The 54700-nt window shown below is 63.6% G+C and carries 60 protein-coding genes, 1 tRNA gene and 1 pseudogene; 22 read left to right on the top strand and 40 right to left on the bottom strand.

The window, feature by feature from the left end:
* The 7 genes and pseudogenes from CR103_RS16940 to CR103_RS16910 form a co-directional block, all read right to left on the bottom strand.
* Nucleotides 1-211, bottom strand: a pseudogene (locus CR103_RS16940) (efflux transporter periplasmic adaptor subunit); the annotation flags it as partial.
* 239 nt (nucleotides 212-450) lie between these two features.
* Nucleotides 451-2319: a signal peptide peptidase SppA gene (sppA, locus tag CR103_RS16935; RefSeq protein ID WP_099917119.1), complete on the bottom strand. Its 1869-nt coding sequence runs from the start codon at nucleotides 2317-2319 to the stop codon at nucleotides 451-453.
* A 105-nt stretch (nucleotides 2320-2424) separates the two neighbouring features.
* Nucleotides 2425-2703, bottom strand: coding sequence for a hypothetical protein (locus CR103_RS16930; protein WP_229443330.1), 279 nt, complete (start codon nucleotides 2701-2703; stop codon nucleotides 2425-2427).
* Nucleotides 2704-2849: 146 nt separating this feature from the next.
* Complete coding sequence (locus CR103_RS16925) at nucleotides 2850-3278, bottom strand: hypothetical protein (protein ID WP_229443321.1); 429 nt, start codon at nucleotides 3276-3278, stop codon at nucleotides 2850-2852.
* Nucleotides 3279-3402: 124 nt separating this feature from the next.
* Nucleotides 3403-5109, bottom strand: a complete 1707-nt coding sequence (locus tag CR103_RS16920; protein ID WP_099917117.1) for an NYN domain-containing protein — start codon at nucleotides 5107-5109, stop codon at nucleotides 3403-3405.
* A 50-nt stretch (nucleotides 5110-5159) separates the two neighbouring features.
* Nucleotides 5160-5444 (bottom strand): hypothetical protein, encoded by a 285-nt coding sequence (locus CR103_RS24010; protein WP_099917116.1) that lies wholly within the window; start codon nucleotides 5442-5444, stop codon nucleotides 5160-5162.
* A 45-nt stretch (nucleotides 5445-5489) separates the two neighbouring features.
* Entirely contained in the window at nucleotides 5490-5909 is a 420-nt protein-coding gene (locus CR103_RS16910; protein ID WP_099917115.1) for a DUF1810 domain-containing protein, read from the bottom strand.
* Nucleotides 5910-5959: 50 nt separating this feature from the next.
* Between CR103_RS16910 and CR103_RS16905 the strand changes: the two genes are divergently transcribed.
* Nucleotides 5960-6169 (top strand): DUF3820 family protein, encoded by a 210-nt coding sequence (locus CR103_RS16905; RefSeq protein ID WP_099917114.1) that lies wholly within the window; start codon nucleotides 5960-5962, stop codon nucleotides 6167-6169.
* Nucleotides 6170-6179: 10 nt separating this feature from the next.
* On the opposite strand, the gene CR103_RS16900 is transcribed toward CR103_RS16905, so the two are convergent.
* Together CR103_RS16900 and CR103_RS16895 are read right to left on the bottom strand one after the other, a co-directional pair.
* Complete coding sequence (locus CR103_RS16900) at nucleotides 6180-8315, bottom strand: putative bifunctional diguanylate cyclase/phosphodiesterase (RefSeq protein ID WP_099917113.1); 2136 nt, start codon at nucleotides 8313-8315, stop codon at nucleotides 6180-6182.
* Complete coding sequence (locus tag CR103_RS16895) at nucleotides 8308-9303, bottom strand: EAL and HDOD domain-containing protein (RefSeq protein ID WP_099917112.1); 996 nt, start codon at nucleotides 9301-9303, stop codon at nucleotides 8308-8310. Before CR103_RS16895 ends, CR103_RS16900 begins: the two co-directional genes overlap by 8 nt.
* Nucleotides 9304-9624: 321 nt before the next feature.
* On the opposite strand from CR103_RS16895, the gene CR103_RS16890 reads away from it, so the two are divergent.
* The 8 genes from CR103_RS16890 (at nucleotide 9625) to CR103_RS16855 (ending at nucleotide 16583) form a co-directional block, all read left to right on the top strand.
* Complete coding sequence (locus CR103_RS16890) at nucleotides 9625-10326, top strand: pirin family protein (protein WP_099917122.1); 702 nt, start codon at nucleotides 9625-9627, stop codon at nucleotides 10324-10326.
* 103 nt (nucleotides 10327-10429) lie between these two features.
* Nucleotides 10430-11074, top strand: coding sequence for a GTP cyclohydrolase II (gene ribA / locus CR103_RS16885; RefSeq protein WP_099917111.1), 645 nt, complete (start codon nucleotides 10430-10432; stop codon nucleotides 11072-11074).
* A 72-nt stretch (nucleotides 11075-11146) separates the two neighbouring features.
* On the top strand, nucleotides 11147-12580 hold the full coding sequence (locus CR103_RS16880) for a S1 family peptidase (protein WP_099917110.1): 1434 nt from the start codon (nucleotides 11147-11149) through the stop codon (nucleotides 12578-12580).
* Nucleotides 12577-13557, top strand: a complete 981-nt coding sequence (locus tag CR103_RS16875) for an FHA domain-containing protein (protein ID WP_099917109.1) — start codon at nucleotides 12577-12579, stop codon at nucleotides 13555-13557. The genes CR103_RS16880 and CR103_RS16875 overlap by 4 nt, the downstream gene beginning before the upstream one ends.
* Before the next feature lie 72 nt (nucleotides 13558-13629).
* Nucleotides 13630-14691: a sensor histidine kinase gene (locus CR103_RS16870; RefSeq protein WP_099917108.1), complete on the top strand. Its 1062-nt coding sequence runs from the start codon at nucleotides 13630-13632 to the stop codon at nucleotides 14689-14691.
* A 100-nt stretch (nucleotides 14692-14791) separates the two neighbouring features.
* Nucleotides 14792-15235, top strand: coding sequence for a LytTR family DNA-binding domain-containing protein (locus CR103_RS16865; RefSeq protein WP_229443303.1), 444 nt, complete (start codon nucleotides 14792-14794; stop codon nucleotides 15233-15235).
* A 129-nt stretch (nucleotides 15236-15364) separates the two neighbouring features.
* A complete protein-coding gene (locus tag CR103_RS23895) occupies nucleotides 15365-15742 on the top strand; it encodes an acyltransferase family protein (RefSeq protein WP_099917107.1) in 378 nt (125 codons plus the stop codon).
* Nucleotides 15743-15746: 4 nt separating this feature from the next.
* On the top strand, nucleotides 15747-16583 hold the full coding sequence (locus CR103_RS16855; protein ID WP_099917106.1) for an acyltransferase family protein: 837 nt from the start codon (nucleotides 15747-15749) through the stop codon (nucleotides 16581-16583).
* 163 nt (nucleotides 16584-16746) lie between these two features.
* On the opposite strand, the gene phaP is transcribed toward CR103_RS16855, so the two are convergent.
* On the bottom strand, nucleotides 16747-17331 hold the full coding sequence (phaP, locus tag CR103_RS16850; protein ID WP_229443301.1) for a TIGR01841 family phasin: 585 nt from the start codon (nucleotides 17329-17331) through the stop codon (nucleotides 16747-16749).
* 583 nt (nucleotides 17332-17914) lie between these two features.
* Here phaP and CR103_RS23890 point away from each other — a divergent pair.
* Entirely contained in the window at nucleotides 17915-18040 is a 126-nt protein-coding gene (locus CR103_RS23890) for a hypothetical protein (protein ID WP_267874010.1), read from the top strand.
* A gap of 12 nt (nucleotides 18041-18052) precedes the next feature.
* Here the strand turns inward: CR103_RS23890 and CR103_RS16840 are convergent, their stop codons facing one another.
* From CR103_RS16840 to CR103_RS22200, 30 genes are all read right to left on the bottom strand, one after another.
* Nucleotides 18053-18604, bottom strand: a complete 552-nt coding sequence (locus CR103_RS16840; RefSeq protein ID WP_099917103.1) for an NADPH-dependent FMN reductase — start codon at nucleotides 18602-18604, stop codon at nucleotides 18053-18055.
* Nucleotides 18605-18686: 82 nt separating this feature from the next.
* Complete coding sequence (locus CR103_RS16835; protein WP_229443299.1) at nucleotides 18687-20111, bottom strand: efflux transporter outer membrane subunit; 1425 nt, start codon at nucleotides 20109-20111, stop codon at nucleotides 18687-18689.
* Nucleotides 20111-21364 (bottom strand): efflux RND transporter periplasmic adaptor subunit, encoded by a 1254-nt coding sequence (locus tag CR103_RS16830; protein ID WP_099917102.1) that lies wholly within the window; start codon nucleotides 21362-21364, stop codon nucleotides 20111-20113. Before CR103_RS16830 ends, CR103_RS16835 begins: the two co-directional genes overlap by 1 nt.
* A 109-nt stretch (nucleotides 21365-21473) precedes the next feature.
* Nucleotides 21474-21782, bottom strand: coding sequence for a hypothetical protein (locus tag CR103_RS16825; RefSeq protein WP_099917101.1), 309 nt, complete (start codon nucleotides 21780-21782; stop codon nucleotides 21474-21476).
* Nucleotides 21783-21785: 3 nt separating this feature from the next.
* The gene (locus CR103_RS16820; protein WP_099917100.1) at nucleotides 21786-23039 is read right to left on the bottom strand and encodes an MFS transporter; all 1254 of its coding nucleotides are present in this window, start codon (nucleotides 23037-23039) and stop codon (nucleotides 21786-21788) included.
* Nucleotides 23023-23487: a MarR family winged helix-turn-helix transcriptional regulator gene (locus CR103_RS16815; RefSeq protein WP_099917099.1), complete on the bottom strand. Its 465-nt coding sequence runs from the start codon at nucleotides 23485-23487 to the stop codon at nucleotides 23023-23025. Before CR103_RS16815 ends, CR103_RS16820 begins: the two co-directional genes overlap by 17 nt.
* Before the next feature lie 130 nt (nucleotides 23488-23617).
* Nucleotides 23618-24133, bottom strand: a complete 516-nt coding sequence (ispF, locus tag CR103_RS16810) for a 2-C-methyl-D-erythritol 2,4-cyclodiphosphate synthase (RefSeq protein WP_099917098.1) — start codon at nucleotides 24131-24133, stop codon at nucleotides 23618-23620.
* A gap of 19 nt (nucleotides 24134-24152) precedes the next feature.
* Nucleotides 24153-24866 carry a 2-C-methyl-D-erythritol 4-phosphate cytidylyltransferase gene (gene ispD / locus CR103_RS16805; RefSeq protein WP_099917097.1) on the bottom strand — a complete coding sequence of 238 codons (714 nt, stop codon included), beginning with the start codon at nucleotides 24864-24866 and terminating at the stop codon, nucleotides 24153-24155.
* Nucleotides 24867-25177: 311 nt separating this feature from the next.
* Nucleotides 25178-25771 carry an NUDIX domain-containing protein gene (locus CR103_RS16800; RefSeq protein WP_370659457.1) on the bottom strand — a complete coding sequence of 198 codons (594 nt, stop codon included), beginning with the start codon at nucleotides 25769-25771 and terminating at the stop codon, nucleotides 25178-25180.
* A gap of 22 nt (nucleotides 25772-25793) precedes the next feature.
* The gene (locus CR103_RS16795) at nucleotides 25794-26117 is read right to left on the bottom strand and encodes a DUF2818 family protein (protein ID WP_099917095.1); all 324 of its coding nucleotides are present in this window, start codon (nucleotides 26115-26117) and stop codon (nucleotides 25794-25796) included.
* Nucleotides 26118-26121: 4 nt separating this feature from the next.
* The gene (nuoN, locus tag CR103_RS16790) at nucleotides 26122-27624 is read right to left on the bottom strand and encodes an NADH-quinone oxidoreductase subunit NuoN (RefSeq protein WP_099917094.1); all 1503 of its coding nucleotides are present in this window, start codon (nucleotides 27622-27624) and stop codon (nucleotides 26122-26124) included.
* A 27-nt stretch (nucleotides 27625-27651) separates the two neighbouring features.
* Nucleotides 27652-29148, bottom strand: coding sequence for an NADH-quinone oxidoreductase subunit M (locus CR103_RS16785; protein ID WP_099917093.1), 1497 nt, complete (start codon nucleotides 29146-29148; stop codon nucleotides 27652-27654).
* A gap of 25 nt (nucleotides 29149-29173) precedes the next feature.
* Nucleotides 29174-31231, bottom strand: coding sequence for an NADH-quinone oxidoreductase subunit L (gene nuoL, locus CR103_RS16780; RefSeq protein WP_099917092.1), 2058 nt, complete (start codon nucleotides 31229-31231; stop codon nucleotides 29174-29176).
* A 74-nt stretch (nucleotides 31232-31305) separates the two neighbouring features.
* Complete coding sequence (gene nuoK, locus CR103_RS16775) at nucleotides 31306-31614, bottom strand: NADH-quinone oxidoreductase subunit NuoK (protein WP_099917091.1); 309 nt, start codon at nucleotides 31612-31614, stop codon at nucleotides 31306-31308.
* Nucleotides 31611-32306, bottom strand: coding sequence for an NADH-quinone oxidoreductase subunit J (locus tag CR103_RS16770; RefSeq protein WP_099917090.1), 696 nt, complete (start codon nucleotides 32304-32306; stop codon nucleotides 31611-31613). Before CR103_RS16770 ends, nuoK begins: the two co-directional genes overlap by 4 nt.
* 35 nt (nucleotides 32307-32341) lie before the next feature.
* Nucleotides 32342-32830: an NADH-quinone oxidoreductase subunit NuoI gene (gene nuoI, locus CR103_RS16765; RefSeq protein ID WP_099917089.1), complete on the bottom strand. Its 489-nt coding sequence runs from the start codon at nucleotides 32828-32830 to the stop codon at nucleotides 32342-32344.
* A gap of 10 nt (nucleotides 32831-32840) precedes the next feature.
* Nucleotides 32841-33923 carry an NADH-quinone oxidoreductase subunit NuoH gene (gene nuoH, locus CR103_RS16760; protein ID WP_099917088.1) on the bottom strand — a complete coding sequence of 361 codons (1083 nt, stop codon included), beginning with the start codon at nucleotides 33921-33923 and terminating at the stop codon, nucleotides 32841-32843.
* Entirely contained in the window at nucleotides 33923-36268 is a 2346-nt protein-coding gene (gene nuoG, locus CR103_RS16755; protein ID WP_099917087.1) for an NADH-quinone oxidoreductase subunit NuoG, read from the bottom strand. The genes nuoH and nuoG overlap by 1 nt, the downstream gene beginning before the upstream one ends.
* Nucleotides 36269-36283: 15 nt before the next feature.
* Nucleotides 36284-37579, bottom strand: a complete 1296-nt coding sequence (nuoF, locus tag CR103_RS16750; RefSeq protein WP_099917086.1) for an NADH-quinone oxidoreductase subunit NuoF — start codon at nucleotides 37577-37579, stop codon at nucleotides 36284-36286.
* Nucleotides 37576-38055, bottom strand: coding sequence for an NADH-quinone oxidoreductase subunit NuoE (gene nuoE / locus CR103_RS16745; protein WP_099917085.1), 480 nt, complete (start codon nucleotides 38053-38055; stop codon nucleotides 37576-37578). Before nuoE ends, nuoF begins: the two co-directional genes overlap by 4 nt.
* Nucleotides 38056-38091: 36 nt before the next feature.
* On the bottom strand, nucleotides 38092-39345 hold the full coding sequence (locus CR103_RS16740; protein WP_099917084.1) for an NADH-quinone oxidoreductase subunit D: 1254 nt from the start codon (nucleotides 39343-39345) through the stop codon (nucleotides 38092-38094).
* A complete protein-coding gene (locus CR103_RS16735; protein ID WP_099917083.1) occupies nucleotides 39345-39938 on the bottom strand; it encodes an NADH-quinone oxidoreductase subunit C in 594 nt (197 codons plus the stop codon). Before CR103_RS16735 ends, CR103_RS16740 begins: the two co-directional genes overlap by 1 nt.
* Before the next feature lie 15 nt (nucleotides 39939-39953).
* Entirely contained in the window at nucleotides 39954-40430 is a 477-nt protein-coding gene (locus CR103_RS16730; protein WP_099917082.1) for a NuoB/complex I 20 kDa subunit family protein, read from the bottom strand.
* Between the two features lie 3 nt (nucleotides 40431-40433).
* On the bottom strand, nucleotides 40434-40793 hold the full coding sequence (locus CR103_RS16725; protein WP_099917081.1) for an NADH-quinone oxidoreductase subunit A: 360 nt from the start codon (nucleotides 40791-40793) through the stop codon (nucleotides 40434-40436).
* Nucleotides 40794-40962: 169 nt separating this feature from the next.
* Nucleotides 40963-41049 (bottom strand) — tRNA-Leu (locus CR103_RS16720).
* Nucleotides 41050-41215: 166 nt separating this feature from the next.
* Nucleotides 41216-41632: a preprotein translocase subunit SecG gene (gene secG, locus CR103_RS16715; RefSeq protein WP_099917080.1), complete on the bottom strand. Its 417-nt coding sequence runs from the start codon at nucleotides 41630-41632 to the stop codon at nucleotides 41216-41218.
* A 75-nt stretch (nucleotides 41633-41707) separates the two neighbouring features.
* Entirely contained in the window at nucleotides 41708-42469 is a 762-nt protein-coding gene (gene tpiA / locus CR103_RS16710) for a triose-phosphate isomerase (protein WP_099917079.1), read from the bottom strand.
* 139 nt (nucleotides 42470-42608) lie between these two features.
* Nucleotides 42609-43220: a tetratricopeptide repeat protein gene (locus CR103_RS16705; RefSeq protein WP_099917078.1), complete on the bottom strand. Its 612-nt coding sequence runs from the start codon at nucleotides 43218-43220 to the stop codon at nucleotides 42609-42611.
* Between the two features lie 69 nt (nucleotides 43221-43289).
* Nucleotides 43290-44060 (bottom strand): GIN domain-containing protein, encoded by a 771-nt coding sequence (locus CR103_RS16700; RefSeq protein ID WP_099917077.1) that lies wholly within the window; start codon nucleotides 44058-44060, stop codon nucleotides 43290-43292.
* Nucleotides 44061-44177: 117 nt separating this feature from the next.
* Nucleotides 44178-44399 carry a hypothetical protein gene (locus CR103_RS22200; protein ID WP_143752657.1) on the bottom strand — a complete coding sequence of 74 codons (222 nt, stop codon included), beginning with the start codon at nucleotides 44397-44399 and terminating at the stop codon, nucleotides 44178-44180.
* On the opposite strand from CR103_RS22200, the gene CR103_RS16695 reads away from it, so the two are divergent.
* The 12 genes from CR103_RS16695 to CR103_RS16640 all read left to right on the top strand — a co-directional run.
* Nucleotides 44398-44862 carry a GyrI-like domain-containing protein gene (locus CR103_RS16695; protein ID WP_099917076.1) on the top strand — a complete coding sequence of 155 codons (465 nt, stop codon included), beginning with the start codon at nucleotides 44398-44400 and terminating at the stop codon, nucleotides 44860-44862. The two genes, CR103_RS22200 and CR103_RS16695, sit on opposite strands and share 2 nt — an antisense overlap.
* Before the next feature lie 118 nt (nucleotides 44863-44980).
* On the top strand, nucleotides 44981-46378 hold the full coding sequence (locus CR103_RS16690; RefSeq protein ID WP_099917075.1) for a M16 family metallopeptidase: 1398 nt from the start codon (nucleotides 44981-44983) through the stop codon (nucleotides 46376-46378).
* An 11-nt stretch (nucleotides 46379-46389) separates the two neighbouring features.
* Complete coding sequence (locus CR103_RS16685; protein ID WP_099917074.1) at nucleotides 46390-47820, top strand: M16 family metallopeptidase; 1431 nt, start codon at nucleotides 46390-46392, stop codon at nucleotides 47818-47820.
* Between the two features lie 299 nt (nucleotides 47821-48119).
* Nucleotides 48120-48710 (top strand): A24 family peptidase, encoded by a 591-nt coding sequence (locus CR103_RS16680; protein WP_099917073.1) that lies wholly within the window; start codon nucleotides 48120-48122, stop codon nucleotides 48708-48710.
* 32 nt (nucleotides 48711-48742) lie between these two features.
* On the top strand, nucleotides 48743-49585 hold the full coding sequence (cpaB, locus tag CR103_RS16675) for a Flp pilus assembly protein CpaB (protein ID WP_099917072.1): 843 nt from the start codon (nucleotides 48743-48745) through the stop codon (nucleotides 49583-49585).
* Nucleotides 49586-49627: 42 nt separating this feature from the next.
* Complete coding sequence (locus tag CR103_RS16670) at nucleotides 49628-51094, top strand: type II and III secretion system protein family protein (protein ID WP_099917071.1); 1467 nt, start codon at nucleotides 49628-49630, stop codon at nucleotides 51092-51094.
* Nucleotides 51095-51104: 10 nt separating this feature from the next.
* Nucleotides 51105-51407 (top strand): hypothetical protein, encoded by a 303-nt coding sequence (locus tag CR103_RS16665; RefSeq protein ID WP_099917070.1) that lies wholly within the window; start codon nucleotides 51105-51107, stop codon nucleotides 51405-51407.
* Nucleotides 51408-51558: 151 nt separating this feature from the next.
* Nucleotides 51559-51762 (top strand): Flp family type IVb pilin, encoded by a 204-nt coding sequence (locus CR103_RS16660; protein WP_099917069.1) that lies wholly within the window; start codon nucleotides 51559-51561, stop codon nucleotides 51760-51762.
* 307 nt (nucleotides 51763-52069) lie between these two features.
* Complete coding sequence (locus CR103_RS16655; RefSeq protein WP_099917068.1) at nucleotides 52070-53383, top strand: pilus assembly protein TadG-related protein; 1314 nt, start codon at nucleotides 52070-52072, stop codon at nucleotides 53381-53383.
* A 5-nt stretch (nucleotides 53384-53388) separates the two neighbouring features.
* On the top strand, nucleotides 53389-53835 hold the full coding sequence (locus tag CR103_RS16650) for a TadE/TadG family type IV pilus assembly protein (protein ID WP_099917067.1): 447 nt from the start codon (nucleotides 53389-53391) through the stop codon (nucleotides 53833-53835).
* Nucleotides 53832-54284 carry a TadE/TadG family type IV pilus assembly protein gene (locus CR103_RS16645; RefSeq protein ID WP_229443290.1) on the top strand — a complete coding sequence of 151 codons (453 nt, stop codon included), beginning with the start codon at nucleotides 53832-53834 and terminating at the stop codon, nucleotides 54282-54284. The genes CR103_RS16650 and CR103_RS16645 overlap by 4 nt, the downstream gene beginning before the upstream one ends.
* Before the next feature lie 38 nt (nucleotides 54285-54322).
* Nucleotides 54323-54700, top strand: a 378-nt coding sequence (locus CR103_RS16640; RefSeq protein ID WP_143752656.1) for a DNA-binding transcriptional response regulator, incomplete at its 3' end; no start/stop codon positions are given.

Here is a 54700-nt window from a genome sequence, read left to right as displayed (position 1 = left end):
CACCGCCGGGGCGCCCGCCGCCGCCCTGCGCACCCGCGCGCGCCGCGCCGGTAACGTTGCCGGCGCCGCCCGCGGCAGGATGCGTCAGGTGCCAGGCCAGGTAGCCCAGGGCCGCCATCGCGGCCACGGCGATGACGCTGCCGATGACCCGGCCGCGCCGGCTGCGTGACGGCGGAAGTGACTTGGTGGTAATGACAGGCGGGCGATCCATGGTTTTCCTTGAGCAAAAACATAACAACATACAGAAAAACTTTACCATGGCGAGCGGATTCTCTTTGTTTCGCACCAAACACAAGCCATCACAAAAATAGCCTGCATACGGGTCAAAATACGGACCGCTCGGTGAAAAAACAGCCAATAAAAAAACGGCGCGCCCTGGGGACACGCCGTTTTTCTGGTTGCCGTGCAGCGAGGCTACACGACGTTACAAACTCGCTACAACTTGGTCAACTAAGGCATCGAGCACATGCAGTGGGTGACCGCAGCGTACGGCTTGCGCCCGTCGGTCAGCTCCGACAGCCAGCCCAGTTCGCGCGTGACCTCGGCGACGGCGGCCGCCGGCAGGCCCGACGGCAGGCCCGACGGCATCAGTCCCAGCTTTACCTGCAGCGTCAATGCCTGCGCGCTCGACACGCCCAGCATGCCGAGTAGTTGTTCGATGCGCGTATTGTCGCGTTCGATGTAGGCCACCCGGTAGCCGGCCGGCAGCTTGGCGCGGGTGGCGGCCGAGGCCAGCGCATCGCGGTAGGAGCCGAGACGGTCGACCAGGCCGCGTTCCTTGGCCTGGGCGCCGGTCCAGACGCGGCCCTGGCCGACTTCGTCGATCTTCGCCGGCGTGGTCTTGCGCGCTGCCGCCGCCTTGATGGTGAACTCGCTGTAGATGTGGTTGATGCTGCTTTGAACCAGCTGGCCGAAGCGCGGGTCGAGCGGGCGCAGCGGATTGTAGGCGTCGGCCAGCCAGGTGGTGGTCACGCCGGCGGTGTGGATGCCCAGCTTGTCGACGACCTTGTCGGCGGTCGGCAGGATGGCGAACACGCCGATGGAACCGGTGATGGTCGATGGATCGGCGATCACTTCGTCGGCCGCCATCGAGATCCAGTAGCCGCCTGACGCGGCGACGTTGCCCATCGAGACCACCACCGGCTTGCCGGCAGCGCGCGTCAGTTCGAGTTCGCGCCGGATCAGCTCCGAGCCGAACGCGCTGCCGCCGGGCGAATCGACGCGCAGCACGACCGCCTTGATCTGATCGTCTTCGCGCGCGCGGCGGATCATGTTGGAAGTCGACTTGCCGCCGATCGACCCGGGGCTGGCCATGCCGTCGGTGATTTCGCCGGAGGCGACGATGACGCCGACGGCGTCGCCGAACACCTTCGGCCGGTGGCGGACAAGGTATTCGCCAAAGCCGATCTGGCGGAACGATTTTTCTTCGACGTCGAGGGCGCCGCGCTTGATCATCATCGCGCGCAGTTCGTCGCGTGTGACGAGGCCATCGACCAGCTTGGCCGACAGCGACAGCTTGCCGCTGTCGCCTTTGAGCTCTTCCATCAGCTTCGGCAGGTCGTTAATCATCGTCATCACGGCACCTGCCGGCAGCTTGCGGTTTTTTTCCACTTCGGCGGTGTACGTGCCCCACAGCGCGTTGTAGAGGTAGGCGTCGGCCTCGGTCGACGCCTCCGACGGGCCGTTGTTGATGAACGGCTCGGCGAAGCTCTTGTAGGTGCCGACCTTCATCAGGTTGACGGTAACGCCGATCTTGTCGAGCGCATCGCGGTAGTAATTGCGGTGGCGCCCGAAGCCCTTGATGTTCACCATGCCCATCGGGTGCATGTAGACTTCGCTGGCGTGCGAGGCCAGCAGGTACTGGCGCTGGTCGTAACTGTCGCCCCAGGCAATGACCGGTTTGCCGGCCGCCTTGACCCGATCGACGGCGAGGCCGACTTCATTGAGCATCGCCATGCCGGCGCCGTCCATGTCATCGAGCAGCAGCACGACGCTGCCGATGTTGGCGTCAAGCGCGGCGGCGTCGAGCGCGGTCAGGACGTCGCGCAATTGCACCGTTCGCTTGACGTCGCCGCTGACGTTGGCCATCAGCGCATCGCGCACGCTGCCGGTCGACTGCTCGACCAGCGCGCCCTTCAGGTCGAGCACCAGTGCTGTTTTCTGCACCAAAGGCTTGACGCCGCCGCCGAAGATCGCCCACAGCACGATGATCAGGAAAGCGAGAAACAGCAGGTTGAGGATGGTGCGGCGGGTGGCGTCGAGGGCGCGCCAGAACATGCCGGCGCCGCGGCGCAGGGAAGACAGGGGTTTGAAAGGCATCGGTACTCCGGCGGTATGGTCAAGGATCGTTAATAGGACTTGCATGAGACTTGCATGGGACCTGTGCACACTGTAAGCGAAAAACAGTGTGCTGTGGTCAATTCGTCATGCCGGCGCGACCACCACATCAAGTTTTTGCGAGTGGGAAATAGCCCACAAGCCGGCAAACACCGATATGCCATTGACCATCAATAGTTCAAGTCCCAGGCGAGAGCGCCCCAACAAAAATTCCTGATAAAACTCAAGCAGCGCGCCGATGGTCACCACTGGCACCAGGCAGTCGTTCAGTGCGCGCCCGGTCGGGATGCCGAAAGCGAACAAGCCAAGCAGGGGGCCATAGGTATAGCTGGCCAGTTTCAGGATCACGCCGATCCGTTTGAACACCAGCAGCAGCGCACCTTGGCCGCTTCAAGCCGGTTACAAAAAAGTAAGGCCGGCAAGATAGGGGGCCAGTGCGGCTGTTGTGTCGGCTATGCAAGGCCGACGGGAAATGCACGCGGCGACCCCATTTTCTCAGCGCCGCACAACCCTCAAATCCCCTCCCCCCGCACCCGCTCGAACGGCCCGACGCACGTTTCCATCGATTCGGTCGCGCACATCAAAAAAATTTCGCCGGACGGATGAAAGCGCAGGAAATTGGTCGCCCTTGTGCCCACCATCATCACCTCGCCTGAACAAGCCTGCTTGCCGTTGTCCTTGGTGATGGTGTCTTCAAGCTTGTAGAAGCCCTTTTCGCTGGGGATGGAGGGAATGTCGAACTCGCTTTCCGAGACCTCGCGCGCACTGGTGACGAGGCTGGTGCCATCGCCGCGGAAGCGGTAGGTTTCCGCGCAACGGCCGTCGCCGACGGCTAGGCGCCAGACGCCGACGATCGGGTGATTGGCAGCGAGCGGCGGCTTTGCTTGCGCCGCGTGGAAAACCAGTGCAAGCGACACCATTACCCCGGCAAACGAACGCATGGCGTACTCCTTCACATCAGATTTGGCATGTCCCTATATTATTAGACAAGCCAGGACGCAAGCAGTTTGCACTGATTTCGAGCCGGGTTCACGCAGTCCGCTGCACGCTCCCGCGCGGCAACAATCAGCCGTTCTCAGGCGCCGCCTTCGGCTTGGCCGGACGGCGGCTGCGGGCGGCCGGCTTGCGCGCGGCCTTGGCCGCGGGCGCGGGACCGGGCACTGCATTGGCCGCTGCGCTGGCCGCTGCATCGGCTGCGGCATCGGCTTCCTCGTCCAGGCTCGCCTTGTCGAACGTCGGCTCGGCCGGCATCGGGCTCACTGACGCCGGCGCCGTATCGGCCGAGCCATTGCCAGCGCCCGCCTTCGCGGCGGCGCCCTTGCGCCCGCCGCGCGGGTTGCGGCCCTTTTCGGCGGCCGGCGGCGGCGGGAAGGGCGACTCGTCGTTCCACGCCGCCGTTTCTTGCGCCGGCTCGGCCGGCATGAGCGCTGGCGCATCTTCCTGCGCCGATGCCGGTTCCACTGCCACCGGGGTGCGGAAATCGGTCCGTCCAGCACGGCCGCGGCGACGCGGCTCGATCTGGGCGGGGGATGCTTCGGCAACGTCGAGCGTTTCAGCCGCTTGCGGCGCGCTTTCCTGTGCAGCCTGCGGCGCCTGCTCGACTTCGGCCGCGGTATCGCTCACCACTTCGCCAACCGGCGTGCGGAAGTCGCTGCGCCCTCCCCGTCCGCGACCGCGGCCACGGCCACGTGGTTCCGGCGTTGCTGCCGCCTCTTCAAACGCCTCCTCGGCCGCTTCTTCGAATTGCTCCGGGTCGGCGTCCGCATCGTAGGTGATGGCGGCGGCGGCGCTGGCCATCTGCTCGACCTGCGCGCTCAGCGACGACGCGGGACGTTCGTTGCGTTCGTTGCGCTCGCTGCGTTCGTTGCGCTCGCTGCGTTCGCTGCGTTCGTTGCGCTCGTTGCGCTCGTTGCGCTCGTTGCGCTCGCTGCGATAGACATAGGCGCCCGATTTCTCGTCGCGACCGAATTCAAGCATGCCGCGCGCCTGCGCTTCCTCGAGCAGGTTGCCGAAGGTGCGAAAGCCGAAATACGTTTCGTTGAAATCGGGACGGCGGCGCTTGAGCGTGTCCTTCAGCAGCGAAGCCCAGATCTTGCCGCTGTCGCCGCGCTCGGAGACGAGGGCGTCGAACATTTCGACCACCATCTCGATCGCCTGCGACTTGCGCGCTTCGAGTTCTTCCTTGCGCTTGTTGCTTTCCTTGTTGTTTTCCTTATTGTTTTCGTCGAGCGCGCGCTTCGGCTGGGCGGTTGGCTGCGCCTTGCGCTCGTCGCGCTTGGCGGCGGCGCGCTTGACTTCGCGCACCAGGTCATCGTAAAAAATAAATTCGTCGCAGCCCGCCACCAGCAGGTCCGAAGTCGACTGCTTGACGCCGACGCCGATCACCTGCTTATTATTTTCGCGCAGCTTCGACACCAGCGGCGAAAAGTCCGAATCGCCCGAGATGATGACAAAGGTGTTGACGTGCGATTTGGTGTAGCACAGGTCGAGTGCATCGACGACCAGCCGGATGTCGGCCGAGTTCTTGCCGGACTGGCGGACGTGGGGAATTTCGATCAGTTCGAAGTTCGCTTCGTGCATGGTGGCCTTGAAGCCCTTGTAGCGCTCCCAGTCGCAGTACGCCTTCTTGACGACGATGCTGCCCTTGAGCAGGAGCCGTTCGAGAACCAGCTTGATGTCGAATTTTTCGTAGTTCGCGTCGCGCACGCCGAGGGCGACGTTTTCGAAATCGCAGAACACCGCCATGCTGATGTTATCGGGGGATGAAGCCATAATGTTGTTCTCTGAAGAGGTGTGGATGTGGGTGTCAAGCAATTTCCGGATTATACGCAAAGCACGGGGCAACGACATATGGTCGTGCAGCGGCGTCGACTGGCCGGGCCCCAGACCAAGCGGGCCACCGAAAAACGCTCGAGCCGATCGCAGTGCAGCAGGTACTGCTGATAGCGTTGCGGGGAACTGGCGGCAAACTGCGGCAGCAGCCAGTCGTCGTGCGCGATCAGTTCGGCCAGCAAGGCGCGGCCGTCGACGAAGATGCGCTGCTCCGCCTGGTCGGCCTGGCGGGTGAAGCAGCGTACGAAATCACGGAGCCGCGCGATGTTGGTCATGGTGGGGCCAATATAGCATGCGGCGCAGCCCGCTTAGGTCGGCGTTTACAGCAGAGCGACGGTCGCCTGGTCCGGCTCGCCGTCGAAAAACTTGTTGATGCAATCCTGGAATACCTCCTCATCCGGTGCGATTTCGGCGAACAGCGTCATCGACGAATGGAGTTTGAGGTCGTCGGGCGGCGCGAAGATCTCGGCCACCTCCTTGCCGTCGATCGCCAGCGCCAGCGCGCCGCATTCGCGCAGGCGCGCGCCGAGCAGCGGATGGGCCAGGTAGGCGGCGGCCTCGTCGGCAGACGCGATGGCGAACTCGCGCGCCGTCGCGCTGCGCCCGAGGCCGGCAAGTTGCGGAAAGATGAACCACATCCAGTGGCTGGCCTTGCGGCCGGACTTGAGTTCCTTGACGACGGTGGAATAGACCGCCGCTTGTGCTTCGACGAAGCGCTCGAGGTTGAATCGCTTATCCATTCGCTTTCCTTCGGCTGAAATGTGAACACCTACGTGCTAAAGTGATCCCCATGAAACCCGAACACCTGCAACTGCTGCTGACGCGCGAAATGCCGTATGGAAAACACAAAGGCCGCAAGCTCGCTGACCTGCCGGGTCATTACTTAGGCTGGTTTGCGCGCGAAGGGTTCCCGCGCGGCGAGCTCGGTGAACTGCTGGCGCTGATGTACGAACTCGATCACAACGCCCTGCGCGGCCTGCTCGACCCGCTGCGCCGCTAAGTCACCGCGATCAAGCCTGGTTGGCGCGGGCGACCGTTAGCCGTTTGCCGTTGCGCAGCATGAGGGCAAAATCGACGGCGGGGACGGCGGGGCTGAACAGCCAGCCTTGCAGCTGGTCGCAGCCGAGGTCGCGCAGGAAGGCCATCTGCTCGGCCGTTTCGACGCCTTCGGCCACGATCTCCTGGCGCAGCTGCTGCGCCATGGTAACGATGGCGCGCGCGATGGCGCAGTCGTTTTCTTCATCCGGCAAGCCGATGACGAACGAGCGGTCGATCTTGAGCGTACTGATCGGGAATTTTTTCAGGTAGGCGAGGCTGGAGTAGCCGGTGCCGAAGTCGTCCAGCGCCAGCGCCAGTCCCATCGCCACGAGCTCGTTCATGATGGCGATAACGTTGTCAAAGCCGCCCACCAGCAGGCTTTCGGTGATCTCGAGCATGATCTGCTCGGGCTGCACGCCGTGCCGCTCGAGCACGTCCTGGATGCGCGCCGGCAGGCGCCGGTCGAACTGGCGTGCCGACATGTTCACCGCCACCGGCGGCATCGCCAGGCCGCAATCCTTCCATGCGCGGATCTGGCGGCAGGCTTCTTCCAGCACCCAGTTGCCGACCTCGAAAATGAGGCCGGTTTCCTCGGCCAGCGGGATGAAGTCGTTGGGCGAAATCATGCCGCGCTCGGGGTGGCGCCAGCGGATCAGCGCTTCGGCGCCGACGATGCGCCCGCTGCGCAAACTGACCTTCGGCTGGTAGTGCAGCTCGAGCTGGCCGCCGGCCAGCGCGGCGCGCAATTCCGTCTCGAGCCGCAAGTGGTCCTTGGCGCGCTGGTCCATCTCTGCGCTGTAGAACAGGAACGTTTCGTCGGCGTCCCGCTGCACCTTGGCCATGGCGACGTCGGCGAAGCGCAGCAGCGAGGCGGTGTCGGTGCTGTCCTCCAGGTAGACGGCAATGCCGATGTGGGCGCCGACGCGCAGGCTGTGGGCGTCGATCAGTACTGGCTGCGCCAGTGTGGCGAGCAGCTTGCGGGCGACGATGCCGGCGTGCTCGCGCTTTTCGATCTTGGGCAGCGCGACGGCGAACTTGCTGCCATCGATGCGCGCCAGGATGTCGGCGTCGCGCAGCGCAGCGCGAAAGCGGCGCCCGATCTCGCACAGCAGTTCGCTGGCGATGTCGTGGCCGAGCGTGTCGCTGACGACGCCGATGCGGTCCACTTCGATCACCATCAGCGCGCCGTATTCGCGCGCGCGCCGCGCTTCACTGAGCATCTGGTCGACCAGGTGGCTGAACAGGCTGCGGTTCGGTAGCCCGGTCAGGCTGTCGTAGTTGGCCATGCGCTGCATGCGCGCTTCGGCATCCTTGTGCACGCTGATGTCGGAAAACAGCGAAAAGGTGTGAGTGATGTCGCCACGCGCATCGCGCACCACGCTGATCGTCACCGACTGCGGAAACAGCTCGCCGTTCTTGCGCTTGCCGACGATCTCGCCGCGCCACGGACCATGGCCCTGCATCGCGGCGCGCACCTTGGCATACAGTTCGGCGTCGTGCACGCCCGAGCGCAGCAGGTCGGGCGTCTGGCCGATCGATTCGGCCGGGGTATAGCCGGTGATGCGGGTAAATGCGCCGTTGATCGAGACAATCCGCTCGAAGGCGTCGGTGATCAGGACGCCCTGGTCGCTGTCTTCGATGATGCGGCCATGCAGGCGCACCTTGTCCTCGGCGCTGAGCGGGTCGGCCAGCGGCGATAACTGCACCAGCATGCCGGCCGCCTCGCCGTCGTCGTCGTGGATCATCGACAGCGCCATCGCGACACGGATCACTTCACCGCTTTGTTTGCGCCGCCGTACTTCGACCGGCGCACCGCCCTGCTGCATGAGCAATTCGACCATGCCGTCCTCGTCGGCGTCTTCAGCGTCCAAAAACAGTGCGTGCCGGCCGAGCGCTTCGGCCTCGGTGTAACCGAACAGCGCTTCGGCGCCGCGGTTCCAGCCGGTCAGGTAGCCGGCCAGGTCGAGCGCGACGACCGCTTGCTGCACGGGCCCGATGTCGATGATCGCCGCTTCCAGCGCGCTCAAGGTCTGCTCGAGCGCGGCGCCCGCCTGCGCGCGCGCCGCGCGCACCAGGGCCAGGCAGCCGTCGAGCTTGGACTCAAGCATTCGGCTGGCCCGAGATTTCGCGCAGTGCCGCCTGCATCCAGATCGCAGCGTCGACCATCGCGTCGTTGAATTCTTGGCGCGGGATCTGCAAGGCGTCGAGCCGGGCGGCCACGCCCTCCAGGTCGCCGCGCTCGGCCGTTTCGAACAGCGCCAGCAGCGCGCCAAGCTCGCCTTCGCGCCGCAGCAGCGCGGCATGCACCGCTTCGCCCAGCGCCAGCGGCGCCAACAATTCGCCCAGCGGCATGCCGAACAACACGCCGAGCAGCGAGAACATGCCGGTCATGAAGCCTTGTTCCTGGGTGTTCTTGTCCAGTCCGCCCGACTTGGCGAGCAGCTCGAGCGCGCGGGCGCGCAGCGCGACGCGCGAGAGCAGCATGGCCGAGCGGACGTCGTCTTGGCGCGCGGCGAACAGCATCAGGTTGAGCCAGCGGCGCAGTTGCTGACGCCCGAGCATCAGCAGCGCCTGTGCGAAGCTGGTGATGCGCCGGCCGCTGCCGACGCCAAGCGAATTAACCAGCCGCAGCAGGTTGTACGACAGCGTCGGGTCGCGCCGCAGCAGCGCTTCGATTTCGTGGGTGTCGGCGTCGGCGGCGACCAGTTGCACCATCTGTAGCGCATGGACGCGGGACGCGGCCTGGGCGCTGGAAGACTTCGGCGGCGGCGCCATGCACCAGTCGCCGTCGACCCAGGCTACCTCCGGCGCCAGCAGCTCGATGGCCAGGCGGTCGTCGATCCGGCACACCGATCCGCCAGCGAGCGGCTGCCAGCCGGTGTCCTGCAAGGCCGCCCCCAGCGCGGGGTCAAGCTGCGATTGATAAAAGCAGGCCAGGCTGGCGGACAGGCCGGCGAAAGCTTCACTGCCGAACAGTGGCAACACACCGGCAGCGTCGGCGTCAAAGCCAAGGTCGAGCAGCAAGCCGGCTGGCTTGCCGCCGCGCTCGGCCAAAACGCGAAAAAACACCAGGGGAAGAGGATTCGAAAAAGTCATTTGTTACTTGCCAAATCTACACAGTTAACGACTATATTAACCTGAAAATATTGATTCAAGCCAAGATTGTAATGACACTGTGCATGCCTTGTCGCCCGTACAAATTTGCCAGTTAGTAACGGCGATGAAAACCAGCCTGCGCGCTTGGCCATGAGCGTTCGAAATTTTCGATCATAGGACCCAACACTATCCGTTTTTTAATTGTCGAGTTCCCGCCTATACTCGTTCCATTGGTGCGGCGCACATCGGCTTTTTCGAGAAGCGCGGCAGCAGACTACATCGAAATTATTGCACGTCGATAGACGAGAAATGGAGCAACTCATGTTACAGGTTCGAAAAAGCGAAGACCGCGGCAATGCCGACCACGGTTGGCTGCAATCGAAGCATACGTTCTCGTTCGGCGACTACGTCGACCGCAACCATACCGGCTTCGGACCGCTGCTTGTCATTAATGAAGACCGGGTAGCCCCCGGCCAGGGCTTTGGCAGCCACAGCCACCGCGACATGGAAATCATCTCCTACGTGCTGGAAGGCGCGCTTGAGCACAAGGACAGCATCGGCACCGGCTCGGTGCTGCATTACGGCGACGTCCAGCGCATGAGCGCCGGTTCGAGCGTGCGGCACAGCGAATTCAATGGCTCGAAGACGGAGCCGGTGCACTTCCTGCAAATCTGGATTCAACCGAACGTGACCGGCATCGCCCCCAGCTACGAAGAAAAGCATTTCACCCCGCAGACGAAACAGGGCCGGCTGCGGCTGGTGGCGTCGAACGATGGCCGTGAAGATTCGGTGCTGATCCACCAGGACGCCGCCCTCTACGCCGCCCTCCTGGGGCCGCACGACCATCTCGAACACAGGCTCGCGCCTGGCCGCACCGGCTATGTCCACGTGATCCGCGGACAAGTCACCGTCAACGGCCTGGTCCTGGCCGGCGGCGATGCGCTCAAGCTCAGCGCCGAGGCGGTGATCGTGCTGGGCCAGGCCGAGAATGCCGAAGTGCTGGTGTTCGACTTGCCATATTGAGCTTTACAGTCGCTTGAATTGCCTGTGGACAGCCTTGCCGTCTACGGGCAGGACTGTTTTCCGCTACACTTGCGGCTACAGAAATAGACTCGAGAACTCCGCCATGCCCGTCACCGCCAATGAAGAATTGCTGGACTACGCCACGTCGTGCGCCCTGCCGACGCCGTGGGCCCAGTTCACGTTGCACGCCTTTGTCGAACACGCCACCGGCAAGGAACACCTGGCCATGACGCTCGGCGACATCGGCGACGGCGAACCGGTGCTGGCCCGCGTGCATTCCGAATGCCTGACCGGCGACGTGCTGTTTTCGCAGCGCTGCGATTGCGGCGCCCAGCTCGAAGGAGCGCTGCGCAAGATCGCCGCCGAGGGTCGCGGCATTTTGCTGTACCTGCGCCAGGAAGGGCGCGGCATCGGCCTGGTCAACAAAATGCGCGCCTACCGCCTGCAGGAAGCCGGCGTCGACACGGTGGAAGCGAACCTGCAGCTCGGTTTCCACGCCGACGCCCGCAATTACACGCTGTGCCAGCCGATGTTCGCCCAGTTCGGCATCACCCGCCTGCGCCTGATGACGAACAACCCGCGCAAGATCGACGCGCTGGAAAAACTCGGCATCGAGGTGGCCGAACGGGTGCCGCTGCTGGTCAACCGCAACGCGTTCAACAACAGCTACCTTAATACCAAAGAGGCCAAGCTGGGCCACTTGATGACGCCGCTGGCGGAAGCGGTCGCCGAAGACGGCGAGCTGTAGGGGTCGCCCGGTCGCGCAAGATACGTTATGCTGGTGGCAAGATCGCAAACATGTCTTGTTACTGAGGATTGCATGAAATTTGTATTGCCCGCCGCCTTTTTGGCCTGCTTGTGCGCCGCCGCGCTTGCCACGGCGCAATCGGCGCGCCAGAGCCCGCAACAGACTGCGAACCAGCGCGCGCCGCTGACCAACCCGGCCCCGGCCCAAACGCTGGCGCCGGCGATCCAGCCTGGCGGCCCGCCCGCGGCCACGCCCCCCACCGAAGACGAGGCCAACCCGGCGCTGCCGCTGCCGTCATCGGCGGCGCAGAACCTGTACGCCAAGGCCAAGGCCGACCTGCTGCAGATTCGCATGCTGCTCAAAAACGGGCGCAGCCAGTCGACGGTCGGCTCCGGCTTCATGGTCGGCACCAGCAACCTGGTGCTGACCAACTACCACGTGGTGTCGCAGATGGCGCTCGACCCGGACGTGTATATCGGCGAATACGTCGACACCGACGGCAAGCGCGGCCCGGTCGAACTGCTGGCGGTCGACGTGCTGCACGACCTGGCGGTGGTGCGCATCAACCGCGAGGGGACAGGCTTTTTCAACCTGCCGGAAAAGCTGGCCAAGCTGACACAGGGCCAGTACCTGTATTCGCTCGGCAATCCGCTCGACCTCGGCTTCGCCATTTCGGAAGGCTCGTACAACGGCGTCATCACACGCAGCTTCTACGACCAGTTGATGTTTACCGGCCCGATCAACTCGGGCATGAGCGGCGGCCCCAGCGTGACGGTATCGGGCGACGTCGCCGGCGTCAACGTGTCGAAGCGGCGCGACGGTGAACTGGTCAGCTTCCTGGTGCCGGTGCGCTATGCCCAGGAATTGCTGAAAAAAGTCGCGCTTCAAACCGCGCCGCCGAAGGACTTCAACCCGCTGATCGGCCAGCAGCTGCTGGCGCACCAGAAGGCGATGGTTGACCGCCTGCTCGATGCGCCGCTGGCGACCAAGATGATGGGACCCTACCTGGTGCCGGTGCGCGAATCCGAGCAGGTGCGCTGCTGGGGGCGCTCGAACGTGAAAGCCGAAGCGTCGTTCACCGCCGACACCATCAGCTGCTCGATGGAGTCGGCAATCTTCGTGTCGGAGTCGCAGCAGACCGGCCACATGGCGATGACCCACCAGTACGTGCGCTCGGCAAGCCTCGACAAGATACGCTTCTCGGTGCTCGCCACCACCCTGTTCAAGGTCGACAACCTCGGATCGAACAAGGACACGCGCCTGACCGGCCCATCTTGCACCGAACAGTTCGTCGTCACCCGCAGCGTGCCGCTGCGGGCCGTCACCTGCGTGCGCGCCTACCGCAAATTCGCCGGCCTGTACAATTTTACCTTGATGACCGCCACCACCGACGACGCCAAGGCCAGCCTGCAAAGCCGCATCGACGTCTCCGGCGTGTCGTACGAAAACGGCATGCGCACCACCCGCGCCTTTCTCGACACGTTGGGGCGCGGGAGCCGACAATGACCGCCTCTTATTTCGTCGAAACGCTGGCGCGCAACGGCGACGTGCTGCACCGTCACCAGGTCGGGTCGCTGCCGATCCGCCTCGGGCGCGGCTACGACAACGACTTCATCGTCGACGACTCGCACTGCGCCGCGCGCCACGCCATCATTGAATCGGACCCTGACGGACGCCTGGTGCTGCGCGACCTGGGCACCCGGAACGGCGTAGTCCACCAGGGCAAGCGCAAATCGAGCCTGGTGATGAGCGGCGACACCGTGGTCAGGCTCGGCCACACCATGCTGCGCGTGCGCGCCGCCGACTTCCCGGTGCCCGACGAGCAGCTCGACCGTACCATGCACGCGTGGGAAGGCGGCATGCCCGGCCTGGTCGGCATGTTCCTGATCGGGGTGTTTTCGGTACTGACCGTGTGGCTCAACGACACCCAGTCGTTCCAGCTGATCCGCTACCTGCAGGCACTGGCGTACGGCATCGCTGCCGGCCTGGTGTGGGGCGGCGCGTGGGCCTTCGCCAACCGCCTGTTTGGCCGCCATGCGCGGCTCGGGCGCCACCTGTTCATCTTCGGTTGCGGCTTCGCCGCCGTCACCGTCTTCAAGCTGTTGTCGAGCGTGGTGGCGTATTCGTTTTCGTTCGAGGCGATCACGCGCTATGGCTCGCATGTGGCAATTTTGCTGGTGGCCGGCATGCTGTACTTCCACCTGTCCACCGTCAAGCCGAACAACGCCCGCAAGTTCGCCGTGACCTGCTGCATTATTGCGCTACTCGGCTCCGGCCTGACCCTGATCAGCAACGAGCAGCGCAGCGGACGGCTTGGCGATGAACTTTATATGTCGGTGCTGCTGCCGCCGACGATGCGGGTCGCGGGCGACCACCAGGTTGGCGAGTTTATGGACAAGGTCGGCGCCATGAAGGCCCGGCTCGACGCCGAGCGCACGCGCAAGGTCAATGACGGCGCCGTCGACGATGACGACGACGCCTAAAGGCAGCAGCGGCAGCAGCGGCAGCAGCGTCGGCTTGCGGACTGGTTGTCGCCCCGTTCCCTGCCCCGCGTGATGACCCGCGCCCGCCTCGCCTTCGGCCTCGCCTATTTCCTGTTCTGGATGCTGCTCGCCTGGGTCGCCGTGCAAGATTATTTGCGCAATCAGGACGGCGACGCGCTGTGGCAGCCGCTCCTGTGGGAGAGCTCGTCGATGCTGGTGGTAACAAGCCTGCTGCTGGTGCAGCACCATTTCACGCGGCGCCACGCCTACCTGCTGGCGCGGCCGTGGCGCTGGTTCGCCATCCAGGCATTGTGGCTGCCGTTCTTCTGGCTGTTATTCACGCCGCTCGCCTTCGGCATCCGCCACGCGGCCTACGCGCTGGCCAATTCGACCTACACGCACCGGCCATGGCCGGAGCTGTTCGTCTACGAGTCGCTCAAGATCAGCGTTTTCATCGGCCTGTTCACGGTGATCCGGTTCGGTCTGCTGTCGTACCAGGAGCTGCTAGAGGAAAAATTGCGCGCGGAAACGTCGAACGCCCTGCTGCGCCAGGCCCAGTTGCAGCGCCTGACGCAGCAGATGCAGCCGCATTTCCTGTTCAACGCGCTCAATACGGTGTCGTCGCTGATGCACACCGATGTCGACCGGGCCGATGCCACCCTGAACGGGCTGGCCGACGTGCTGCGCGCCACGTTGGATGCCGGCGAACTGCACGAAACGCCGCTATCGAGCGAACTGCGGCTGGTGCGCGGTTATGCGCAGGTCATGCAGCAGCGTTATGGCGACCGGCTCGACATCGCCTGGCGCATCGACGACGACGCACTCGGCTGCATGCTGCCGTTAATGAGCATCCAGCCGTTGTTGGAAAACATCTTCAAGCACACCGTCGAACGGCGCCGCGAGCCGACCCGCATCACGGTGTCGGTTGCGCGCGAGGGCGGACGGCTGTGCGTGACGCTCGATGACGACAGCGGCGTGCTGGGTGGCGAACACACCACCGGCAGGCCCGGCATCGGCATCAGGAACCTGCGCGAGCGGCTGGCGGTGCTGTACCACGGCGACGCCAGCCTGTCGCTGGTGCAGCTGGCGCCGGCCGGCGTGCGGGCGCGGATGGAGCTGTCGTGCGGGTGCTGATCGTCGACGACGAACGGCCGGCGCGCGACAAGCTGCGCCGCATGCTCGAGCGCGAATCTGACATCGACGCGATCGACGAAGCGCGCGATGGCGTCGATGAATGCCATCGACTACCTGCAAAAGCCCTTCGACCTCGCGCGATTGCAACGCGCGCTGGGACGCCTGCGCGAGCGGCTGGCCGCAGCCCGCAGCCCCTGTGCTGCCGGCCGTCGGCGACGGCCATCCGGTGCGCCAGTTGCTGGTGACCGAGCGCGGCATGACGCGGGTGGTGCGCGTCGAGCAGATCGGCTGGATCGAGACGGCCGACAATTACGTCGTGCTGCACTGCGCGCTCGAGCATCGGCTGATGCGCCAGACCTTGGGCGGCTTGCTCGACAAGCTCGGCGCGGGCTTTGCGCGCTGCCACCGGCGCGCGGCGGTGCAACTGAGCTGGATCGAGCACGTCGTCGCGCTCGACAAGGGCGATTGCGAGCTGGTGCTGCGCGGCGGCGCGCGCGTTCCGTGCAGCCGCCAGTACCGTCCGGGCGTGATCCAACGGCTCTAGCAGCACTGCTTCAGAAGGTGGCAAAACACCGGCCCGCCCCACCCACGTCCCGCTTCGCCCCATTTTGCTGGCGCACGCGCGGGGGGCTCGGCTAGTCTGGAATTTGTTTCCACCACCAGACAGATTGCCATGAACCCTGCCGACATCGACCACCGCGCCCGCCTGTACTTTCTCGATTGGGTGCGCATCGTCGCCTTCTTCGTCCTCATCCTCTACCACGTCGGGATGGTTTACGTGACGTGGGGCTGGCACGTCAAAAGCCCGTTCGCCAGCGACACGCTGGAGTCGTATATGTTCCTGTCGTCGCCGTGGCGGCTCGGCCTGCTGTTCCTGGTTTCCGGGGCGGCGTCGCGCTTCATGCTGGTCAAATGCAGTGCCTGCGCGTTCATGCGCCAACGCAGCTGGCGGCTGCTGGTGCCGCTGCTGTTCGGCATGCTGCTGATCGTTCCGCCGCAGCCGTATTTCGAGGTCATCGAAAAAGTACGCCTACCAGGGCAGCTATCTTGATTTCATGCAGCTCTACCTGCACAATTACCGCGGCTTCGTCAGCGCTGCCGGCGCCCACCTGATCCTGCCGACCTGGAATCACCTGTGGTTCGTCGCCTACCTGTGGGTGTACACGCTGGTACTGGGCGCGCTGGCATTGGCGTTGGGCGGGCGTTTCGACGCCTGGTCGGCGCGTGTGGCCGATTTGCTGATCGGCTGGAAGCTGATCGTGTTGCCGGCGGCGCTACTGGCGCTGGCGCGCGTCCTGCTGCAGCCGCACTTTCCCCAGACGAACGCCCTGTTCGGCGACTGGTACAACCACGCGCTGTACTTTTCCCTGTTCCTGCTCGGCGCCATGCTAGCGTGCCAGCGTCCCGCCTGGGCGCGGTTTGACGCCGGCCGCTGGTATGGCCTGGGCCTCGCGCTGGCTTGCTGGGCCCTGCTGAAGATCTGCTATTCGCTGCCGGATGGACTGGTGCCGGAGCAGGTGTGGACGTGGTTGAACCCGCTGCACCGGACGGTGTACGGCCTGTGTCAATGGAGCGCGATCGTTGCTGCCATCGGCTTCGCGCACCGCCATCTCGATGTCGACAACGCCAGGCGGCGCTATCTGGCGCAGGCAGTGTTCCCGGTGTATATCGTGCACCAGACCCTGATCGTCTCGATGGCGCACGCGCTCAAGCCGGTGCGGTTTGCGCCCGGCATCGAAGCCATTGTGCTGGTGGTGCTGACGTTGACGGCCAGCTTCGCCATCTTCGAGGTGGTGCGCCGCTGTCCGCCGTTGCAGCCGCTGTTCGGCCTCGGCAAGGCGGGGGTCGATGCCGTCAACCACGAGCAGCGGGCCAGGGCGCGTGCTGCCTGACCAGCCCCGGCGGGCGAACTCGACGATTGCAGGCGAAAGAAAGCCGCACCGGAAACCCGGTACAGCCATTTTATTTGGTACTGCCTATTGTCGATGCGGTTTTTTTCAGTGCCGCCTTTTTCCACCGTCGGCCGAGCCCCGGCAAGCCCAGGCGTTGGCCCGCTTACGAATCCTTGCGCGCGCCAGGGGAACCCGGCTTGGACGATTGCCCAGGTTGGCCGGACTGGCCGGACTGGCCGGCAGCACTTTGCTGGCCGCTGTTGGCCGTAGGCGAGTCGCTTGAACCGCCCATATGGCTACCGCCGTTGGCACCCTGCATGCTGGCGGAGCCACCATTGCCGCGTGCCGCGGTGTTCTGGAACGGATCGCTGAACTTGCGCATGGTTTCCTGCTGGGTACGCAGGCCACGCTCGGTTTCTTCGGAAGCGGCGCGCTGCACTTCATCGGCCAAAGCCTTGGCCGTGCGGCTGGTTTCCTGCACGTGCTGCTCGGTCACACGGGCCAGGTCGACCTGGGCATCGGCCGCCACGCGAGAGACATGCTGTTGATAGGCGCGCAGCTTTTCAGCTGCCGGCTGAGCATGCACGCTGGCAGCGCTGAGCGCTTCAGTCGGACGCGATTGGGACATTGCTTGCTGGCTGGCCAGCGTGGTTTCTTCCAGCATGGTCTGGGCCAGCTGGATGTTCAGGTCGCACACTTGCTGAAAAGAATGGAAAAACGATTTCGAGATGTCGTTTACAAACGACATGTGCGCGTCCATATGAGTACGCACAGCGGGGGTAACGGATTGAGCGAATGGATACATTAAAAACCTCAGGAAATGGTCGTAAATTGGATTGCGATGTAGGCGCATGTGGCAGGCTTGACCCGCCGAACGCTTGCGCCATCGCAGCGGCTACATACCGAACGCCTTACATCGCATTTGTATCGAACGCGATGCCGGCCTTCAGCACGAGATACCAAGGCTAGGGCACCACGCTATCGCGGGTTTGATACGAATCAAACGTATTGGGGAACTCGTCAACCGGATCACTCTATGAATTGCAAAGCCGGCGTGATTTTGCTGCGCCGCACCAAAACCGCCTGTTTTCACTCCGCGACTAGCGCTACGGCTCAGGCGGCTCTGTCGAGCTGGTGGAGGTGACGAGGCGATTGTGGTCACGGCATCGTGAGATATCGCCGGCCTGCATACCGATTCTGCAGATCCAGCGTGCCATCAGCTGGCGCCTGCGCAACTTGATGCTGCCGCTGGTCCCGGGCATCGTGGCCACCAGGGTCGTCATCGAGATCGCCATCTTCGAACACTGGCCTGGTACCCGTGGAACTATTTTTTGGTGGTGGCCAACGGCAGCGACCCGGCGCTGCAGTGGCACGCGATGCTGCTCGCCGCCAGCGTCGGTGCCGTACTGTTCGCGCTCACCGCGCTGGTGCTGGGTGGGCGCGAGACCGAAACCTGATCAATCTGCAGATCAATCGGCGTGACGCTCGACCCAGCTGGCGAAGGCGTCGATGAAGCCCTGCAAAAATTTTTCGGTCGATTCATTGTTCAGCTTGTCGCCATCGAACAGCTTGTCGGCGTTGCCGATGTAGGCTTCCGGCTGCTGCATTGCCGGCATGTTGAGAAACACCAGCGACTGGCGCAGATGGTGGTTGGCGCCGAACGCGCCGCTGGCGCTGGGCGACACGCTGACCACGCCGCACGGCTTGCCGCTCCACGCGCTCTGGCCATACGGGCGCGAACCGACGTCGATGGCGTTTCTCAGAACGCCCGGCACCGACCGGTTGTACTCGGGCGTGACCCACAGCACACCGTCGAACTCCATGATTTTGGCGCGGAACTCCGTATAGAGCGCCGGCGGCGCGTCATCGTCGTCCTGGTTGTACAGCGGCAGCTGGCCGATCTCGACGATTTCCATTTCGAGCGTCGACGGCGCCAGCAGCATCAAGGTCTTGGCGACTTTACGGCTGAACGATTCCTTGCGCAGGCTGCCGACGATGACTGCGATTTTACGAGTAGCCATATTCTTCCTTTGCTGAGTCAGTGGGTGATGCATGCATTCTGCTGCCTATTTTGCATCATTTTCAAAATTGGCGGCGGTTTCCTCACTTCGCCGTCACCACGGCCCCGGCCGGTGCATCGGCGTGCCAGCCGCCGCCCAGCGCCTTGAACAGCGACACTGTGGCCTGCAGGCGTTTGAGTTTCAAAATGCCCAGTTCATTTTGCACGTCGGCTAGCGCGCGCTGGGTATCGAGCACCGTCATCAAATCCTCGGCGCCCACCTTGTAGCGGATTTCGGACAGGTCGAACGCCAGCCTGGTCTCTTCCAGTTCGACCTTCTTGAGCCGGCTTTGCTCATCCAGGCTGCGAATCTGGCCGAGCACGATGCCCACTTCCGCCAGGGCGCCTATCACGGCCGCGCGATACACCTGCACCAGTTCCTGCTTCCTGGCGATGGCCAGGTCGCGCTCGGTCTTCAGGCGGCCGGCGTCGAAGATCGGCACCAGCACGGAAGCGCTGACATTGGCCAGCAGGTTCGGCGCATTGAGCAGCGACAGCAAGGCGCTGCTTTGGGCGCCCAGAGCGCCGGTCAGGCGGATGTTGGGGAACAGCGCCGCGCGCGCCACCGCGACGTTGGCGTCGGCCTCGGCCAGGTTGGCCTCGGCGCGGCGAATGTCGGGCCGGCGCGCCAGCAGGTCGGACGGCAGGCCGGCCGTCACGTCAGGCAGGTCGATGGTTTCCAAACCCTGGTCGCCGACCTTGAACGACTGCGGCGCGCGTCCCAGCAAGATCGCCAGCGCCGACTGCGCCTCGCGCGCCTGCTGCTGCAAGTCCGGGATCGCCGCCTTCTGGCCGGCGACGACCGAGCGCTGGCGCGCCAGGTCCAGCGGCGAAGCCGATCCGGCGCTCTTTTGCGCCTTCACCAGTACCAGCACATGCTCGGCATTGGCGACGTGGGCGCGCGCCGCTTCCAGCCGGTCGCGCAGCGACAGCACCTGCAGGTAGGTCGAGACGATGGCGCTGGTGACGGTCAGCGCCACCGTCTGGCGGTCCTCGCGGTTGGCGTCGAGGGCGGCGGCGGCGGCGGCCACGCCGGCCTTGTTCTTGCCCCAAAAATCGACTTCGTAGGCGACCTGCAATTGAGCACTGGCCGACATGCCGGAGCTGCCACTGCCAATCAGTAGCTCGCGGTCGGCACCGCCGCCGAAGTCGACCGTCGGCAACAGCGCCACGCCGGCGATGCGCGCCTGCGCCTCGGCCTGGCGCACCCGCGACAGCGCCGCGGCAAGCTCGAGGTTGCTGGCCTGCCCTTGCCGCACCAGGCGCGCCAGTTCCGCGCTGCCGAAGCGGTTCCACCATGCGGGGTCAAGCCCCTGGCTGCCGTACGCGGTCTCGCCCGGCGCCCAGCCGGCCGGCATCGCCACCGCCGGCGCCGGCGCCGGCGGCATGGTCTGGGCGCAGCCGGCCAGCACGGCGCAGCTGATACCAATGCGAATGCCCATGCCGAGCCGGGCGATCGGGCGCGCCATCAGCGCGCCACCGGCGCCGCGGCCGGTTTGGCGGCGGTGTGCAAGGCCAACGCAGGCATTGGTCCGACCAGCACCTGGTCGCCCTCGGCCAGGCTTGAAAGCACCTGCACCTCGCGCGCGTTGCGCAGGCCGATTTTGAACTTGCGCGCGCTCGGACGGCGCTGCGCGTCAAGCAGGTTGACAGTATGAAAACCACTGGCGTCCGGTGCGCCGAGGGCGCGGGCCGGCAACAGCAGCGCGTTTTGCGCCTGCGCCACGACGAACTGCACCTGGGTGCTCATGCCGCTCATCAGCTCGCGGTTGACATTGTTCACTTCGAACAAGACGATGTAGAACGCCTGCCTGCCCTGCTCGCCGCTGGTCTCCGCCGCTACCGGAATCACCTGGCGCAGCTTGCCGGACCAGTGCCGGCCGGGATAGCCCGGGGTGGTGAAATTGGCTTGCATGCCGGCGCGCAGGCGCGTCACGTCATTTTCGGCCACGCGCGCGGCCACCGTCAGCTTCGACAGGTCGGCGATGCGCATCAGGGGCGAAGCCGGCTGCGCCGCGCTGACCATCTGACCGTCGCGCACGTTCAGCGTGACGACGGTGCCGGAAATCGGCGCGGCCACCTGCGTCTGCTTGCGGCTGTCTTCCTCGATTTTCAGCGTCGCCTCCAACTGGCGGATCTGGGCATCGATCGCATCGACCCGCGCCCGCGCCGACGACACGTTCATGCGGCTCGATTCGAAGGCGTCCTCGCGCGTGGCGTTCTGCGCCTTGAGCTGGCTCTGGCGCTTGAACTGCAGCTCGGCAAAGTCGAACTGGGCGCGCTGGTCGGCCAGTTCGGCCTGCATCCTTGCCATCTGGGCGCGATTGTTTTCCGCCTTGGTCGGTTGCAGGATCGGGCTGATTTCGAGCAGCAGGCTGTTAGCTTTGACGGTGTCGCCAACCGCCACCAGCACTTCCTTGACCTGGCCGGTGGTCTGCGCGTACGCGTCGGCATATTTGTACAATTGCAGCTTGCCGCTGGCGGCCACGGTTTCCTGGATATTGCCGCGCTGGACCGTCACGGTATCGAGCTTGACCGGGATCGGTGCGGCCACGACCGGCGCGATCACCAGCGCCGGCGCCAAAGGCGGCGGCGGCGACTGCAGCACCTGCGCCAGCACGACGCCACCGCTGAGGATGATCGCCAGCGACAACACGGCGCCAAGGCTACGGCGGCGCAGTGGCTGGGCCGGGCGCGCGGGAACCGCCAGCGGCGGCTTCATTCGATCGTTTTTAACATCAGGCATCACATCAGTCATCGCATCAACACCGCATCGAGAAAATTGCCCATAGTATACAGCCTATGGCGCGCGATTTCCGCAAACACAGCGGTCAGATGCGCCCGCGCCGAAACGCCGCGAGAAACAATTTTGCTTCCGCCGTCGACAGCACAATTACCGGGTCGCCATGATAGGCATACAGGAATTGCGGTCCTCCCAGGCGGTCGGTCAGCTTGGCCGACAGCAGGAAGCGGGTCCCTGCCCGGTAGCGCGCCAGGTCGGTCAATCGGCGCGAACAATGCACCGGCAGCGAAGGCGCGAACGCTTGCCCCGCCATCGGCCGGATCTGCAATTGGCCGCTGCGCGGGTCAATGACCGATTCCACCGCCACGTCGCGGTACGCCCAGCTGTCGCGCGCCATCGCCTACGCCTTTATGACTGCCGCCGGCGCACGCACTATGTGCGCTTCGCGGATCGGCAGGTTGATGAGCGCGGCGCCGAGCGCCAGCACGATGTCGGCATACCACATCCAGGTGTAGTCGCCGAAGCGCACGAACGACAGCCCGCCCAGCCAGGCGCCGAGGAAGCCGCCGACCTGGTGCGACAGCAGGGTCAGGCCGAACAGCGTCGACAGGTAGCGCGTGCCGAACAGTTTTCCGACCAGGCCGGCGGTGGGCGGCACCGTGGCCAGCCAGGTGAAGCCGAGCGCGCCGGCGAAGAGATAGAACGTCATTGCTGTCTTCGGCGCCAGCAGGTACATCACGATGATGACCGCACGGCTGGCGTACATCACGGCCAGCAGGGATTTCATGCGGTAGCGGGTCGACAGCGCGCCGGCGGTGAGGCTGCCGGCGATATTGAAAAGACCAATCAGCGCCAGCGCGGTGGCCGATACGCCGGCCGACAAACCGCACAGCGCGACCTCGCCCGGCAGGTGGGTAACGAGAAAGGCGATGTGAAAGCCGCAGGTAAAGAACCCGGCATGCAGGAACAGGTAGCTGCGGTCGCGCAAGGCGATCTTTATTTGTTTGCCCAGGCCCATGCCTGGCGCTTCGACATGCTTCGCGGCGGCAGCCCCTGCGGCCGTCTTGGCGCCGGCCGAGCGGCGCAGCGGCCAGGCCAGCGGGATCGTCAGCAAGGTGGCCGCGGCCATCGTCAACATCGCGTAGACCCAGCCCGCGCTGCTGATGATGGTTTGCATCAGCGGCGCGAACACGAACTGGCCGAACGAGCCGCCGGCGTTGATGAAGCCGGCCGCGAACGGACGGCGCGCTGCCGGCAGGCGCTGCGCGGTGGCGCCGATCAGGATCGAAAAGCTGCCGGCGCCGGCGCCGGCAGCGCTGAGAAACCCCATCGTAAACATCAGGCCCCACTGCGAACTGACCAAGGGTGTCAGCGCCATGCCGGCCGCCAGCATCAGCGCGCCGAGGACGATGACCTTGGCCGAGCCGTATTTGTCGGCCACGGCGCCAAACACCGGCTGCGCCGCGCCCCACACGAACTGCCCCACCGCCAGCGCGAAGCTGATCGAGGCGATCCCCAGGCCAGTAGCGGTATTTATGGGCGACATGAACAGCCCCGTGGTCAGGCGCGCGCCCATCGTGATCATCAGGATCGCGCTGGCGGCAAGGATCAGCAGCCACGCCGCGCGCGGCGTCATTTCAGTCTGCGCGGGCATGCGGCAGTTCCTCGACCAGTGGGGTCAGTTGATTGAGCGTGGCGTCGAGCTGCACATGCAAGGCGCGCACCGTGGCGGTGCCGAGCAGGTCTTCGAGCGCGTCCTGAGCGGCGCGCCAGGCAACGTAGGCCTGCTTCACCTTGGCGCGGCCGGCATGGGTGATGGTGACGATGCGCTGGCGGCCGTCGGCGCCGGCTTCGAGCGTTACCCAGCCCGCGTCAAGCAGCGGCTTCAGGTTGCGCGTCAGCGTGGTGCGCTCGGCGCCGAGCCGCTCGGCCAACTCGGCCACCGGCAGCGGCTCGCGCGCGGCGTTCGTCAGCACCGAGTATTGGGTGGTCTTCAGGCCGACCGCGGCCAGGTGCTGGTCGTACAGGCGCGACATGGTGCGCGTCAGTTTGCGCAGCTTGAAGCAGGTGCAGCCGAGCGGTTTGTCGACGGTGTCGGCCATGATGAGTGTAATTGCACGTATTTAACCGAGCGATTATAGTGCATACACACACGCGTTGCAAAGATGATATTTCGCGAGTCGGCGACGCAGAACTCCGGTGCCGCCCTCCCCGGACGGCAAACCGACAAAACTATGCCGACGGCGCCTTGATCAGCATGCAGATCGCCTCCGCCGCCATGCCCTCCTCGCGCCCCAGGTAGCCAAGCTTTTCGTTCGTCTTGGCCTTGACGTTGACCTGTTGCGGCGACACGCCGATGTCTTCGGCGATGCGCGACACCATCTGCGCAATGTACGGCGCCAACTTCGGCGCCTGGGCGATGATGGTGGCGTCGATGTTGCCGATGGTGTAGCCGGTGGCGATCACGCGGTGCGCCACTTCGCGCAGCAGAGTGCGCGAATCGGCGCCGGCGAACATCGGGTCGGTATCGGGAAAATGCTTGCCGATGTCGCCCAGCGCCGCGGCGCCCAGCATCGAATCGATGATCGCGTGCAGCAGCACGTCGGCGTCCGAATGGCCGAACAGGCCGAGCCGGTGCGGAATGGTGACCCCGCCGATGACCAGTTTGCGGCCCTCGACGAGGGCGTGGCAATCATAGCCGGTGCCGATCCGGAAAGGCGGTGCGAGGTTGTAGGATGCGAGTGCCATGTCAGTTCACAGTAAAGGGTTAAGGCGCGGCCAGGTACATCTCGGCGATCCGGATGTCGCGCGGCAGCGTCACTTTCAAATTGCGGGGATGTCCTTCGACCAGCATGGGCGCGTGACCGAAAGCTTCGACGGCGCTGGCGTCGTCGGTGATGGCGCCGCTGTCGACAGCGGTGGTGGCGGCGTCGAGCGCGTCGCGCAGCAGGCGGTAGCGGAACATCTGCGGGGTCTGGGCCAGCCACAGGGCGTCGCGCGAAATAGTGGTGGCAACGGCGAAAACAGCAGAATCGGCGCCGGCGCGCTTGACGGTGTCGACCACCGGTAGCGCGAGCAGGCCGCCGACCGGGTGGACGCCGACTTCGGCGATCAGTTTTTCAATCAGCATGCGGTCCAGCCCTGGCCGCGCGGCGTCGTGTACCAGCACCCAGTCGGTGTCGAGCACGGCCGACGCCATCACAACGAGCGCGTTGCGGATCGATTCCATGCGGGTGGCGCCGCCGCAGCGCAGCACCGTCACGCCGTGGCTTGGTGCCACCGCGTCGATCTGGCGGTCGCCCGCGCTCACCGCCACGAAAACGTGGCTGATTTTTTCGCTGGCGAGAAAGGCGTCGAGCGCATGACGCAACATCGGCTTGCCGCCCAAGGACATGTATTGTTTCGGGCCGTCGGCGACCATCCGCGCGCCGACGCCGGCGGCGGGGATCAAGGCAAAGTATCGTGGTGCGGTGCAGTTCATTCGGATATCTTCCGTGGCGTTTCGGCGGACCGACAAGTCACTGTAACTCACCTTTGCAAACTTTGCTGAAACGGACATAATCTTGCGGTGTGTCAGCAATAACCCGCGGCTTATCCGTGTCGGCGTCGCGTTTTAAAGGACGTATTGGCCGTCCGATAAGCTGATTCAATTTGCAGCGAACCAATATTTCCACTTTCGGCGCATGGTTGGGACGTGGCTTGAGGTGGCTCATCTCCTGCGCAAGGACCTGCGGAGATGCACAAGGTACGGGCAAGCATTGACTAACGGCTTGATTGACGATGCGTTCGGCGCTAGCTGGGCGACTGCGCCGTCGTCACCGGCGCCGGGCAGGTTTTACCCGGGGCCCAGTTGCCGGCGATGATTTTTTCGAGCCAGAAGGTGCCGATCACGGTCTTGACGTCGGTGATCTGGCCGCTGCTCACCATCTCGAGCAGTTCGGGCACGGTGGCGCGGAACGTTTCGAGGAACTCGCCGTCGTCGAGCCGGGCCGGGCCGGCGGTCAGTCCGCGCGCCAGGTACAGTTCAAGGTGCTCGTCCGAGTAAGCGATGGCGTTGTGGATGGTGCAGAGAAAATCCCAGTTGCTGGCCGTGTAACCGGTTTCTTCCTGCAGCTCGCGCTTGGCGCACGCGAGGTGGTCTTCGCCCTGGTCGATCTTGCCGGCCGGGTACTCGATGAACACCTTGTCGAGCGGATAGCGGAACTGCCGTTCGAGCAGCACGCTGTTGTCGTCGAATAGCGGCAGGATCACCACCGCACCAGGATGACGGATGAATTCGCGGAACGTTTCGGCGCCGTCGGGCAAAGTAATCCGGTCGCGCGTGACTTTCAGGAAGCGGCCGTCGAATGCCACTTCGCCATCGATTCGGGTTTCCTTGAGGTCCATGCCCAACTCCTGTCGTGGAAAATCAGTCGCGGCGCTTGCGCAGGTAGCGCACCACGAAGCCCGGGAAGGCCAGCACGATGAACATGCAGCCGGTAATGGCGTAGAACTCCCAGGTGTGGGAGAACACGTTGCCGATGCGCGATTCGAGCGCCCAGGCCAGCAGGCCGACGATAAAGTATAAGGCGATCAGTTCGACCAGGCGCCACACCGGATGTTTTGTGCGTGCCTGGCCAGGCCGGACCGGCTTCAAGGGAATGAAGCCGAACACGGACTCATTCAAAAACGGCAGGTTGGCAAGCACCAGTGCGACGGCGATCACGAACCAGCTGGCGAGCGATGCGGTCATCGCCTCAGGTACCGAGCGTTTTGGTCATCGCATTCAGGCAGGCGTTGAGCAGCGCGCCAGGAACCACGCCGAGGGCAACGATCGCAATGCCGTTGACCGACAGCGCCACGCGCATGTCGAGCGGCACCGCGATGGCGGTGGTGTCGACCGGCTCGTCGAACCACATGGTCTTGACGATGCGCAGGTAGTAAAACGCGCCGATCAGCGAGAACATCACCGCCACCACCGTCAGCCAGATCAGGCCCGACGTCGCCACTGCCTGCAGCACCGCGTACTTGGCCATGAAGCCCATCATCGGCGGCACGCCGGCCAGCGAGAACATCAATACCGTCATCACCACCGCGAACCACGGACTGCGCCGGCCCAGGCCCTTGAAGTCGGCGATTTCTTCGGCTTCGAAACCGGCGCGCGCCAGCATCATCATCAGGCCGAAGGTACCCAGCGTGGTGAGCACATAGGTGATCGAGTAGTACATCGCGGCGCTGTAGGCGGCGGTGGCGTTGCTCGAATCGGCGCTAAGTGCTCCCGCACCCACGGCGCCGACCACGCCGGCCAACAGGCCCAGCAAGACGAAGCCGGTTTGCGCGATGGTCGAATAGGCCAGCATGCGTTTCAGGTTGGTCTGGGCGATTGCAGTCAGATTGCCGACCGCCAGCGAAAACACGGCCAGCACCATCAGCATCTGCTGCCAGTCGATCGCCATCTGCAGCAAGCCTTCGACCAGCAGGCGAATGCAGATCGCGAAAGCGGCGAGCTTCGGCGCACCGCCGATAAGCAGCGTAACGGCGGTCGGCGCGCCCTGGTAGACGTCCGGCACCCACATGTGGAACGGCGCTGCGCCCAGCTTGAAGGCAAGGCCGGCAACCACGAACACGATGCCGAACACGAGGATGGTCTTGTTGACGACGCCCGACGCCGCTACCCTGGCCACTTCCGCCAAGTCGAGCGAGCCGGTGGCGCCGTACAGCATCGAGATGCCGTACAACAGGAAGCCGGACGACAGCGCGCCGAGGATGAAGTACTTCATCGCCGCTTCCGTCGACGTGGCGTGGTCGCGCCGCAGCGCCACCAGTGCGTACAGCGCCAGCGACATGAGTTCGAGGCCGAGGTAAATGATCAGCATGTTGGTGGCCGAGATCATGATCATCTGGCCAAGCAACGAGAACAGCGCGAGCACGTAGAATTCGCCGCCCAGGTTACCGGACAACATGCCGCGTTCGCCCGCGTACTGGCGCGAGTAGATCAGCGTGACGCCGACCGCCAGGTAGCTGAACAGCTTGAGCAGGTTCGACATCGGGTCCGACACGAACATGTGCGAAAACGTGTACACCGTGGTGCCGGCGCTGTAGTCGGCGTATGTGATCACGCCGCATACCGCCAGCGTGGCGAGCGACAGGTAGTAGGCTACCGAGCGCTTCGACATGAACATGTCGATCAACAGGATCGCCGATGCCGCGACCATCAGGAAGATTTCAGCGTAAGCCGGGATCAGGTTGGGGTTGGTCATTTGATTCATTGTGGTCTGCGGTCCGGTTTATGGCAGTTTACTGATCGCGACATGCTTGAGCAGGTCGGCGACCGAGGTTTGCATCGTGTCGGTGAACGGCGCTGGATACAGCCCCATTGCGAGCACGGCGATGGCCAGCACGGCGAACATGAAGAACTCGCGCTTGTTAATGTCGGTCAGTTCCTCGACGTGCTTGTTGGCGACTGCGCCGAACACGACGCGCTTGACCATCCACAGCGAATACGCGGCGCCCAAAATGAGGGCGGTGGCGGCCAGCATGCCGATCCAGAAATTGAACTGGACGGCGCCGAGGATCACCATGAACTCGCCCACAAAACCCGACGTCGCAGGCAGGCCGGCATTGGCCATCGAGAACAGCACGAAGTAGGCGGCGAATTTCGGCATGCGGTTGATCACCCCGCCGTAGTCGGCGATCTGGCGCGAGTGCATGCGGTCGTACAGCACGCCGATGCAAAGGAACATGGCGCCGGAGATGAAGCCGTGCGAGATCATCTGCACGATACCGCCCTGCATGGCCATCGGGTTGAAGATGAAGAAACCGAGCGTCACGAAACCCATGTGGGCGATCGACGAATAGGCGACCAGCTTTTTCATGTCCTTCTGGACCAGCGCGACCAGACCGATGTAGATCACCGCGATGAGCGAGAGCGTGATGATGAAGTCGGCCAGGTAGTGGCTGGCGTCGGGGGCGATCGGCAAGGAAAACCGCAGGAAGCCGTAAGCGCCGAGTTTCAACATGATCGCCGCCAGCACCACCGAGCCGCCGGTAGGCGCTTCGACGTGGGCGTCCGGCAGCCAGGTGTGGACCGGCCACATCGGCACCTTGACGGCGAACGCCATCAGGAACGCCAGGAAGATCAGCACTTGTTCTTTCATGCTCAAAGGCAACCTGTGCCAGGCCAGGATGTCGAAGCTGCCGCCGGCCTTGTTGTATAGGTAAATAATGGCGACCAGGGTCAGCAGCGAACCGAAGAAGGTATAGAGGAAAAATTTAAAAGCCGCGTACACCCGGTTGGCGCCGCCAAATACGCCGATGATGATGAACATCGGGATCAGGGTGGCTTCGAAAAAGAAGTAGAACAGCAGGCCGTCGAGGGCGCAGAAAACGCCCACCATCAGGCCCGACAGGACCAAAAAAGACCCCATGTACTGCGCCACGCGCTCGGTGATCACCTGCCAGGCCGAGATCACCACGATGATCGTGATGAAGGCAGTCAAAGGCACGAACCACAGCGACAGGCCGTCGATGCCGAGCGCGTACATGATGTTGAAGCGGCCGATCCACGGCGTGCTTTCGACGAACTGCATGCCGTGCGCGGCGTTGTCGAATTGCTGGATCAGCGGGATCGTCACCAGGAAGCTGACGATGGCGCCAACGAGGGCGAACCAGCGCGTCAAGGCCGGCTTGTCGTCGCGGCCGATGGCCAGGACCAGCACGCCGAACAGGATCGGAAGCCAGATCGCCAGGCTCAGGAACGGAATAAAGGTTGAAGACTGCGTCATGTTGTCGTTATCTTTTTTTGTCTGATTAAGCGTGCCAGAACGGGAAGAAGTACATCAGCGTAGCGAGCACGCCAAGGATCATCACGAACGCGTAGTGGTAGATGTAGCCGGTCTGCGCGGTGCGCACCACCGACGAAAACCAGCCCACCAGTTTTGCGCTGCCGTTGACGACCAGGCCGTCGATCAGGCTCTTGTCGCCGACGTTCCACAAACCGTTGCCAAGCAGGCGCGCGCCGCCGGAGAACACGACGTCGTTGAACTTGTCCATGTAGTACTTGTTGTCGAGCAGCGTGTGCAGCGCATGGAACCTGGCAAAGAACCAGGCCGGCACGCGCGGATTGATCAGGTAACAGTAGTAGGCGGACGCGACACCGGCGAACGCGAACCAGAACGGCAAGGTCTGCAGGCCATGGATCGCCATGGCGGCGGCGCCGTGGAATTCTTCGCGCAGCACTTCCATCGCGCGGTGGTTTTCGCCGACCGTGATCACGCCATTAAAGAAGTCCCCATGCAGCATCGGGCCGATCGTCAGGTAGCCGATGACGACCGACGGAATGGCCAGCGCGACCAGCGGGAACCAGACCACGAACGGCGACTCGTGCGGTTTCTGGCCAGGGGCCAGGCCATGGTGGCCGTGTGCGTCGTCGTCTTCTTCATGATGGGCGTCGGAGTCATGACCTTCGCTGTGATGGTGCTCCTTGCCGAATCGCTCCTTGCCGTGAAATACCAGGAAGTACATGCGGAACGAGTAGAAAGCGGTGACGAACACGCCGATGATCAACGCCCAGTATGCGAATGGCGCGAAACCGAGATTGCTGGCGTGGATCGCTTCGATGATCGAGTCTTTCGAATAGAAACCTGCGAAAAACGGGGTGCCGATCAACGCCAGCGAGCCCAGCAGCGAGGTGATCCAGGTGATCGGCATGTACTTGCGCAGGCCGCCCATGTTGCGGATGTCCTGGTCGTGATGCATGCCGATGATGACCGAGCCGGCGCCAAGGAACAGCAGCGCCTTGAAGAACGCGTGCGTCATCAGGTGGAACACGGCAACCGAATAAGCGGACGCGCCCAGCGCGACGGTCATGTAGCCGAGCTGCGACAGGGTCGAGTAAGCGACGACGCGCTTGATGTCGTTCTGAATGATGCCCAAAAAGCCCATGAACAACGCGGTGATCGTGCCGATGACCATGACGAAGGTCAGTGCGGTGTCGGACAGTTCGAACAGCGGCGACATGCGCGCCACCATGAAGATGCCGGCCGTGACCATGGTCGCGGCGTGGATCAGTGCCGAAATCGGGGTCGGGCCTTCCATCGAGTCAGGCAGCCAGACGTGCAGCGGGAACTGGGCCGATTTGCCCATCGCGCCGATGAACAGGCAAATGCACGCTGCAGTCAGGAGCGGCCATCCGGTGGCGGCCACGCTCATCGCCGCGAGTGCGTCGCGCTGGGCAAACACCTCCTGGTAGTTCATCGTGCCGGCATACGCCAGCAACAGGCCGATGCCGAGGATGAAGCCGAAGTCGCCGACCCGGTTGACCAGGAATGCCTTCATGTTGGCAAAAATGGCGGTCGGCCGCGTGTACCAGAAGCCGATCAACAGGTATGACACCAGGCCCACCGCTTCCCAGCCGAAGAACAGCTGCAGGAAGTTGTTGGCCATGACCAGCATCAGCATCGCGAACGTGAACAGCGAGATGTACGAGAAGAAGCGGTTGTAGCCTTCGTCTTCCGCCATGTAGCCGATGGTGTAGATGTGCACCATCAAGGAGACGAACGTCACCACGCACATCATCATCGCCGACAGCGAATCGATCTGGAAACCGACTTCCATCTTCAGGGTACCGACCGTCATCCAGTTGTAGATGGTGCCGTTGAAGCTGGCGCCATCGAGGACGGCGAGCAGGGTCTGCACCGACAGGATCAGTGCCACCAGTACGCCCAGAATGCAGGCGGTGGTCGATATTTTTCGACCGACGACGTTGCCGAGGAATTTGGTGCCGAGCAAACCGGCGATCGCTGCGCCGGCCAGCGGTGCGAGAGGGACCGCCAGAAGGAGGTTAGGGTTGAGAATTTGCCCCGCCATGTTGAACCTTATTATTTAGTCAAATCGTTGAAGCGCGCGTAGAAATAGCTGAAAGCTGCGAACGTGGGAGAAGATCAGCCCTTCAGGCTGTCCAGGTCTTCCACATTGATCGTATCGAGGTTACGGAACAGCACCACCAGGATCGCTAGGCCGATTGCCGATTCGGCAGCCGCCACGGTCAGGATGAAGAACACGAAGATCTGCCCTGCCGCGTCGCCGAGGTAGTGCGAGAACGCGATGAAGTTCAGGTTCACCGCCAGCAGCATCAGTTCGATGGCCATCAGCAGCACGATGATGTTCTTGCGGTTCAGGAAAATGCCGACGATCGAGATCGCGAACAGGATCGCTCCCAGGACCAGGTAGTGTGCGAGCGATAAAGTCATTTTGTCTCTTTGGCGGGAGTTGAGGCAAGAGCCGGGCTTGCAGCAGCATTGGCTGTTGCCGCCGCTGCTGCTGCCGTCGATGCCGCGTCCAATGCCGGCTGGTCGACTGCGCTCATCTTGACGATGCGCAGGCGGTCGTTGCGCTTGACGCGCACGGCGTCGGCAGGGTCGAAGGCCTTGGTGTCCTTGCGCTTACGCAGCGTCAGGGCGACGGCGGCGATGATCGCCACCAGCAGGATCACGGCGGCAACCTCGAAACCGAGGATGTAGCGGGTGTAGATCAGGATACCGAGTTCCTTGGTGCCGCCAATGTTGGACCCGACAGCGACCGGCTGCTGTTCGAAGGTGAGGAAGCTGCGCCACAATACGGCCGCCATCTCCAGCACGATCAGCACGCCGATACCCGACGCCAGCGGCAGGTAGCCCCAAAAGCCTTCGCGCATGCGGTCGATATTAATATCCAACATCATGACGACGAACAGGAACAGCACCATCACGGCGCCGACGTACACCAGCACCAGCACGATGGCCAAAAATTCGGCCTTCAGCAACAACCAGATACCGGCCGCGTTGAAGAACGCCAGCACCAGAAACAGGGCGGCGTGCACCGGATTGCGGGCCGTGATGACACGCGTGGCGGCAATCACCATAATCGCCGAGAACACGTAGAACAAAGCAGTTTTAAAATCCATGGCTAACCCAAAATGCTACAGTTGTTATGCGAAATTCAGCGGTACCGAGCATCGGCGGCGCGGGCGGCGGCGATGTCGTTTTCATAGCGGTCGCCGACGGCAAGCAGCATCTCTTTTGTGTAGTACAAGTCACCACGCTTTTCGCCGTGGTATTCCAGCACGTGGGTCTCGACGATCGAATCGACCGGACAGGACTCTTCGCAGAAACCGCAGAAAATGCACTTGGTCAGGTCGATGTCGTAGCGTGTCGTGCGGCGCGAGCCGTCGTCGCGCTGTTCGGACTCGATCGTGATGGCCATCGCCGGGCACACCGCTTCGCACAGTTTGCAGGCGATGCAGCGCTCTTCGCCATTCGGGTAGCGGCGAAGCGCGTGCAGACCGCGAAACCGCGGCGACATCGGGGTTTTCTCTTCCGGATACTGCACCGTGATTTTACGAGAAAACATGTACTTGCCGGTCAGGGCCATGCCCTTGATCAGCTCGGTCAGCATCAGGCTGCCGAAAAAGTCTTTAACGCGATCCATATCCTCTTCCTTACTTCCAAATATTCCAGGGCGTCTGCATCCAGCCGGCGACCAGCACCAGCCAGACCAGGGTCAGCGGAATAAACACTTTCCAGCCGAGCCGCATGATCTGGTCGTAGCGGTAGCGCGGGAAAGTGCCGCGGACCCAGATGAACAGCGAAACGATGAAGAACGTCTTGGCGAACAGCCAGAAGAAACCGCCAAAACCGCCCCAGAATTCGAGCACCTTCAATGGCGCAGCCCAGCCGCCGAGGAACATGATCGCCGCCAGTACGCCGATCAGGATCATGTTGGCGTATTCGGCCAGCATGAACATCGCATACGACATGCCCGAGTACTCGACCATGTGGCCGGCGACGATTTCGGACTCGCCTTCCACCACGTCGAACGGGTGGCGGTTGCATTCGGCCAGGCCCGACGTCAGGTAGATCACCAGCAGCGGCAGCAGCGGCAGCCAGTTCCACGACATGAAGTTGACGCCATGGTCGGCGAACATGCCGCGACCTTGGCCGGCGACGATATCGGAGAAATTCAGGCTGCCCGACACCATCAGCACCACGACCAGCACGAAGCCCATCGGGATCTCGTAGGAGATCATCTGGGCCGAGGCACGCATCGCGCCCATGAACGAGTACTTCGAGTTCGACGCCCAGCCGGCGATGATGATGCCGTACACTTCCATCGACGTGATCGCCATCAGCAGCAAGAGGCCGGCGTTGACGTTGGCAAGCACCAATTCCGGACCGAACGGGATCACCGACCAGGCGGCCAGCGCCGGCATGATCGTCATGATCGGGCCGATCACGAACAGGCTCGTGGTGGCCTTGGTCGGGACGACGATTTCCTTGAACAGCAATTTCAACGCGTCGGCGATCGGCTGCAGCAGTCCCATCGGACCGACCCGGTTGGGGCCGACACGGATCTGGATCCAGCCGATCAGCTTGCGCTCCCATAGGGTGGCGTAGGCAACCAGGCCCATCAGTGGCAGCAGCACGCACATGATTTTCATCATGGTCCAGGCCAGCGGCCAGACCGGCCCCAGGATGGCGACTCCGTGCGTGTTGACCGTCGTGATAAATTCAGGCATGCCCATTATGCGGCCTCCCCTGCTTTTTCAACGTGGATTGGGCCGAACATCGCGCCCAGCATGGCTGTCGACGGGTGCGCCGCGGCGACCCGCACCGCATTCGCCGGCAGGCCCGCGTCGATGGCGGCGACCAGGATCGCCGAACCGGAACCCTGGGTCACTGTTACCCGGTCGCCCGCCTTCACGCCCAGCTTTTCGGCCAGCTGCGACGGCAGGTGCGCCAGCGGCGCCTGGGCGTCCGCGGTGCGCATCAACGGCTCCGAGCGACGCGCGATGGCGTCGGCAAAATAGATCGGCACGTCGGTGACGCGCTCGAGTCCAGCAGCATCGCCGTTGCCAAACCTTGCCGCCGACAGCGCGATAGTGGACACGTTCGACAATTTGGCCGACAGGTCGGTAACACCCTTGCCGAACAACTCGTCGCGGATCGCTTCCGACGTGTCGTAGTCGAAGCCAGGCAGCGCGAGCAAGTTGCCGAGGACGCGCAGCACCTTCCATGCGGGACGGGTGTCGCCCAGCGGCTTGACGGTGCCGTTAAAACTTTGCGCGCGGCCTTCGCAATTGACGAAGGTACCCGAGGTTTCGCTGAACGGCGACACCGGCAGCAGCACGTCGGCGTAGTCGAGGCCGTGCTTGAAGGCGCTCATGACGATGACCATGTCGGCGCCATCGAGCGCGCTTCTGGCCTGCTGCGGGTTGGCCGCATCGAGTTCCGGCTCGGCGTTCAGCAGCACATACGCTTTCTTCGGCGTTGAAAACACTTCGGCGGCGTTCTTGCCGTTGGCGCCGGCCAAGTAGCCGCCGACGCTGTTGGCGGCGTCGACCAGGTAGCCGAGCTTGGCGCCGGTCTGTTCGGCGATCCACTGGGCACAAGCGTGCAGCTTCGATGCCTGCGGATGCTGGAGCGCGGCGTTACCGAGCAAAATTACGCCTGGCAGGTTGGCGTCGCCAGTAGTCAGACTGGCGGCGGCTTTGTTGGCGGCGTCGGTCGCTTCGATGTTCTCGAAGCCGGCCGGCGCGGCAACCCCTTTGGCGGCAGCGACGGCGACGACGATGCCTGACAGTGCCGCCAGCCAGTCGGACGGCGCGGCGATGATCTTGGCGGTGCCGGGGATCAGCAGTTCGTCATTGCTTGCGTGCAGAACCGTCAGCTTGGCGCCGCCTTTTACCGCCGCGCGCAGGCGGGTGGCGACCAGCGGGTGGTCCTTGCGCAGGAACGAGCCGATCACCAGGGCGCGCTTGACGTTCGACAGCGCCGCGATCGGCATGCCGAGCCATGGCGTGACCTGGCCATCGAGGGCGAAGTCGGTCTGGCGCAGGCGGAACTCGACGTTCTCGGAACCGAGGCCGCGCATGGCTTTCGCCAGCAGGTGCAGTTCTTCGACCGTCGAATGGGGTGTCGCCACAGCGGCAATCGCGTCGGCGCCGTGTTCGTGCTTGATGTTGCGCAGGCCGTGGGCAATGTATTCGAGCGCGGTCTGCCAGTCGGTTTCACGCCACTCGCCGCCCTGCTTGATCATCGGCGCGGTCAGGCGGGAGGCAGAGTCCAGCGCTTCGTAGGAGAAGCGGTCCTTGTCCGACAGCCAGCATTCGTTGATCGCTTCGTTCTCGAGCGGCAGCACGCGCATGACCTTGCCACCCTTGACTTGCACGATCAGGTTGGTGCCGAGCGAATCGTGCGGGCTGATCGACTTGCGGCGCGACAACTCCCAGGTACGGGCGGAGTAGCGGAACGGCTTCGAGGTCAGCGCGCCGACCGGGCACAGGTCGATCATGTTGCCCGACACTTCGGAGTCGACGGTCTTGCCGACGAACGAGGTGATCTCGGCGTGTTCGCCGCGGCCCAACATGCCCAGCTCCATCACGCCGGCCACTTCCTGGCCGAAACGCACGCAGCGGGTGCAGTGGATGCAGCGGGTCATGTCGGCCATCGAAATCAGCGGGCCGCCGTCTTTTGGCGGCACGACGCGTTTTTCTTCAGCGTAGCGCGAGGACGACTTGCCGTAGCCGACAGCCAGGTCCTGCAGCTGGCATTCGCCGCCTTGGTCGCAGATCGGGCAATCCAGCGGGTGGTTAATGAGGAGGAATTCCATCACCGACTTCTGGGCCTGCACGGCTTTTTCGCTGTTCGAGCGCACGACCATGCCGGCCGAGACCGGCGTTGCGCACGCCGGCAAAGGCTTCGGCGCCTTTTCGACTTCAACGAGGCACATGCGGCAGTTCGCCGCGATCGACAATTTCTTGTGATAGCAGAAGTGCGGGATGTAGGTCCCCAGCTTATTGGCCGCGTCCATCAGCATGCTGCCTGCTGGTACGCTGACTTTTTTACCGTCAATTTCGATTTCAACCATGAGATTTCTCTGGACTTAAAGATATGCGGGCACGAGGCAATGCTTGTGCTCGATGTGGTATTCGAATTCTTCGCGGAAGTTCTTGATCATGGCTTGCACCGGCATCGCGGCGGCGTCACCGAGGGCGCAGATGGTACGGCCCTTGATGTTGTCGGCAATATTGTTGAGCAAATCCATGTCGTCCGGCCGGCCCTGTCCATGCTCGATGCGGTGGACCATGCGGTACATCCAGCCCGTGCCTTCGCGGCAAGGGGTGCACTGGCCGCACGATTCTTCATAGTAGAAGTACGACAGGCGCAGCAGCGACTTGACCATGCAGCGCGTATCGTCCATGACGATCACGGCGCCGGAACCCAACATCGAGCCGGACTTGGCGATCGAGTCGTAGTCGAGGTCGGTGTTCATCATGACGTCGCCGCGCACCACCGGCGCCGACGAGCCGCCAGGAATCACGGCCTTGATCTTTTTACCGCCGCGCATGCCGCCGGCCAGTTCCAACAGGGTCGCGAACGGCGTGCCCATCGGCACCTCGTAATTGCCCGGACGCTCGATGTCGCCAGAAATCGAGAAGATCTTCGAGCCGCCGTTGTTCGGCTTGCCCAGCGCCAGATAATTCTCGGCGCCCATGTTCAGCAGGAACGGCACCGCTGCAAACGTCTCGGTGTTGTTGATCGTGGTCGGCTTGCCGTACAGGCCGAACGACGCCGGGAACGGCGGCTTGAAACGCGGCTGCCCCTTCTTGCCTTCGAGCGACTCGAGCAGCGCCGTTTCTTCGCCGCAGATGTAGGCGCCGTAACCGTGCGCTGCGTGCAGCTGGAAAGTGAACTCGCTGCCCATGATATTGTCGCCAAGGAAGCCGGCGGCGCGCGCCTCTTCCAGCGCTTCTTCGAATCGCTCGTATTCCGCCCAGATTTCACCGTGGATGTAGTTGTAGCCGACGGTGATGCCCATCGCGTAGGCGCCGATGGCCATGCCTTCGATCAGCGAGTGCGGGTTGTAGCGGATGATGTCGCGGTCCTTGAAGGTGCCCGGCTCGCCTTCGTCGGTGTTGCAGACGAGGTATTTCTGGCCCGGAAACTGGCGCGGCATGAAGCTCCACTTCAGGCCGGTCGGAAAACCGGCGCCGCCGCGGCCGCGCAGGCCCGACGCCTTCAGGTCGGCGATGATCTGCTCCGGCGTGATTTTCTCTTCGAGGATGCGGCGCAGCGCGCTGTAGCCGCCGCGCTTGACGTAATCGGCCAGGTGCCAGTTGGCGCCGTCCAGGTCTTTCAGGATGACCGGCTTGATGTGGCGGTCGTGCAGGCTGGTCATTTGTTGAGCTCCTCTAACAGGGCATCGATCTTGTCATCGCTCATGAACGAGCACATGCGGTGATTGTTGACGATCATGACCGGCGAATCGCCGCAAGCGCCCATGCACTCGCCTTCGACCAGCGTGAACTTGCCGTCGGCGGTGGTCTCACGAAAACCGATGCCGAGTTTTTCCTGCAGGCGGCGGGCAGCATGGTTGCCGCCCGACAGCGCGCATGGCAGGTTGGTGCACACCGAAATTTTATGGGTGCCGACCGGCTTGACGTCGTACATATTGTAGAACGTCGCCACTTCCTGCACGGCGATCGCCGGCATGCCGATGTAGTCGGCGATTTCCAGCATGGTGTCCGGCGCCAGCCAGCCCAGTTCGACCTGGGCGTGGGCCAGCGCGGCCATCACGGCCGACTGGCGCTGGTCGGCCGGATACTTGGCCAGTTCGCGGTCGATTTTTTTGTAGCAAAGTTCAGATAACAACATGGTTTTGCCTTAAATGTGCAGCGGTGTGCAGCGACCCTAACGGTCGATGCTGCCGAATACGATGTCTTGCGTTCCGATGATGGTGACGGCGTCGGCGAGCATGTGGCCGCGCGCCATTTCGTCCAGGCTTTGCAGGTGGGCGTAGTCAGGTGTGCGCAGCTTCAGGCGGTACGGCTTGTTGGCGCCGTCCGACACGATGTAGACGCCGAACTCGCCTTTCGGATGCTCGACCGCGGCATACGCTTCGCCCGACGGCACGTGCATGCCTTCGGTGAACAGCTTGAAGTGGTGGATCAGCGACTCCATGTTCGACTTCATGTCGACGCGCGACGGCGGCGCCACCTTGTGGTTGTCGATCATCACCGGGCCCGGATTGGCGCGCAGCCAGGCGCTGGCCTGCTTGATGATGCGGTTCGACTGGCGCATTTCTTCGACCCGTACCAGGTAGCGGTCGTAGCAGTCGCCGTTGGTGCCGACCGGGATATCGAAGTCCATCTTGTCGTAGACCGCGTACGGCTGGGTCTTGCGCAAGTCCCATTCGACGCCGGAGCCGCGCAACATGGCGCCGGTAAACCCCATCGCCTTGGCCGCTTCCGGCGAGACTACGCCGATGCCGACGGTGCGCTGCTTCCAGATCCGGTTGTCGGTCAGCAGCGTCTCGTATTCGTCGACGTAGGTCACAAAGCGCTTCGAAAAATCGTCGATGAAGTCGAGCAGCGAGCCCTGGCGCGCTTCGTTGAGCGCGTCGATCGCCTTGGCGCTGCGGATGATCGATGCCTTGTGCTTGGGCATCGCGTCCGGCAGGTCGCGGTAGACGCCGCCCGGACGATAGTAGGCCGCGTGCATGCGCGCGCCCGACACCGCCTCGTAGATGTCGAACAAGTCTTCGCGGTCGCGGAAGGCGTACAGGAACGGCCCCATGGCGCCGACGTCGAGCGCGTGCGTGCCTAACCACATCAGGTGGTTCAGCAAGCGCGTGATCTCGTCGAACATGACGCGGATGTACTGCGCGCGGATCGGCGCTTCGACGCCGAGCAGCTTCTCGATGGCCAGCACGTAGGCGTGCTCGTTGCACATCATCGAGACATAATCGAGGCGGTCCATGTACGGCACCGACTGCAGGTAGGTGCGCGTCTCGGCCAGCTTTTCGGTAGCGCGGTGCAACAGGCCGATGTGCGGGTCGGCGCGCTGGATCACTTCACCGTCGAGCTCGAGCACCAGGCGCAGCACGCCGTGCGCGGCCGGGTGCTGCGGGCCGAAATTGAGTGTGTAGTTCTTAAGTTCAGCCATTATTTTAGCCCGTAGGTGTCTTCGCGGATCACGCGCGGGATGACTTCACGCGGCTCGATCGTCACGGATTGATAGATCACGCGCTTCTGCTCGGGATCGTAACGCATTTCGACATAGCCGGTGACCGGAAAGTCCTTGCGGAACGGGTGGCCGATGAAGCCGTAGTCGGTAAGGATGCGGCGCAGGTCGTTATGGCCTTCGAACAGGATGCCGAACAGGTCGAACGCCTCGCGCTCGTACCAGTTGGCCGCACGCCAGATGCCGGTGACCGACGCCAGCAGCGGCATCTCGTCGTCCGGGGCGAACACGCGCACCCGCACGCGCCAGTTGTGCTCGAGCGAAAGCAGGTGCGAGACGCAAGCGAAACGCAAGCCGTCCCACGCGCCTTCGCCGTAGGTCGAATAGTCGACGCCGCACAGGTCGAGCAGCTGCTCGAAGCGCAGGCTCGGGTCGTCGCGCAAGGTCAGCATCGCCTGCGCGTAATCGGCGGCCTTGACCACCACCGTCACTTCGCCCAGCGCGCAGCTGATGGCCGCGCCCTCGCCCAGTGCCGCGGCCAGGGCGCGTTGGAGGACTTGCAGTTTTGTCGTCATGGTGTGGTGCGCCTGTTAGCGAGCAATAGTGTTGGTGCGCTTGATCTTGTTTTGCAGCTGCATGATGCCGTACAGCAGCGCTTCGGCGGTCGGCGGGCAGCCGGGCACGTAGACGTCGACCGGCACGATGCGATCGCAACCACGCACCACCGAGTACGAATAGTGGTAATAGCCGCCGCCGTTGGCGCACGAACCCATCGAAATGACCCAGCGCGGCTCGGGCATCTGGTCGTAGACCTTACGCAGCGCCGGCGCCATCTTGTTGCACAGCGTGCCGGCGACGATCATGACGTCGGACTGGCGCGGCGATGGCCGGAAGACGACGCCGAAGCGGTCCATGTCGTAGCGGGCAGCGCCCGTGTGCATCATCTCGACGGCGCAGCAAGCAAGACCGAACGTCATCGGAAACATCGATCCGGTACGGGCCCAGTTGATCAGCTTGTCAGCCGTGGTGGTGATGAAACCTTCGTTTAATACGCCTTCAATTGACATGGTTTACTCCCAATCAAGGGCACCCTTCTTCCAGATGTACCAAAAGCCGACGACGAATTCAGCAATGAACACCATCATGGTGACGAACCCGGACCAACCGAGTTCTTTCATTGATACGCCCCACGGGAAGAAGAATGCCGTTTCCAAATCGAACAAAATAAACAGGATGGCGACCAAGTAATAGCGCACATCGAATTTCATGCGCGCGTCTTCGAACGCTTCGAAGCCGCACTCGTACGGCGACAACTTCGCCGCGTCAGGCTTATTGGGACCGAGCAGCTTGCCCAGAATCTGGGGCACGATGCCGACGCCGAGGCCGACCAGGATGAACATCAATACGGGGAAATAATTTTCGAGGTTCACGGTAGATGAGCCTATGTTGAATGATCGGTTAATGAACCACTGCCTGCTGAGCCACGCTTGCAGCACCCTGTCGCACGAGCCTGGATTAAAGCTTGCCGCCAGGATCTAAGACTGACCCTCGTAAAAAAGCCAGCTCAGGCGCACAGCCCTTGCTGGCTTCTAGATTTCTTGGTGCCGACGGCGAGACTCGAACTCGCACAGGATTACTCCCACTACCCCCTCAAGATAGCGTGTCTACCAATTTCACCACGTCGGCATCTCTGAGGTCGCTATTGTAACCTGTCCTAGCACTATTAACCAATACTAAAGTTGTGCTAACACAGGGAAAAGCGGGTCAAAACTGTAAATTACTGCAAATCAACTGTAAATCTTTTCCAACACGACCCGTAGATGGCGCCGGTCCTGCAAAAAACCAGCGGCGCTTACTTCGGAATCTGGCCGGCCGGCTGCGCTGGCGCGGCGGTGGGAGCGGCTGGCGCTCCGGCCGGAGCCGCAGGAGCGGTCGTCGTGGTGGCCGGAACGGCAGCGCCGCCGGTGGCTGGCGCCTTAGTGACAGGCACGGTAATGCGTTCCATGACGCCGCCGCCGGTCGGCGCGCTGCGGTTGGTGCCGAAGTAAGCCAGCGCCAGCGTCGAAGCAAAGAAGATCGCAGCGGCCACGCCGGTCGACTTCGACATGAAATTCGACGATCCGGTCGCGCCGAACAAGCTGCCCGAGGCGCCCGAGCCGAAGGCGGCGCCCATGTCGGCGCCTTTACCGTGCTGCAGCAGCACCAGGGCGATGATGATCAGGGCTGACAAAACCTGTACGACGACAATCAGATTGAACAAGGTGTTCATTGCTATTCCATTCCAAGTTTGACTACAAATTAAAAATTCGGTTGATTCAGTTTATTCGGCTGTGCAGATTGCAGCTCAGTTGGCAGCATGGACGATGGCGAGGAAATCCGCCGCGGTCAGCGCTGCTCCACCGATCAGGCCACCATCGATATCCTGCTCGGCCATCAATTGCTTGGCGTTATCCGCCTTCATGCTGCCGCCATACAGGATGTGCACGGTGGCTGCCGCTGCCGCATTATTTTGCCTCAATTGCTCGCGTAACCGGGCGTGTACTTCCTGAGCCATTGCCGGCGTTGCTGTCTTGCCGGTGCCGATCGCCCATACCGGCTCGTAGGCCAGCACCAGGCGCGCGACATCGGTATCGTCAAGCCGCGCCAGCACGGCATCGAGCTGGGCCGCCACCACGGCGAACGTCTGCCCGGCTTCGCGCTCGGCCAGCGTTTCACCGACGCAGACAATGGGCGTCATCCCGGCCGCCAATACTGCGACAGCTTTTTGCGCCACAAGTTCGTTACTTTCGGCATGATAGGCGCGGCGTTCGGAATGGCCGACGATGACATAGGCGCAAGCGAAGTCGGCCAGCATTGCCGCCGCCACTTCGCCGGTATAGGCGCCGCCCGCGTGCGCCGAGACGTCTTGCGCGCCCCACCCCACCGGGCCGCCCGACAGCGCTGCCTGGCACTGCGCCAGGTAAGGCGCCGGCACGCAGACGGCAAGGGTAGCGCCAGTTGCGCCAGTCGCATCATCGAGGCCGGCGGTAATGCCCGACAACAGGGCGCCGTTGACTGCCCGGCTGCCATTCATCTTCCAATTACCGACGACAAGTTTGCGACGCATATTAGCCCAGATTTGATTAACCCGCTATTTTAACCGCCGTCCCCACGCCGGTCAAACAATGCTGACCCCGGCAGACGGAAACAGTGCGCCGGCGCGGCGACACCAGGCCTTCCCGGCCCTCACGGCAAATACAAAACCGTCAGGCGCTACTGCCGCTGCGCGACACGGTCGGCAACGGCGTGCCGACGCGCCAGGCGCGCGACATCGCCTGGGCCTCCTCGATCTGCTCCTGCGTCATCTGGCGTGCAATCGAGGCGCGCTGCTCGGTGGCGTTGGTGTTGCCGCTGGCCGCAGCAAGGTTCCACAGCATATAGGCCAGCACCACGTCCTGCGGCATGCCCGCCACGTGATAGCGGTACATCAGCCCGAGCGCGTGCTGCGCCTCGGCATGGCCCTGCTCGGCGGCCTTGCGGAACCACGCCACCGCCAGCCGCTGATCCTGGGGCACCGAGTTGCCGGTGTAATACATGGCGCCAACGATATACTGGGCGTCGGCCTTGCCCGCAAGCGCGGCCTTGCGGTGCCATATCAGCGCTTGCGCATAGTCGCGCGGCACGCCGCGCCCCATGTAATACATCAGCCCCAGCAAATGCTGGGCGTCGGCGTTGCCGGCCTTGGCAAGCGGCGCGATCTCTTTCAGCGCCAACGCGTAATTGCGCGCGTTATACGCATTCGCCCCTTCGGTAAAGCCCGCCAGCGCACTGCCGTGCAGGCCGAGCGCCAGCGTTATTGCAACCAGTATTTTTTTCATGTCTCGTGGTAAAAACGCATTTTTATTGTTTGTTTCAGCAACATGTCGGGAACAAACTTACTGGCCCGGCTACTTCCAGCTGACCTGGCCGAGGCCGTCGACGCTGACGCTGCGGTTGAGCGGCTTGCCGTACACCGTGACCGAACCCAGGCCCGAGACGCTCAGGGTGGCGTTGTGCCTGGCCGTCACCGCAGCGTTGCCAAGGCCGCTCAATTCGAGGTTGACGGTATCGACGTCGAAGTGTTGCGCGTGCAAGCTGCCGAGTCCGCCCATGTGGGCCTTGAGCCACTTGCTGCGTCCCGACAAGGTGACGTAGCCGGCGCCTTGCAGGTTCAGGTCGATGCCGTCGCCGTTGACGCCTTTGATGTTCATGCTGCCCAGGCCGCCCAGCGATGCGTTGACGATGCGGTAGTCGCTGACGACCTTCATCGAGCCGGCGCCGTCGAGCGACAAGTCCAGTTCGTCGCCCGTAAAACCGGCGATCTCGGTCGAGCCGAGGCTTTCCGACGACACTTCCCGCAGGCGCGGCAAGGTCAGCTCGGCGCGCAGGCGCGTGTCCGAGCGCAGCAGTTTGAAGCCGCGGCTTTCGGAGTCGATCGTGAGCGTGTCGCCACTCTGGATGGTGGTGGTGCGCGCCAGGTAGCGCTTGTTGCCGCTGACCACCAACAGCGCCACCGGCCCTTGCCTGATCTTGAGATCGACGGTGCCGTCCAGCTTGACCCGCACCACGCGCGCATCGATGGCACGCGTCTCGCTGACGGTTTCGTCGGCCGCCAATGCCGTGCCGACCAGCGTGCAGAACGCGGCGCCGGCAAAGCCGAGCTGAAGGAACATGTTCATGGCAATCTCCCGCTTGATAAGCTAATTGTTGTTGTTGTTCTGTTTTTTTATGCGCCAGCCGGGCCGTCGCTGCCGGTAGGCTACCAGCAAGCCGCGTTGTGTTCCAGCAAATTTTGCTCATTCACCAAGATGGCTTTCTTCACTGCACTCAGGGGTTTTTTGGCGATGTTCATTTTTTAATTTTCTTCTGAGGGGTTTTGGTATGATGTCACTGTAACCACAAGAGCCAACCGCCTCCACCGGATTGCGATGAACGGCATATTTCGCCATCTGGATTGCCGAAACCCCGGCTCGATGCGGATCCACGACAAGCCCGTTCCAATCAAGGAGCAACAGCATGATCGACCTACCGCAGATAGCCCGCTCGGCGCAGCAGCGCACCGCTATCATCCCCCTCAGCGTCGCCCGCGCCGAGATCGGCCGGGTGTTCGCTGCGGCGGTAGGAGAACTGCTGGCCGCCATGCGCGAACAGGGCATCGAGCCGGCCGGCCCGCTGTTCAGCTACCACTTGAACATGCCGGGCGAGGTGTACGGCGTGCAGATCGGCTTTCCGGTCGATGCCGACGTCCAGCCGAGCGGGCGGGTGGTGGCCGGCGCGCTGCCGGCGCTGAGGGTGGCGCGCACGATCTATCGCGGACCAATGGACGGACTTGCAACTGCCTGGAGCCAATTGACAACCTGGGTGGCGCAAAACGCGCTGGCCACGCGCCCCTTCATGTGGGAAAACTACCTGGTCGGTCCCGGCGACACCCCGGAGTCGTCCATCTGGCAGACCGAATTGAACTGGCCGCTGGCGGATTGATGCTATTGCCCGAGCGAGCTGCCGGCCTGGCCGGCGCGGGCGGCGACGATTCGCTTTTCAGCGCACTTTCCACCTTGCTTTCCAACTGCGTCGCCACCTTGAGGACTTCGAGAACATTATGCGCAAACGCACCATCCCCGTCCTGCTGGCCGGACTTTCCCTGTCGCTTGCCGTTGCGCTGCCCGTGCTCGCTGCCGGCGCCGACCAGTGGACGTTGCCGGTACAGGTCAAGAAACTCGACAACGGCCTGACCGTCATCGTCTCGCAAGACCGCAGTTCACCCACCGTCGGCGTCAGCGTGGTGTACCACGTCGGCATGCGGCTGGAACCAAGGAACCGCACCGGCTTCGCCCACCTGTTCGAACACCTGATGTTCCAGGGCACGCCGAACGCGCCGAAGGGTGTGTTCGACAAGGCCATCACTGGCGGCGGCGGCAACAACAACGGCTCGACCCGCGCCGACTTCACCAACTACATCGAAACGGCGCCGGTGTCGGCCCTCGACTCGATCCTGTGGCTGGAAGCGGACCGCATGAAGACGCTCGACTTCAACGCCAAGACGCTGAAGAACCAGCAGGACGTCGTCAAGGAAGAGATCCGGGTCAACGTCAAGAACCAACCGTACGGCGGCTTCATGTGGATCGACATCGGCCAGCACGCTTTCCAGAAATGGGAAAACAACCACGACGGCTACGGCAGCTTCGAAGACCTCGAAGGCGCCAGCCTGGACGACGTGCGCGCCTTCCACCGCGACTATTACGGCCCGAACAATGCGGTGCTGGCGATCGCCGGCGACATCACCCCGGCGCAAGGCTTCGCGCTGGCGAAAAAGTACTTCGCCGCCATCCCCAAGCGCCCGGTCCCGGCCGGCTCCGACTTCACCGAACCGCTCAATACGGCTGAAAAACGCATCGAACAGAGCGACGCACTGGCGCAGGCGCCGGCGCTGGCCGCGGCATGGAAGATGCCCACCCGGGGCAGCCGCGACCACGCCGCGATGGCGGTGCTGGGCGAGGTGCTGGCCGGCGGCGACGCTTCGATGTTCTACCAAGGCATGGTCAAGGGCCGCGAAATCGCCCTCAACCTCGATTCGCTGTACGGCCTGGCTGGCCCGTGGGAATTCGACGGCCCGACCTTGTTTACCATCTTTGCTGTCTACAAGCCGACCAGCAACGCCGACGCGCTGCTGGCGGCGATGGACGAGGACATCGCCAAGGTGGTGAAAAACGGCGTCGACGACGCCACGCTCAAGCGCGTCAAGACGCGCATGCTGGCCAGCTGGAACAACAAGCTGGAAAGCTACATCAGTCGCGCCGACACCCTGGCCAAGCTGCAGACCATGTGGGGCGACGCCAACGTCGTCAACAAGATTCCGGGATGGATCGAAGCGGTGACGTCAAGCGACATCCAGCGCACCGCCGCAACCTACCTGACAACGCAAAACCGCACCGTCATCGACCGCAAACCTGTCGCCAAAGTCGCGGCAGCCATCCTGCCATCCGGCGACAAGAAATAAGGAGCGCATCGATGAACAAGCTGATGCTGAGGCTGACACTGACGATTTGCCTGCTGTTTTCCGTGCTGGCGTACGCCGCCGACACTGTGCACGAGTCTGTCAAAATTCCTGCCGCCATGCCCGCTTACGGCAAGGACAAGCCGATCCCGGCGCCGCGCATCGTCAAGAAGACGCTGGCCAACGGCCTGCAGGTCTGGGTCGTGCCGCGCACGGGCCTGCCGCGGGTCGACTTTGTGCTGGCCGTGCGCGGTGCCGGCTACGCCGCCGACGATGCGCTTAACCCTGGCTTCGCCAACCTGATGGCGGGCCTGCTCAACGAAGGAACATCCAGGCGCGATTCGCGCGCCATCGCGGAAAGCGCGCAAGGCATGGGCGGCTCGGTCGGCGCCTCGGCCGCGCTGGACGGCATCGTGGTGTCGGCCAACGCCGTCGCCTCGCAGGCCGGCGCGATGCTCGAACTGCTCGCCGAGATGGCGCGCGCGCCCTCGTTCCCGGCACAAGAAGTAGCGCTGGCCAAGGCCAATGCGCTGCAGTCGCTCAAGGTGCAGGAAGCGACACCGGGCTTTCGCGCCGAACGCGCGCTCGGCAAGGCGATCTACGGCGTCCATCCGTACGGCCAGACCCAGCCGACAGTGGAGGCGATCAACAGCGCCACCGAGGCAATGTTCAAGGCCGAACACGCCAAGCGCTTCCGGCCCGACCGCAGCCTGCTAGTGATCACCGGCCGCATCAAGGAGGCGGACGCGATGAAGCTGGCGCAAAAAGCCTTTGGCGACTGGAAAGCTGCCGGAACGGCGACCGCTGAAACGGCACAGACCCCATCCGACGCCAAGCCGGTGCGCGTGCTGCTCGAGCGCGCCGGCAGCGTGCAGTCGACCATCCGCATCGGCAGCCCCGGCATTGCCGCTGGCGTCGACGAACTGGTACCAATGCGCCTGGCCAGCACCATCCTGGGCGGCGGTTTCAGCAGCCGCGTCAACCTCAACCTGCGCGAAGAAAAAGGCTATACCTACGGCGCCTCGGCCGGCGCGCGCGTGTATCGCACCGGCGGCGCCATCGTCGGCGGCGCCGACGTGCGCAACGCCGTGTCGGGCGCGGCGCTGACCGAGTTCTTCAGCGAATACCGCCGGATCGGCACCGACCTGGTGCCGGCGCCCGAAATGGCGATGAACAAGCGCTACGTCGCCGGCACCTATCTGATCAGCAACCAACTGCAGCGCTCGGTGGCCAACACACTCGCCAGCAACTGGCTGATCGGCCTGCCGCCCGAGTTCCTCGGCCAGTACGTGCCGCTGATCCAGAAGGTAACGCCGGAACAGGTGCGCGCGATCGGCAAGAAGTATTTCGCGCCGGAGAACCAGTCGATCGTGGTGGTGGGCGACAAGGCGGCGGTGGGCGAGCAGCTCAAGGCATTTGGCGAGTTCGTGGTGACGGAGAAGTAAGCCACCATCCTTGAACTGAAGACGCCGGCTTCGCGCCGGCGTTTTTTTCGTCCGCTCATTGTGGACATGGGAGGAAAGTACTACGTGCGCGCCCCATCGGCTGGGCGCAGCCGCCTAATCCGGGCGCCTAAAATCAGGAGGGTACGCCCCCCGACAACAGGGCATCGCGCTGATTCGCAGACGCTGTTGCCTGCATATACTCAATCCATCGATCAAGCGGATTCAACAGGCCAGCTGGCTTGCCCGCACGATCCAGCGTCACCTTGTTGCCCGTCTACCCGTCACCGGAGGGATCGATCATGGACGAACTGCGCGCATTGCTCGAACTGCTGTCCATGCTGGTCACCGATCCACGCACCGGGGTGCTGCTGCTGCTGCTCGCGGCAGCGGCGGTCAGCGATTACCGCACCTTCAGAATTCCCAACCTGCTCACCGGCGGCGGCATCCTGTTCGCGCTGGTCTACAACACGCTGGTAGCGCCGGCCATGCATGCCGACTGGACGTGGGCGCCGGCCGGCATGCTGCTCGGCTTTGGCGCGATGCTGCCGATGTACGCTTTGCGCATCATGGGCGCCGGCGACGTCAAGCTGATGGCGATGGTCGGCGCCTTCCTTGGCGCCGCCGCCACCGTCACCGCCTTGCTGTTTTGCGTCGTCACCGCCGGCGTCGCCGCCCTTGCCTGGAGCGCCCACCACCGGCTGATGGGGCCGATGCTGGCCAATGTCCACACCATCATCGCAGGCATGTGGTGGTCGAGCATCGCCAGCGGCCAGCCGCGTCTGCAGCCCGAGCACGGCAGACCGCCCTCGGTCGGCAAGCTCGCCTACGGCGTCAGCATCGCCGTCGGCACGGCGATCTACCTGGTCGCCAACCAGCTCAACTTCGTCTAACCCCATCATCAAACCTCAGCGGGCAGGCCACCATGAAAAACATCAAGGCAATCGGGCTGATCGTGTTCGCCCTCCTGATCGGGCTGGCAGCGGCCGCGTATGCAACCGGGTGGGTATCGCGCCAAGCCGGCATCGCGTCCAACAAGATCGTCGTGGCGGCGGTCGACATCGAACTGGGCAGCAAGGTGAACGCCGAAATGCTGTCCTACGTCGACTGGCCGAGCGGTTCGGTGCCGTCGGGCTCGTTCAAGGAAGCGAAGCAAGTGCAGGACCGCGTCGTCAAGGTCGGCGTGCTGCGCGGCGAGCCGCTGCTCGAGCGCAAGCTGGCGCCGGTCGGCACCCTGGGCGGCCTGTCGGCCGTCATCGCCGAAGGCAAGCGGGCAATGACGGTGCGCGTCAACGACGTCGTCGGCGTGGCCGGCTTCGCCCTGCCCGGCAACTACGTCGACGTCATGGTCAACGCCCAGCAGGACAAGCAAAAGGACAAGGGCGAGGAAGGCAAGCAGATCAGCAAGACGGTGCTCGAACGGGTGCTGGTGCTGGCGGTGGCCCAGGAGGCCGGCCGCGACGACACCAAGCCGAAGGTGGTCAGCGCCGTCACGCTCGAACTGTCGCCGCAAGACTCCGAAAAGCTCGACCTGGCGCGTAGCGTGGGCACCCTGTCGCTGGTGCTGCGCAACCAGATCGACCAAAAGTCGGTGGCCACCGTCGGCGTGACCAAAAATGAATTATTCGACGCCAAGCAGGAGGCGGTAGTCAAACTTGCAGTGGCACGCAAGCCGCGCCAGGCCGCAGCCCCCGCTGTGCTGCTCACCCGGCCCGCCCATTGCGTCGAAGTGACGCAGCACGGCACGTCGGCGCTGGCCTGTTTTTAAGGTCTTACATTAGGTCTTACATTAGCTACGGAGAACCGAGCCATGAACATCCCCATCCGCCTTGCCGCGTTGGCAATGGCCTGCACGGCCCTCGCGGCGACGCCGGCGTGGGGCGCGGCCGAACCGGGCGCGCCGAACTGCAAGACAGTTGCCAGCAGCGGGCGCACGTTCCAGGTAATGCTCGGCAAAGCCCGCCTGGTTCCGCTCGAATCGCCTGTCATCCGGATCTTGTCAGGATCCCAGCCGCCACGGGCGCCAGCCCGGCAAGCGGGTGCGCAAGATACGCAAGGTACGCAACCGAGCGCCATGCCTTCGACACTGCCCGCTGGCGTCAACGCTGACCAGATCAGCATCGCCGACCTGGACGTGCTGCTGCTGAGCCCGACCGACCTGTTCTTGCGCGGCAAAAAGGCCGGGGCCGCCAACGTCATCGTGCAGGACGCAACGGGCGTGTGCTACCTGCTTGATGTCGTCGTGGCGATCGACCCGGCGACGCTGCAGGCGAAGCTGGCCGACCTGCTCCCTTTCGAAACAAAAATCGTCGTCAAAAGTGCGGAAAACTCGATCGTGCTGACCGGCGAGGTCAGGGACGCCGCCATGCTCGACGAAGCGCTGCGCGTGGCCAGCGCATACGGCGACGGCAAGCGGGTGGTCAACCTGCTGCGCGTGTCGTCGCCGCAGCAAGTGATGCTGGAGGTGAAAATCGCCGAAGTCAGCAAGACTTTGCTCGACAAGTTCGGCATCGATTTCGCCCGCATGTTCACCTCGGCCGACGGCCTCACGTCGAAAGTGATCTCGGGCGTCTTTGGCGGCGCCGCCGGCTTGTTTAGCAAGTCCAGCCCGGGCGGCGGCGGCAGCTCTAGCCTGATTGGCGTGGACGCGCAGAAAAAGGATGGCCTAGTGCGCGTGCTGGCCGAACCGAACATCATGGCGCTGAGCGGCCAAAGCGCCAGCTTCAACTCCGGCGGCAAGATCTTCATTCCGGTTGCCCACACGCGTGAACTCGGCGGCACCACGATCACGCTGGAAGAAAAACCGTTCGGCGTCAGCCTGAAATTTTCGCCGACCGTGCTCGAGGGCGACCGGATCAACCTGAAATTGGTGTCCGAGGTGTCCGAACTGGCACAGACCGGATCGCCCTTCACCACCACCGGCGGCGTGACCTCGATCCTGCCGTCGCTCACCAGCCGCAACATCGATACCACCGTCCAGCTCAGGGACGGCCAGAGCTTCGCCGTCGCCGGCCTGATCCGCAACAACATCACCGAAACGCTGAGCCGGTTTCCGGTCCTCGGAGAGTTGCCGATTCTGGGCGCACTGTTTCGCTCGACCGAGTTCCAGAAGGACCAGACCGAACTGATCTTCATCGTCACCCCGCGCCTGGTCAAGCCGGCCGCCCTTCTACCCGTGCCGACCGATTACCACGGCGAGCCCAGCCGCGTCGGCATCATGCTGCTGGGCAGGGCCGAGGGCAAACCTGCCGAGGCCCCGCCGGCACCCACCGAATAAGGAGAACGCCATGAACAAATCGAGCTATTGCGCAGTGTTGGCGGCGCTGGCCATGCTGGCCGGGTGCGCTGCAACGCCGAATTACGACAAGCATTTCGGCGACGCGGTGCGGCAGTCGCGCGCCGCGATGACGGTCAACCCGAAGGCGTCGGCCAACCGCGATCCGGTGGCGGGACTGGACGGCCAGGCTGCAGCCCAGGCCATGGCGCGCTACCAGGACAGTTTCAAGGCGCCGCCACCGCCCGTGCCCCTTATCAGCCTGTCCTCCAGCTCGAGCTCCAGCGCTGGAGCCGGTGCCGGCGAGGCCAAATGATGCGCGCGGCAGCCGCCGCGCAAACAGGAATCCGGCGCCGGAGTGGAAAGCAGGCGCCAGGAGAAGTAACCGTCCGCAGGGACGGGGCTGTTCGCAGGACTGGGCCCCCCCAGGCAAATCATCCGTCAACCTCTACTCGAAAGGTACCAAAATGAACACCTTCCTCCAAGCAGCAAGCAATTCGGTCAAATCGTTCGCCCGTGACGACGAAGGCGCCCAGGTGGTCGAGTATGCCCTGATCATCGCGGTCGTCTCGGTCATCTTGGTAGTCGCGCTACGCGACCTCACCGGCGCCAGCTTCACCGGCTTCATCAACCGCGTATCCGCCTGCCTGTCAGGTGGTGCTTGCAGCTAAACCCCGACACGACGGGCCATCCCGGCCCGTCTGTTCGACTTGAAAGGATAAACAACATGAACAGCTTCCTGAAAGTGGCCAGCAATGCGATTTTTTCGTTCGACCGCGACGAGCAAGGGCTTAGGTGGTCGACTCCGCGCTGATCATCGCAGTGGTTCGCTCGTTCTGTCGTGGCGCTGTGCGATCTCACCAGCGCCAATTTCAAAGGATTCATCGGATTAGCGCCTGTCGGTCCGGTGAAACTTGCACCTGACTGACCAGTCGACGGGCCACCAGGCACCACGGCCTGTTTTTTTGAATGCGAAAAATGTCTACTCACATCCATTCGCCGCGTCGTTACCGTCCGCGCTCTCGGCCACGCCAAGGCGGCGCGGTCATCGTGACGGTCTGCTTCGTCCTGTTCTTCCTGCTCGGTTTCATGGCAATCGCCTTCGACTTCGGCCGCCTGTTTATCGTCAAGACGGAGTTGCAGACGGCGATGGACAGCTGCGCGCTGGCCGCCGCCCAAGAACTCGACGGCCAGGCCAGCGCCCTTGATCGGGCGCGCAGCGCCGGCATCACCGCGGCCAACCTGAACCGGGTTAACCTGCAGTCGGCGAACTGGGACGCCAAGGGCCAGGTCGTCGGCGCCGACATCAGTTTCAAGAACGCCGCCTACGGAGCCACCATGCTGCCGGCGTCGGCCCGTTACGCCCAGTGCCAGCATACACAGAACGGCGTGCGGATGTGGCTGATGCACGCCGCCGGCGCCTTCACCGGCAACACCGGCGCCAATCCCGCGACCCGCGCGGTCCTGGCAAGCGCGGTTGCCACCCGCTCCAGTTCGCAGAGCACCTGCCCGCTGCCGGTTGCGCTCAAGGCAAAATTAGGTGGCACGCCGGCCAATAATTTCGGCTTTCAGGTCGGCGAGTGGGTCACCGTGTTCGACAAGGGCGGCGCCAGTGCCAGTGCCGGCGAAATGGGCTGGTACAACCTGGACGGCAGCAACAGCGCCAGCGAAACCGCCGCCCAACTGGCCGAGGGCGGCAGGTGCGGCACCCGCATCGGCGACACCCTCGGTACCCCGGGCGCGCAAACTAGCGTCGACCGGCCGTGGAACTATCGCTTCGGCGTCTACAAGAACAGCGATTCGCCAAACGAGAACCATCCCGACCAGACCGGCTACTCCTATACCAATGCGAATTGGAAGAACCCGGTCCCGCAGAATGCGTTTTCGGGCACGCCGGCGGCCGGCTCGCATGCGACGGCGGCAAATTACCTGATCAAGCGCGCCGCCTATGCGTCCCTGGCCGACACCGGAACCAACCTAAGGACCGGTTCGCTCATCACCTTTAACGACAACAACAAGCTGAACAGTTTCCAGAAGCTGGCCACACCAGGTGCTGGCGGGCAACACAGACTGTTCGGCTACAGCCGCCGGCTGGCGGTGGTGCCAGTGATTAATAACGCATCCCAGGTCATCAATTACGTCTGCATGTTCATGCTCCATCCGCTGAGCGGCCCGAACGACCCAGCGCAGCTCGAGTATCGCGGCCTTGCCGGCATCCCGGCTTCACCCTGCACTACCGGCGGCGTGCCGGGCGGCTCGGGCGGGCCGCTGGTGCCGGTACTTGTCAGGTGAACGCCATGAAAAACAATCGGAAAAGCCATCAAACAGGCGTCGCCCTGGTCGAATTCGCGCTGGTTCTGCCGCTGCTGCTGGTTCTGTCGCTAATCACCGCCGAGCTGGGACGCGGCGTCTATCGCTACAACTGCGCCGCCAAGGCGGTGCGAGATGCGGTGCGCTACCTGTCGGTGCAGACCCCCGGCACCCATGTCGGCGAGGCGCGCAACCTGATCGTCTATGGCAAGGTCAACCTCAGTGCTGGCGACCTCCCTCTCGACTCGGCACTCACCGCTGCCAATATACCGGCGCCAACGTGGCAGAGCGCAGGCAGCGATCCGGTCATCAACACCGTCACCATCCGGGTTTCGGGCTACCAGTTCCGGCCGATGATCGCCAACATGTTCGGCGCCCGTTTCGCCGCCTACACCTTCAACGACATCAGCGCCACCATGCGGAGTCCGATATGAAAACCGACATGAAACCCGATGTGAGACCAAGCGCCCGCGGCGCCACCACGCTCGAATTCGCCCTCGTGCTGCTGGTGTTCCTCATGTTCCTGCTCGGCGTGACCGACGTCGCCCGCATGCTGTTTACCTGGAACGCGGCCACCGAGGCTACCCGCCTGGGCGCCCGCTTCGCGGTAGTGTGCGCCGATACCGGCAGCGACGCGCAGGTACTGGCCAAGATGCGCATGATGGTGCCGGAAATCGGCGCCATCAACCTGGCCTGGTCGCCGGCCGCATGCACGACGGCCACCTGCGAGGGCGTCACGGTGACGATCACCGCCCTCAACTTCCGCTGGATTTCGCCGGTCGTCGGGGCGGTCATACCGCCGCGCGCGCTGCCCGAATTCAGCACCTACCTGCCGCGCGAAATGATGCGCCAGGACGTCAACAATGCAGTCATTTGCCAATGAGTTGCCAATGAGTTGCCAACAAGCCGAAGGGATTCGCCATGAAAATCGCCGTCGTTTCACCCAACAAGATCCAGCTCAACGAGATCGGCAAGCTGTTGCAGGCCGCGTCCCACGTGGCGGTGCTGGTCGATGGCGGCATCGGCAGCCTGCGCCAGGCCGCCGAACAGGAGGCGCCCGACCTGATGCTGGTCGACGCCGCCTGCGGCGACCTCGATGCACTGGCGCAGGTCGAGTACGTCACCAGCCACCACCCGCGCATCGCCATGGTGATGCTGTGCAGCGGCGCGTCGCCCGATTTCCTGATGCGGGCGATGCGCGCCGGCGTGGCCGAGGTGCTGCCGGCGCCGGTCGCACCGCTCGACCTGGCGGCGGCGGTGGAGCGCGTCGCCCGCAAGCAGCGCGGCCTGGCGCCGCGT

The organism is Massilia psychrophila (assembly GCF_002760665.1).
Classification (GTDB): Bacteria; Pseudomonadota; Gammaproteobacteria; order Burkholderiales; family Burkholderiaceae_D; genus JAFCUW01.
The sequence above is the reverse complement of the archived record's forward strand: the minus strand, read 5'-3'. Positions and strand labels throughout refer to the sequence as shown.

Coding starts and splice junctions, on each gene's coding strand:
- CR103_RS16650 (WP_099917067.1), top strand. CDS start 53,389: ATGAAAAACAATCGGAAAAGCCATCAAACAGGCGTCGCCCTGGTCGAA.
- CR103_RS23895 (WP_099917107.1), top strand. CDS start 15,365: ATGAACCCTGCCGACATCGACCACCGCGCCCGCCTGTACTTTCTCGAT.
- nuoE (WP_099917085.1), bottom strand. CDS start 38,055: ATGTTGTTATCTGAACTTTGCTACAAAAAAATCGACCGCGAACTGGCC.
- nuoI (WP_099917089.1), bottom strand. CDS start 32,830: ATGGATCGCGTTAAAGACTTTTTCGGCAGCCTGATGCTGACCGAGCTG.
- CR103_RS22200 (WP_143752657.1), bottom strand. CDS start 44,399: ATGCTGTTGCTCCTTGATTGGAACGGGCTTGTCGTGGATCCGCATCGA.
- CR103_RS16880 (WP_099917110.1), top strand. CDS start 11,147: ATGAAATTTGTATTGCCCGCCGCCTTTTTGGCCTGCTTGTGCGCCGCC.
- CR103_RS16840 (WP_099917103.1), bottom strand. CDS start 18,604: ATGGCTACTCGTAAAATCGCAGTCATCGTCGGCAGCCTGCGCAAGGAA.
- CR103_RS16865 (WP_229443303.1), top strand. CDS start 14,792: ATGCCATCGACTACCTGCAAAAGCCCTTCGACCTCGCGCGATTGCAAC.
- CR103_RS16830 (WP_099917102.1), bottom strand. CDS start 21,364: ATGAAGCCGCCGCTGGCGGTTCCCGCGCGCCCGGCCCAGCCACTGCGC.
- nuoG (WP_099917087.1), bottom strand. CDS start 36,268: ATGGTTGAAATCGAAATTGACGGTAAAAAAGTCAGCGTACCAGCAGGC.
- phaP (WP_229443301.1), bottom strand. CDS start 17,331: ATGTCGTTTGTAAACGACATCTCGAAATCGTTTTTCCATTCTTTTCAG.
- CR103_RS16665 (WP_099917070.1), top strand. CDS start 51,105: ATGAACAAATCGAGCTATTGCGCAGTGTTGGCGGCGCTGGCCATGCTG.
- nuoF (WP_099917086.1), bottom strand. CDS start 37,579: ATGACCAGCCTGCACGACCGCCACATCAAGCCGGTCATCCTGAAAGAC.
- ribA (WP_099917111.1), top strand. CDS start 10,430: ATGCCCGTCACCGCCAATGAAGAATTGCTGGACTACGCCACGTCGTGC.
- CR103_RS16825 (WP_099917101.1), bottom strand. CDS start 21,782: ATGGCGCGCGACAGCTGGGCGTACCGCGACGTGGCGGTGGAATCGGTC.
- CR103_RS16875 (WP_099917109.1), top strand. CDS start 12,577: ATGACCGCCTCTTATTTCGTCGAAACGCTGGCGCGCAACGGCGACGTG.
- ispD (WP_099917097.1), bottom strand. CDS start 24,866: ATGAACTGCACCGCACCACGATACTTTGCCTTGATCCCCGCCGCCGGC.
- CR103_RS16690 (WP_099917075.1), top strand. CDS start 44,981: ATGCGCAAACGCACCATCCCCGTCCTGCTGGCCGGACTTTCCCTGTCG.
- CR103_RS16895 (WP_099917112.1), bottom strand. CDS start 9,303: ATGACTTTTTCGAATCCTCTTCCCCTGGTGTTTTTTCGCGTTTTGGCC.
- CR103_RS16770 (WP_099917090.1), bottom strand. CDS start 32,306: ATGGATTTTAAAACTGCTTTGTTCTACGTGTTCTCGGCGATTATGGTG.
- CR103_RS16910 (WP_099917115.1), bottom strand. CDS start 5,909: ATGGATAAGCGATTCAACCTCGAGCGCTTCGTCGAAGCACAAGCGGCG.
- CR103_RS16870 (WP_099917108.1), top strand. CDS start 13,630: ATGACCCGCGCCCGCCTCGCCTTCGGCCTCGCCTATTTCCTGTTCTGG.
- nuoH (WP_099917088.1), bottom strand. CDS start 33,923: ATGGGCATGCCTGAATTTATCACGACGGTCAACACGCACGGAGTCGCC.
- CR103_RS16785 (WP_099917093.1), bottom strand. CDS start 29,148: ATGACGCAGTCTTCAACCTTTATTCCGTTCCTGAGCCTGGCGATCTGG.
- CR103_RS16705 (WP_099917078.1), bottom strand. CDS start 43,220: ATGAAAAAAATACTGGTTGCAATAACGCTGGCGCTCGGCCTGCACGGC.
- CR103_RS16680 (WP_099917073.1), top strand. CDS start 48,120: ATGGACGAACTGCGCGCATTGCTCGAACTGCTGTCCATGCTGGTCACC.
- CR103_RS16740 (WP_099917084.1), bottom strand. CDS start 39,345: ATGGCTGAACTTAAGAACTACACACTCAATTTCGGCCCGCAGCACCCG.
- tpiA (WP_099917079.1), bottom strand. CDS start 42,469: ATGCGTCGCAAACTTGTCGTCGGTAATTGGAAGATGAATGGCAGCCGG.
- CR103_RS16855 (WP_099917106.1), top strand. CDS start 15,747: ATGCAGCTCTACCTGCACAATTACCGCGGCTTCGTCAGCGCTGCCGGC.
- CR103_RS16735 (WP_099917083.1), bottom strand. CDS start 39,938: ATGACGACAAAACTGCAAGTCCTCCAACGCGCCCTGGCCGCGGCACTG.
- CR103_RS16655 (WP_099917068.1), top strand. CDS start 52,070: ATGTCTACTCACATCCATTCGCCGCGTCGTTACCGTCCGCGCTCTCGG.
- CR103_RS16820 (WP_099917100.1), bottom strand. CDS start 23,039: ATGCCCGCGCAGACTGAAATGACGCCGCGCGCGGCGTGGCTGCTGATC.
- CR103_RS16645 (WP_229443290.1), top strand. CDS start 53,832: ATGAAAACCGACATGAAACCCGATGTGAGACCAAGCGCCCGCGGCGCC.
- CR103_RS16795 (WP_099917095.1), bottom strand. CDS start 26,117: ATGACCGCATCGCTCGCCAGCTGGTTCGTGATCGCCGTCGCACTGGTG.
- CR103_RS24010 (WP_099917116.1), bottom strand. CDS start 5,444: ATGACCAACATCGCGCGGCTCCGTGATTTCGTACGCTGCTTCACCCGC.
- CR103_RS16670 (WP_099917071.1), top strand. CDS start 49,628: ATGAACATCCCCATCCGCCTTGCCGCGTTGGCAATGGCCTGCACGGCC.
- nuoL (WP_099917092.1), bottom strand. CDS start 31,231: ATGGCGGGGCAAATTCTCAACCCTAACCTCCTTCTGGCGGTCCCTCTC.
- CR103_RS16660 (WP_099917069.1), top strand. CDS start 51,559: ATGAACACCTTCCTCCAAGCAGCAAGCAATTCGGTCAAATCGTTCGCC.
- CR103_RS16700 (WP_099917077.1), bottom strand. CDS start 44,060: ATGAACATGTTCCTTCAGCTCGGCTTTGCCGGCGCCGCGTTCTGCACG.
- CR103_RS16905 (WP_099917114.1), top strand. CDS start 5,960: ATGAAACCCGAACACCTGCAACTGCTGCTGACGCGCGAAATGCCGTAT.
- nuoN (WP_099917094.1), bottom strand. CDS start 27,624: ATGACCAACCCCAACCTGATCCCGGCTTACGCTGAAATCTTCCTGATG.
- CR103_RS16890 (WP_099917122.1), top strand. CDS start 9,625: ATGTTACAGGTTCGAAAAAGCGAAGACCGCGGCAATGCCGACCACGGT.
- CR103_RS16815 (WP_099917099.1), bottom strand. CDS start 23,487: ATGGCCGACACCGTCGACAAACCGCTCGGCTGCACCTGCTTCAAGCTG.
- CR103_RS16800 (WP_370659457.1), bottom strand. CDS start 25,771: ATGGACCTCAAGGAAACCCGAATCGATGGCGAAGTGGCATTCGACGGC.
- nuoK (WP_099917091.1), bottom strand. CDS start 31,614: ATGACTTTATCGCTCGCACACTACCTGGTCCTGGGAGCGATCCTGTTC.
- ispF (WP_099917098.1), bottom strand. CDS start 24,133: ATGGCACTCGCATCCTACAACCTCGCACCGCCTTTCCGGATCGGCACC.
- CR103_RS16925 (WP_229443321.1), bottom strand. CDS start 3,278: ATGCGTTCGTTTGCCGGGGTAATGGTGTCGCTTGCACTGGTTTTCCAC.
- secG (WP_099917080.1), bottom strand. CDS start 41,632: ATGAACACCTTGTTCAATCTGATTGTCGTCGTACAGGTTTTGTCAGCC.
- CR103_RS16730 (WP_099917082.1), bottom strand. CDS start 40,430: ATGTCAATTGAAGGCGTATTAAACGAAGGTTTCATCACCACCACGGCT.
- CR103_RS16695 (WP_099917076.1), top strand. CDS start 44,398: ATGATCGACCTACCGCAGATAGCCCGCTCGGCGCAGCAGCGCACCGCT.
- CR103_RS16920 (WP_099917117.1), bottom strand. CDS start 5,109: ATGGCTTCATCCCCCGATAACATCAGCATGGCGGTGTTCTGCGATTTC.
- CR103_RS16685 (WP_099917074.1), top strand. CDS start 46,390: ATGAACAAGCTGATGCTGAGGCTGACACTGACGATTTGCCTGCTGTTT.
- sppA (WP_099917119.1), bottom strand. CDS start 2,319: ATGCCTTTCAAACCCCTGTCTTCCCTGCGCCGCGGCGCCGGCATGTTC.
- cpaB (WP_099917072.1), top strand. CDS start 48,743: ATGAAAAACATCAAGGCAATCGGGCTGATCGTGTTCGCCCTCCTGATC.
- CR103_RS16900 (WP_099917113.1), bottom strand. CDS start 8,315: ATGCTTGAGTCCAAGCTCGACGGCTGCCTGGCCCTGGTGCGCGCGGCG.
- CR103_RS16835 (WP_229443299.1), bottom strand. CDS start 20,111: ATGGCGCGCCCGATCGCCCGGCTCGGCATGGGCATTCGCATTGGTATC.